General features: G+C 47.0%; 53 protein-coding genes, 1 pseudogene and 1 riboswitch. Of the genes and pseudogenes, 50 read left to right on the top strand and 4 right to left on the bottom strand.

Annotated elements, in window-relative coordinates:
• Positions 1-99 precede the first annotated feature (99 nt).
• Together GSO_RS12660 and GSO_RS18685 are read left to right on the top strand one after the other, a co-directional pair.
• Positions 100-204 (top strand): putative holin-like toxin, encoded by a 105-nt coding sequence (locus GSO_RS12660; RefSeq protein ID WP_029345604.1) that lies wholly within the window; start codon positions 100-102, stop codon positions 202-204.
• A gap of 205 nt (positions 205-409) precedes the next feature.
• A pseudogene (locus tag GSO_RS18685) lies at positions 410-472 on the top strand (hypothetical protein); the annotation flags it as partial.
• Positions 473-791: 319 nt separating this feature from the next.
• On the opposite strand, the gene GSO_RS12665 reads toward GSO_RS18685, so the two are convergent.
• A complete protein-coding gene (locus GSO_RS12665; RefSeq protein ID WP_010492782.1) occupies positions 792-1,646 on the bottom strand; it encodes an ROK family protein in 855 nt (284 codons plus the stop codon).
• A 130-nt stretch (positions 1,647-1,776) separates the two neighbouring features.
• A complete protein-coding gene (locus GSO_RS12670; protein ID WP_010492784.1) occupies positions 1,777-3,729 on the bottom strand; it encodes a sucrose-specific PTS transporter subunit IIBC in 1,953 nt (650 codons plus the stop codon).
• 369 nt (positions 3,730-4,098) lie between these two features.
• Here GSO_RS12670 and GSO_RS12675 point away from each other — a divergent pair, with 369 nt between their 5' ends.
• The 15 genes from GSO_RS12675 (at position 4,099) to rbsK (ending at position 18,785) form a co-directional block, all read left to right on the top strand.
• Entirely contained in the window at positions 4,099-5,079 is a 981-nt protein-coding gene (locus tag GSO_RS12675) for a LacI family DNA-binding transcriptional regulator (protein ID WP_010492786.1), read from the top strand.
• A gap of 127 nt (positions 5,080-5,206) precedes the next feature.
• A riboswitch (TPP riboswitch) is annotated at positions 5,207-5,297 on the top strand.
• Between the two features lie 530 nt (positions 5,298-5,827).
• Positions 5,828-6,397: an ECF transporter S component gene (locus tag GSO_RS12680; protein ID WP_010492788.1), complete on the top strand. Its 570-nt coding sequence runs from the start codon at positions 5,828-5,830 to the stop codon at positions 6,395-6,397.
• Between the two features lie 3 nt (positions 6,398-6,400).
• A complete protein-coding gene (locus tag GSO_RS12685; RefSeq protein WP_010492789.1) occupies positions 6,401-7,744 on the top strand; it encodes an ABC transporter ATP-binding protein in 1,344 nt (447 codons plus the stop codon).
• Between the two features lie 4 nt (positions 7,745-7,748).
• Positions 7,749-8,396: an energy-coupling factor transporter transmembrane component T gene (locus tag GSO_RS12690; RefSeq protein WP_010492790.1), complete on the top strand. Its 648-nt coding sequence runs from the start codon at positions 7,749-7,751 to the stop codon at positions 8,394-8,396.
• Between the two features lie 69 nt (positions 8,397-8,465).
• Complete coding sequence (gene tenA / locus GSO_RS12695; RefSeq protein ID WP_010492791.1) at positions 8,466-9,158, top strand: thiaminase II; 693 nt, start codon at positions 8,466-8,468, stop codon at positions 9,156-9,158.
• Positions 9,139-9,639 carry an energy coupling factor transporter S component ThiW gene (thiW, locus tag GSO_RS12700; protein ID WP_010492792.1) on the top strand — a complete coding sequence of 167 codons (501 nt, stop codon included), beginning with the start codon at positions 9,139-9,141 and terminating at the stop codon, positions 9,637-9,639. The genes tenA and thiW overlap by 20 nt, the downstream gene beginning before the upstream one ends.
• Before the next feature lie 270 nt (positions 9,640-9,909).
• Positions 9,910-10,752: a hydroxyethylthiazole kinase gene (gene thiM / locus GSO_RS12705; protein ID WP_010492793.1), complete on the top strand. Its 843-nt coding sequence runs from the start codon at positions 9,910-9,912 to the stop codon at positions 10,750-10,752.
• Positions 10,749-11,378: a thiamine phosphate synthase gene (gene thiE, locus GSO_RS12710; protein WP_010492794.1), complete on the top strand. Its 630-nt coding sequence runs from the start codon at positions 10,749-10,751 to the stop codon at positions 11,376-11,378. The genes thiM and thiE overlap by 4 nt, the downstream gene beginning before the upstream one ends.
• A 1-nt stretch (position 11,379) precedes the next feature.
• Positions 11,380-12,216 (top strand): bifunctional hydroxymethylpyrimidine kinase/phosphomethylpyrimidine kinase, encoded by an 837-nt coding sequence (gene thiD / locus GSO_RS12715; protein WP_010492795.1) that lies wholly within the window; start codon positions 11,380-11,382, stop codon positions 12,214-12,216.
• Positions 12,217-12,625: 409 nt separating this feature from the next.
• The gene (gene rbsR / locus GSO_RS12720) at positions 12,626-13,633 is read left to right on the top strand and encodes a ribose utilization transcriptional repressor RbsR (protein WP_029345607.1); all 1,008 of its coding nucleotides are present in this window, start codon (positions 12,626-12,628) and stop codon (positions 13,631-13,633) included.
• A 42-nt stretch (positions 13,634-13,675) separates the two neighbouring features.
• Positions 13,676-14,068 carry a D-ribose pyranase gene (gene rbsD / locus GSO_RS12725; RefSeq protein ID WP_010492797.1) on the top strand — a complete coding sequence of 131 codons (393 nt, stop codon included), beginning with the start codon at positions 13,676-13,678 and terminating at the stop codon, positions 14,066-14,068.
• Between the two features lie 166 nt (positions 14,069-14,234).
• The gene (locus GSO_RS12730) at positions 14,235-15,737 is read left to right on the top strand and encodes a sugar ABC transporter ATP-binding protein (RefSeq protein WP_010492798.1); all 1,503 of its coding nucleotides are present in this window, start codon (positions 14,235-14,237) and stop codon (positions 15,735-15,737) included.
• Positions 15,721-16,701, top strand: coding sequence for an ABC transporter permease subunit (locus tag GSO_RS12735; protein ID WP_010492800.1), 981 nt, complete (start codon positions 15,721-15,723; stop codon positions 16,699-16,701). Before GSO_RS12730 ends, GSO_RS12735 begins: the two co-directional genes overlap by 17 nt.
• 55 nt (positions 16,702-16,756) lie before the next feature.
• The gene (locus GSO_RS12740; RefSeq protein WP_010492802.1) at positions 16,757-17,716 is read left to right on the top strand and encodes a D-ribose ABC transporter substrate-binding protein; all 960 of its coding nucleotides are present in this window, start codon (positions 16,757-16,759) and stop codon (positions 17,714-17,716) included.
• Between the two features lie 97 nt (positions 17,717-17,813).
• Positions 17,814-18,785, top strand: coding sequence for a ribokinase (gene rbsK, locus GSO_RS12745; protein ID WP_010492804.1), 972 nt, complete (start codon positions 17,814-17,816; stop codon positions 18,783-18,785).
• A gap of 131 nt (positions 18,786-18,916) precedes the next feature.
• Here the strand turns inward: rbsK and pbp4 are convergent, their stop codons facing one another.
• On the bottom strand, positions 18,917-20,905 hold the full coding sequence (pbp4, locus tag GSO_RS12750) for a penicillin-binding protein PBP4(5) (RefSeq protein WP_010492806.1): 1,989 nt from the start codon (positions 20,903-20,905) through the stop codon (positions 18,917-18,919).
• A gap of 399 nt (positions 20,906-21,304) precedes the next feature.
• Between pbp4 and GSO_RS12755 the strand changes: the two genes are divergently transcribed.
• The 32 genes from GSO_RS12755 (at position 21,305) to GSO_RS12910 (ending at position 51,282) form a co-directional block, all read left to right on the top strand.
• Positions 21,305-22,033, top strand: coding sequence for a metal ABC transporter ATP-binding protein (locus GSO_RS12755; RefSeq protein WP_029345608.1), 729 nt, complete (start codon positions 21,305-21,307; stop codon positions 22,031-22,033).
• Entirely contained in the window at positions 22,030-22,875 is an 846-nt protein-coding gene (locus tag GSO_RS12760) for a metal ABC transporter permease (RefSeq protein ID WP_010492810.1), read from the top strand. The genes GSO_RS12755 and GSO_RS12760 overlap by 4 nt, the downstream gene beginning before the upstream one ends.
• Positions 22,872-23,831 carry a metal ABC transporter substrate-binding protein gene (locus GSO_RS12765; protein ID WP_010492812.1) on the top strand — a complete coding sequence of 320 codons (960 nt, stop codon included), beginning with the start codon at positions 22,872-22,874 and terminating at the stop codon, positions 23,829-23,831. Before GSO_RS12760 ends, GSO_RS12765 begins: the two co-directional genes overlap by 4 nt.
• A 156-nt stretch (positions 23,832-23,987) precedes the next feature.
• Entirely contained in the window at positions 23,988-25,370 is a 1,383-nt protein-coding gene (locus GSO_RS12770; RefSeq protein WP_010492814.1) for an MFS transporter, read from the top strand.
• Positions 25,351-25,785, top strand: a complete 435-nt coding sequence (locus GSO_RS12775; RefSeq protein WP_010492816.1) for a MarR family winged helix-turn-helix transcriptional regulator — start codon at positions 25,351-25,353, stop codon at positions 25,783-25,785. Before GSO_RS12770 ends, GSO_RS12775 begins: the two co-directional genes overlap by 20 nt.
• Positions 25,782-26,345 carry a hypothetical protein gene (locus GSO_RS12780; protein ID WP_010492818.1) on the top strand — a complete coding sequence of 188 codons (564 nt, stop codon included), beginning with the start codon at positions 25,782-25,784 and terminating at the stop codon, positions 26,343-26,345. Before GSO_RS12775 ends, GSO_RS12780 begins: the two co-directional genes overlap by 4 nt.
• A gap of 14 nt (positions 26,346-26,359) precedes the next feature.
• A complete protein-coding gene (locus tag GSO_RS12785) occupies positions 26,360-26,575 on the top strand; it encodes a hypothetical protein (RefSeq protein WP_010492819.1) in 216 nt (71 codons plus the stop codon).
• Between the two features lie 490 nt (positions 26,576-27,065).
• Positions 27,066-29,138 carry a BglG family transcription antiterminator gene (locus GSO_RS12790; RefSeq protein ID WP_010492822.1) on the top strand — a complete coding sequence of 691 codons (2,073 nt, stop codon included), beginning with the start codon at positions 27,066-27,068 and terminating at the stop codon, positions 29,136-29,138.
• Positions 29,128-29,751, top strand: a complete 624-nt coding sequence (locus tag GSO_RS12795; RefSeq protein WP_010492824.1) for a bifunctional 4-hydroxy-2-oxoglutarate aldolase/2-dehydro-3-deoxy-phosphogluconate aldolase — start codon at positions 29,128-29,130, stop codon at positions 29,749-29,751. Before GSO_RS12790 ends, GSO_RS12795 begins: the two co-directional genes overlap by 11 nt.
• A 10-nt stretch (positions 29,752-29,761) precedes the next feature.
• The gene (locus GSO_RS12800) at positions 29,762-30,226 is read left to right on the top strand and encodes a PTS sugar transporter subunit IIA (RefSeq protein WP_010492826.1); all 465 of its coding nucleotides are present in this window, start codon (positions 29,762-29,764) and stop codon (positions 30,224-30,226) included.
• 4 nt (positions 30,227-30,230) lie between these two features.
• Positions 30,231-30,533, top strand: a complete 303-nt coding sequence (locus GSO_RS12805; protein WP_010492828.1) for a PTS sugar transporter subunit IIB — start codon at positions 30,231-30,233, stop codon at positions 30,531-30,533.
• 37 nt (positions 30,534-30,570) lie between these two features.
• Positions 30,571-31,854 (top strand): PTS galactitol transporter subunit IIC, encoded by a 1,284-nt coding sequence (locus GSO_RS12810; RefSeq protein WP_010492829.1) that lies wholly within the window; start codon positions 30,571-30,573, stop codon positions 31,852-31,854.
• Positions 31,855-31,892: 38 nt separating this feature from the next.
• On the top strand, positions 31,893-33,038 hold the full coding sequence (gene dgoD, locus GSO_RS12815; protein ID WP_010492832.1) for a galactonate dehydratase: 1,146 nt from the start codon (positions 31,893-31,895) through the stop codon (positions 33,036-33,038).
• A gap of 12 nt (positions 33,039-33,050) precedes the next feature.
• Positions 33,051-33,959, top strand: a complete 909-nt coding sequence (locus tag GSO_RS12820) for a phosphotriesterase family protein (protein WP_010492834.1) — start codon at positions 33,051-33,053, stop codon at positions 33,957-33,959.
• Between the two features lie 421 nt (positions 33,960-34,380).
• Positions 34,381-35,631 (top strand): NAD(P)H-dependent oxidoreductase, encoded by a 1,251-nt coding sequence (locus tag GSO_RS12825; protein ID WP_010492836.1) that lies wholly within the window; start codon positions 34,381-34,383, stop codon positions 35,629-35,631.
• 69 nt (positions 35,632-35,700) lie between these two features.
• Positions 35,701-36,063, top strand: coding sequence for a PTS glucitol/sorbitol transporter subunit IIA (locus tag GSO_RS12830; RefSeq protein ID WP_010492838.1), 363 nt, complete (start codon positions 35,701-35,703; stop codon positions 36,061-36,063).
• A gap of 36 nt (positions 36,064-36,099) precedes the next feature.
• Positions 36,100-36,684, top strand: coding sequence for a PTS glucitol/sorbitol transporter subunit IIC (srlA, locus tag GSO_RS12835; RefSeq protein ID WP_010492839.1), 585 nt, complete (start codon positions 36,100-36,102; stop codon positions 36,682-36,684).
• A 2-nt stretch (positions 36,685-36,686) separates the two neighbouring features.
• The gene (srlE, locus tag GSO_RS12840; protein ID WP_010492841.1) at positions 36,687-37,769 is read left to right on the top strand and encodes a PTS glucitol/sorbitol transporter subunit IIB; all 1,083 of its coding nucleotides are present in this window, start codon (positions 36,687-36,689) and stop codon (positions 37,767-37,769) included.
• A gap of 149 nt (positions 37,770-37,918) precedes the next feature.
• Positions 37,919-38,290 carry a transcriptional regulator GutM gene (locus GSO_RS12845; RefSeq protein WP_420896614.1) on the top strand — a complete coding sequence of 124 codons (372 nt, stop codon included), beginning with the start codon at positions 37,919-37,921 and terminating at the stop codon, positions 38,288-38,290.
• A gap of 15 nt (positions 38,291-38,305) precedes the next feature.
• Positions 38,306-39,253 (top strand): sugar-binding transcriptional regulator, encoded by a 948-nt coding sequence (locus tag GSO_RS12850; RefSeq protein WP_010492846.1) that lies wholly within the window; start codon positions 38,306-38,308, stop codon positions 39,251-39,253.
• Between the two features lie 266 nt (positions 39,254-39,519).
• Positions 39,520-40,434: a GntR family transcriptional regulator YhfZ gene (yhfZ, locus tag GSO_RS12855; protein WP_010492848.1), complete on the top strand. Its 915-nt coding sequence runs from the start codon at positions 39,520-39,522 to the stop codon at positions 40,432-40,434.
• Positions 40,435-40,470: 36 nt separating this feature from the next.
• Positions 40,471-40,821 (top strand): PRD domain-containing protein, encoded by a 351-nt coding sequence (locus GSO_RS12860; RefSeq protein WP_010492851.1) that lies wholly within the window; start codon positions 40,471-40,473, stop codon positions 40,819-40,821.
• A gap of 1 nt (position 40,822) precedes the next feature.
• Positions 40,823-41,185 carry a DUF2620 domain-containing protein gene (locus tag GSO_RS12865; RefSeq protein ID WP_010492853.1) on the top strand — a complete coding sequence of 121 codons (363 nt, stop codon included), beginning with the start codon at positions 40,823-40,825 and terminating at the stop codon, positions 41,183-41,185.
• 58 nt (positions 41,186-41,243) lie between these two features.
• Positions 41,244-42,539, top strand: a complete 1,296-nt coding sequence (locus GSO_RS12870) for a YhfT family protein (RefSeq protein ID WP_010492856.1) — start codon at positions 41,244-41,246, stop codon at positions 42,537-42,539.
• Between the two features lie 21 nt (positions 42,540-42,560).
• Positions 42,561-43,445, top strand: a complete 885-nt coding sequence (locus GSO_RS12875; protein ID WP_010492857.1) for a phosphotriesterase family protein — start codon at positions 42,561-42,563, stop codon at positions 43,443-43,445.
• Positions 43,438-44,544 (top strand): aminotransferase class V-fold PLP-dependent enzyme, encoded by a 1,107-nt coding sequence (locus GSO_RS12880; protein WP_010492858.1) that lies wholly within the window; start codon positions 43,438-43,440, stop codon positions 44,542-44,544. Before GSO_RS12875 ends, GSO_RS12880 begins: the two co-directional genes overlap by 8 nt.
• Complete coding sequence (locus GSO_RS12885; RefSeq protein ID WP_010492859.1) at positions 44,535-45,707, top strand: YhfX family PLP-dependent enzyme; 1,173 nt, start codon at positions 44,535-44,537, stop codon at positions 45,705-45,707. The genes GSO_RS12880 and GSO_RS12885 overlap by 10 nt, the downstream gene beginning before the upstream one ends.
• Before the next feature lies 1 nt (position 45,708).
• A complete protein-coding gene (locus tag GSO_RS12890) occupies positions 45,709-46,938 on the top strand; it encodes a phosphopentomutase (protein ID WP_010492861.1) in 1,230 nt (409 codons plus the stop codon).
• A gap of 307 nt (positions 46,939-47,245) precedes the next feature.
• Complete coding sequence (locus tag GSO_RS12895; RefSeq protein ID WP_010492863.1) at positions 47,246-48,088, top strand: SAM hydrolase/SAM-dependent halogenase family protein; 843 nt, start codon at positions 47,246-47,248, stop codon at positions 48,086-48,088.
• 107 nt (positions 48,089-48,195) lie between these two features.
• Entirely contained in the window at positions 48,196-48,756 is a 561-nt protein-coding gene (locus tag GSO_RS12900) for an ECF-type riboflavin transporter substrate-binding protein (protein ID WP_010492864.1), read from the top strand.
• A 1-nt stretch (position 48,757) separates the two neighbouring features.
• Complete coding sequence (locus GSO_RS12905) at positions 48,758-50,458, top strand: ABC transporter ATP-binding protein (RefSeq protein WP_010492866.1); 1,701 nt, start codon at positions 48,758-48,760, stop codon at positions 50,456-50,458.
• Entirely contained in the window at positions 50,455-51,282 is an 828-nt protein-coding gene (locus GSO_RS12910) for an energy-coupling factor transporter transmembrane component T family protein (RefSeq protein ID WP_010492868.1), read from the top strand. The genes GSO_RS12905 and GSO_RS12910 overlap by 4 nt, the downstream gene beginning before the upstream one ends.
• Positions 51,283-51,414: 132 nt before the next feature.
• On the opposite strand, the gene GSO_RS12915 is transcribed toward GSO_RS12910, so the two are convergent.
• On the bottom strand, positions 51,415-52,284 hold the full coding sequence (locus tag GSO_RS12915; RefSeq protein ID WP_010492870.1) for a LysR family transcriptional regulator: 870 nt from the start codon (positions 52,282-52,284) through the stop codon (positions 51,415-51,417).
• Positions 52,285-52,399: 115 nt separating this feature from the next.
• Between GSO_RS12915 and GSO_RS12920 the strand changes: the two genes are divergently transcribed.
• Positions 52,400-52,880: M20/M25/M40 family metallo-hydrolase (locus GSO_RS12920; protein WP_029345610.1), on the top strand; the 481-nt coding region annotated here is incomplete at its 3' end.

The following is a 52,880-nucleotide window of genomic DNA, read 5'->3' on the forward strand; positions in this document are numbered from 1 at the left end:
AAGAATGCTACGCGACGGCAGCTACGAACTTCGAAAGAGGGTGATAGCTATGGTTTTAGGACTGTAGTGCATCGCAAATCTTTGGAAAGGAGTGGCATTGTGTCTGTCAAAGACGCACTTGATTTGATGTTTCAGTTCGGCAGTTTCGTTCTTGCCTTGCTGGCATTAGTCATTGTGCTGATTGACCGAAATAACACAAAATAGCCGTCTCGCACAGCCAGCGAAATGACGGCTATTTTGTAGCTTCAATGAGCTGCTGTCAAACAGCATTCCAAGGAGCTTGGTGTAGGTGCACCGAGCTCTTTTCGTTTTCATTATATCATGTGGATTTCGAATCTGCTACGGTAACGTTTTGAAATGAACCTGAATTGTCAATGATGTGCAACAATGAAGACCAAGATAAAGAAGTAGTTTCATTCTTGCTTTATTAGCATTAGTCATTGTGCTAATTGACAGGAATAACACAAAATAGCCGTCACGCCCTAGCTAGCGAGTTGACGGCTATTTTGTAACTTTAAACGAGCTGCTGTTAAATAGCATTCTAGAGAGCTTGGTGTTCCCGCACCAAGCTCTTTGTACGTTTTTATTATATCATGCGGATTTCGAATCCGCTATGGCAACGTTTTAAAAGTAATATTGGGCCATCTAAAATCAGTTTGTCCGTTTTGCAATCTGCGGACATCAAAGACTTTGGTAATTAGCTAGTAGGACCGGCGTATAGGCGACCACTGTACCTGAGCAAACTTTGGTCGTTGCACCGTTAAGGCGATTCGATTTTCTCTGACGTGGGTTTAGGCGGTTTGAGCAAGCAGAAAGGCGCCGATTGCACCGGCATTATCCGCCAGATCAATCGGGACGATGTAGCTGTCAAGCGGTGGGACAGTCACATAATCGTTCAACAACCGGTTAAACTGGTCACGGATTTTAGGGAAAAGCTGTTGTTGGTGCATGACTCCGCCACCGAAGACAATCTTCTCTGGGGCAACGGTCAGGGTCAGGTCGACACATGCCTGGGCGAGGTAGTAAGCCTCGAGATCCCATGCCGGATGATCGGCCGGCAGATCCTTGGCGGGTTTGCCCCAGTGTTTCTGGAGCGCCGGTCCGCTGGTCATACCTTCCAGACAGTCGCCGTGAAACGGGCAATTACCAGCAAATGTGTCGTCTGGGTGGCGGCGCAGGATGATGTGTCCCGCCTCAGGATGGCTGTAGCCCTGCAGCAGCTGACCGTTTTGCACGATGCCCGCACCGACGCCAGTGCCAACAGTCCAATAGACGAGGTCGTTCAAGCCCTTGCCGGCGCCAGCCTTGAGTTCGCCGTATGCCGCAGCGTTGACATCGGTGGTGAAAGCAAATTTGGTGTCAGGAAAATGTTTCTGTAAGGTACCGAGAATGTCAAAAAACTGCCATCCGGCTTTAGGGGTCTTGGTAATGTAACCGTATTGATTCGACTTACGGTTGACGTCAATTGGACCAAATGATGCAAGACCGATTCTGTCGGCAGGGTGCGCCTTGAAATAACCGATCACTTGGGCGATGGTCTCGTCCGGCGTTGTTGTCGGAAAAGTTTCCTGGTCGATGATGTCGATACCGTTTTCTGAGATGGCACACACAAACTTTGTGCCGCCAGCTTCGATTGCTCCGAGCATGAGAGTGGACTCCTTTCAACGATGGTACAGAGATAGTTGTTTTTGGTGCTGAGTCTTTGAGGTGTGCTTCAACGGTGAGTGGCTAAACTTCAAAGAATGGGTGAAAAGCGAGTCGACTGGGCAGTTGACGTTACAGGTCAGTTGCCACGGCGTTGTCACTGCTGCGTGCGGTCAGCGCGATGAGGTGGTCGCCGGGCTTGACCGTCGGCGTCGTGACTGGTTCAACGCTGGCATAGGCATTCGTGTTGGTGATAACGATCATGACGGTGGTGTCATAGCCGGCATTGGCAATGGCTTGGTAATCGAAGGTTCCCAGCAGGTCGCCAGTGTTCACATGGTCGCCTTGGCTGACCTTGCTGGTGAAATACTGGCCTTTGAGGTCGACAGTATCGATACCAAGGTGGATGAGCACCTCAGCACCGTCATCAGCCTTAATGCCATAAGCGTGGTGAGTCGGATAGGCGACGGTTACCGTGCCGGTGACTGGTGAATGGACCTCATCGCTAGCGGGTTTGATGGCAATTCCTTTGCCCATGATCTCAGCTGAAAAGACCTTGTCGTTGACTTGCGTGATTGGTTCGGTGGTGCCGGCGACTGGGGCGGCAATGACGGTATCTGCTTGTGTTTCTTCACCGGTGGTCGGATCCACGGGTGCTTCTTCGGGTTCATTTTTCAAAACGCGTTTGGCAACGATGAACGTCATGACGAAGGAGGTTACCAAACTAATGACTGCGGCCAGTAAAAAGGCCACAATAGATTTCGGCGCGATCGAGATGAAGCCAAGAACGCCGGCGCTGCCCATCGCCCAGGCAAGGACGTGGAAGAGGCCGAGAATAGCGCTGGCAATACCGGAAGCGATCGCGGCACAGTAAAATGGAAAGCGCAGTTTCAAGTTGACCCCGAATATCGCCGGTTCGGTGATTCCGAGTAAGGCGGAGATGCTAGAGCTTGAAGCTAAGGCACGCTGCTTGCTGTCCTTAGAAGCGAAGAACACAGCAGCCGCAGCGCCACCTTGGGCGATGTTAGCCATTGATGCGACTGGGAAAATAAAGGAACCGCCAGTCGTTGCCTTGGCAGCAATGAGTGTGGTCTCGATCGCTGGGAAGGTCTGATGAAGCCCGGTGATGACAATTGCAGAGTAGAAGACCCCGAATATTGCCATGCCAAACCAACCAGTCGCATTATACAAGCCAACCAGACCATTCGTCAGAAAATCAGAAACAGCTCGCAGTACAGGACCGACGACCACAAAAGTCAGAAAGCCGGTGACAATGATCGACAACAGCGGTGTGAAGGTGAAGTCAACCGCGCCTTTGAGGTGTTTGTGCAGGAACTTCTCGATCGTCGCCAGCAAAAATGCGACCCCGAGGACGGGCAGAACCTGACCTTGATAGCCGGCTTGAGCCACATGTAACCCGAAGATGTTCCAATAGGTCATTTTTCCAGCGGCAGTGACGGCGGCCACTTGGTAACCGTTAACCAAGGTCGGCAGAACCATGATCATCCCAATGGTGGCGCCAAGGTACTGGTTGCCGCCAAAGCGCTTGGTTGCTGAGAAGCCCAGTAGGATTGGCAGGAAGGTGAATGGGGCGCTGGCCATAGTGTTAACCATGTCAGCCAGTCCCTTCAGATTCGGCACCGCCTGTACGACTGACCGGCTCATGAACAAACCCGGTGAGCTCAAAACGTTGTATAACGCCATCAGCAGTCCGCCGGCAACCAAAGCTGGCACGATCGGAATGAAGATATCCGATAGCATTTTCAGGAAACTGGTGAAGGGATTCGGTTTGCCGGCGGTGGCTGCGATCTTCTTGATGTCGTCCGTGGTGGCTTCCTTTAGGCCGGTGATGCCAATTAAAGCGTCATAGACCTTGTCGACATCGCCGGGACCGATGATGATCTGAAATTGGCCGCCAGTCTCGAACGTGCCTTTCACGTCAGGATCATCGTCCAGCGCCTTCTGGTTGATCGTCTTGCTGTCTTTAAGAACAAGGCGCAGCCGGGTCGCACAATGGGCAGCGGCCTGGATGTTATCTTTGCCAATATCTTGCAAGATCCGTTTGGCAACGTCAGCATGTTTCATAAAAGGTCCTCCTCAGGAAAGCGGTTAATGGGCTAAAAAATAATATCAGTTTTGCGACGGTTAAAATATAAAGCGCTTTCGAAAAATTGTCAAGCGTTTGACAATTTAAGCCTTCATTATTGAGGGACTTCATTATACTTAACCTTTTAAAAATGTTTTTCGGTTGACAATTAACCGCTTTCAGTTATGATGAAGCTAATCGTGACAAACAGATTGGGACGCAATGACACCGCACAAGGGTGGCAGAAAAGTGCACCAACAAGATGGAACACAGCGACGCGTTATCGCCTCAGCCCAAGCTACGATCAACAACGCCGATGCCGTCAGTATGTGTCAAGCGTGGAATCTAAAAAGGGGTAATACCAAACTATGACCGTTAAACTTGAAGATGTCGCCAAACTGGCTGGAGTGTCGCCGACCACGGTCTCCCGCGTGATCAATAATTACGGTGCCATCAGTGACAAAACGAAAAAGGCGGTTCATGCCGCCATGAATCAGCTGAATTATCGACCGAATACTTTGGCCCGCTCGCTACAAGGTAAGTCACCGCATCTCATTGGATTGATCTTCTACGACGTGAGTCACCCATTCTTCGGTGAGCTGGTCTCCCGACTTGAGAATCTGCTGTTTGAACGCGGGTACAAGGCGATCTTATGCAACAGCGCCAATGATCCGGAAAAGGAGCGCGAGTACCTGCGCCTGCTGGCAGCCAATCAGGTCGACGGTATCATTGCCGGAGCGCACAATGAAAATATTCCGGAATATAAAGCGTACGGACTACCGATCGTCAGCTTTGATCGTAATCTGGCTCCGACCATTCCGATCGTAAGCTCCGACAATGCCCAGGGCGGGCGCTTGGCCGCATCCGTCTTGTCAGCCAATGGCGTGCAAGCCCCGCTAATCATCACCGGTAAGGAATTGCCGAATTCACCGACAAATGCCCGGTCACAAGGATTTCACGATTACTTCGCCGCCCATGGAATCGAATCCGCGACCATGGCGATCCCGTTCGAGACCGCGGCCGCCATCCGCCGCACGGAGATCCAACGCTTATTGACCAAGGGGCAGTATGATGGAATCTTCTGCACCGATGATCTGACTGCCATGCAGGTCCATCAACAGGCTTTGACCATGGGAATTCGCGTTCCGGATGACCTAAAACTGATCGGGTATGACGGCACTCGCTTCATTCAAAATTATTACCCAGCGCTGACAACGATTGTTCAACCGCTGGACGACATCTCAAAACTGCTAGTCGACCTGTTACTGACAAGGATCAACGATCACAAGGCTGACCTAGACCCGAATTATTTGCTGCCGGTGAGCCTGCATCAAGGCATCACGGCGTAAAGTGCACCATCACTGGGTTCGGTATTTTTTGTTACCAAGCAGGCTTGACCAAGAAGTTGGCGCTATTCATCAGTTCTTTCCTGTAGCGCTTCCAATTAAAAAGTGATATACTGCCGTTACAATCAAATAGAAACATTTGGGGTGCTGTAAAAGCTGAGATGATACCCATGGAACCTGATGCAGTTAGTACTGTCGCAGGGAAATGTCGTTAAGATCAATCGTTTTTTGATGCTTATTTGTGATTTCATGGACCCCGCCGATGAATTTGGTGACGGGTCCTTTTTTGTGAGCGCGAGCTGGCGCGGTTAGAAGCCGGAGTGTAAGTGGCCTCAGACCGCAATGGCCGGTCTTAGCCATTGCGGTCTGAGGTCCTTACACGCAGGCTTCTGCGCCAGGGAGCGCGTTATGGAGAGCGGACGTCGGGCTTTGGCCATTTGGGCTTCAAGGTCCTTACACGTAGATTTCTGCGACTGTGAGCGCGTTATAGAACGCGGCAGTCAGACTCCGCATGTGCCCAAAATAGAACAAATTCCCCGCGTAAAAATCGCACCATTGCGTCTGGGTTTTGGCCATTTAGGCTTGAGGTTCTTACACGCAGACCTTTACGCTGACGGGCGCGTTCTGGTGAGCCGCTGCGCTTTCTGACTTGGCGGGTCAGCGAACATGAAACGCAAGTAAGCTTTGAAATGATGAATTGATCGTGCTTAGCCCCCGTCTGTCTTTATTTGAAGAAATGGGGGTTATTTTTATGGACAAATGGTCGTTGCGCGATGTTGTTTTGCTGGCATTTCTGGCGTTTTTGTTTGGCGGTGTCTTTATGGGTGCCGATGCGATTTACGCGTTGCTGGCAGCGGCATTGACGCCAATCGGTTATGCGCCGTTTGCCAATGAGATTTTGTTTGGCATGTGGGTGATGGCGGCACCGATGACCGCCATGTTGTTGAAAAAGAAAGGTAGTTCGATTTTAGGCGAATGTTTGGCAGCGCTGGCGGAGATGCTTTATGGTTCCTACTTTGGCCCGGCTGTGTTGCTGTCCGGTTTTGTTCAAGGCTTGGGTAGTGAAGCGGGATTCATAGTGACTCGTTATCGGCGCTATGACACAGTGAGCCTACTTTTGGCCGCAGTTGGTACGACGGTTTTCAGTTTTACCTATGAGTACTTCAAGTTAGGTTACGGCGCTTACAGCCTCGGCATGATTCTGGCATTGGTGACGGTGCGCTTGCTGTCGGTTATTTTCTTCGGCGTTGTTTTGGTTCAACTCGTGATGAAACTTTATGAACAGGCCGCTGGTGCCAAGCGGTTGGCTGGCAGGTCGTAAATGATGGGAATTGAACTAAGAAAATTGCGATTTCAGCGGGATGGCCCATTGTTTGACGGCCTCGATTTCGAATTTGCGACGGGCGCGATGACTGTGCTAACCGGCGACAGTGGCAGTGGGAAGTCGACCTTGCTCAGCTTGATTGCCGGATTTGCGCCACTGACTTATGAAGGTACGATTTTGGTGGATGGACAGGATAATCACAACGCGTCTATGCAAACGAAAGCGAGCAGAGTGGGGATGTTGTTTCAGAATCCCGATCAGCAATTTACCATGCGAACCTTACGCGGTGAACTTAATTTTGCTTTGGAAAATCTCGACTTGCCGGCTGATGTGATGGCGAAACAAATCCGGCAGTCGGTCGCACTGGGCGAAAACGATACTTTTTTGGATCGGGACTTACAGACACTTTCCGGTGGTGAAAAGCAGCGCGCGGCGTTGACGGTTTTGCTGGCGATGGATGCGCCGGTTTTGTTGCTAGATGAGCCGTTTGCCAGCATTGATCCGGCTAGTCGGCAGCAACTCATCACCAAGCTGGGTAAGTTACGCGATGCGGGGAAGACCATTGTCATTGCCGATCATGACTTAAGCGATTATGCCGGCGTTGCCGATGAGCTTGTGTCCTTGGAAAAGGGACAGCTGACCCGCTTGCCGTTAACGACACTTACCACGATTCCGACTCATTTTCATTTAACACAAACCGATGCGGTCACGACCCCCTTGCTTCACCTTGATCAGGTGGTTTGTTCACAGAATTGCCGGGTGTTGATCCGTGCAGCTGACTGGCATTTCAATACCGGCATCACGACCCTGACTGGCGCTAATGGTAGCGGGAAATCGACGTTGTTGCGCGCCATGGTGCAGCTGCATCCTTACCAAGGCCGCATGTTTCTGGGTGAACGGCGCTTGCGGCACAGACAGCGATTGTTTCAGACGATGACACTGGCGGTGCAAGATGCCACGAAGCAATTTGTAACGCTGACGCCGGCGGATGAATTAAAGTTCGGTGCTCCGCTCACAGCCGAAGTTCGCGAACGCCAACAAGCGGCCCTCGACTATCTGGGATTGACGGAGAAGCAATCCGGCAGCCTGTATCACTTGAGCGACGGGCAAAAGAAAATGATTCAACTGATTGCCATGTTGAGCCTGGATCGGTCCTTTTTACTGCTGGACGAGCCGTTCAGCGGATTGGACGAGCGCGCGTGTGCATTTTTTACCGCATGGATTAAGGAAAAAGCAGCTGAGGAAGCCTTTTTGATTGTGACCCATCGGCTTGCTCCGTTGGCAGGCGTGAGTCAACAGCATGTTCAACTGGCCGATCAACACTTGGCGGTGCTTGGGGAGTGAGACGATGTTGCCAAAAAAGACGAATGCGCTGAATCTGAGTTTGCTGATACTGCTTTTGACGCTTGAAATATCGTTTAGTCATTCGGTGAAACTTGACTTGGCGTTGATAGGCTTAGCTACTGGCTTTCTGCTGTGGCGACGCGCATTTAAAAGCCTAGTTGTTTTAGCGTTGCTTCCGCTGATACCCGCGGCGAGCACATACTGGGCGATTACCTTACATGGTACGGATACGTCCTACGCGTTGTTACTGTTTGTGCGAACTTATGCTTTCACCGCGCTGGGCTTGGTGTTTCTGATCGGCGTCGATCTCGAGGCATTGCTCCTGTGGCTGGAACAACACAAGCTATCGCCTAATTTTGTCTACGGTCTGCTGGTTGTCATCCACGCCTTGCCGCAAATCATGCATGAGGTCGCGGCGATTCGCGAAGCCAGTCTATTGCGCGGGCAAAAGTTGCATCCGTGGTCGCCCATGATTTACGTCAAAGTGATTTTTGTCGCCATGTCGTGGCAAGACCAGTATGTCAAAGCCATGTACGCCCATGGTTATACCGAAGGCGCCAAACGAAATGTGCGCCGCGCGATCATTAGTTCACGCCGCGGCTTGGTGGCGGCAGCGGCACTGTTTCTGCTGTTGAATGTCTTGGTTCGATAGCTGTTGGCATGCCACGAGGCGAAAATCCCGCGATGCTGACGAAAACATTGATTAACGAGAGGATAAAAAATGAAATTTTCAGAACTTGCACGGCAACAGGTCGTGCCTTATTGGGAAGGGAGTCTGTCGCATCCGTTTCTGACTGAGTTACAGGATGGAACGCTTGATCCGACGATTTTCCGATTCTACCTGATTCAGGATGCGTATTATTTGAAACACTTTAGCCATTTGTACGAATTAATTGCGGAGCAGGCTCAAGAACCTGAGTTAAAAGCCTATGCTGAGCAATCTGCGGCTGGTTTGGCAGCAGGTGAATTGGCAGTGCGGCAGGATTTTTTTGAAACATTGGCAATTACTGATGAAGAAGTGGCCGCCACGGCGATTGCGCCAACAGCCTACCATTACGTTTCGCACATGTACCGCCAGTTGGTTGAAGGAACGCCGCATGTTGCGATTGCGGGGATGCTGCCGTGCCCGTGGCTTTATCAGGAAGTCGGACAATATTTGGCGCAGCGCCAGTCACCGGTGCCGATTTACCAACGCTGGATCGAAACCTATAGCGGCGATGAAAATGCTGACGACCAGCAGGCAGCAGTCGCATTGGTTGATCGGCTTTACGAGCACAGTACACCAACCGAACAGCAACAGATGATTGCCGCTTTTAAAATCAGCTCACAGATGGAATACAGTTTTTGGGAGATGGCCTATCGCTTGGAAGCATGGCCGAAAGGGAGGATCGCCGATGGGGCAAAACCGCGTTAAACGGCTGGCCATGTTAGCCATGATGATTGCATTGGATGTTGTGTTGTCGCCGTTATTTCGGATTGAAGGGATGGCACCGATGTCAAGCGTGGTCAACGTAGTCGCTGCCGTTGTGATGGGACCGCTATACGCCACGGTGATGGCCTTTGCCTGCGCCATTTTACGGATGACACTGCTGGGTATTCCGCCACTCGCCTTAACCGGGGCGGTTTTCGGGGCATTCTTAGCCGGCATCGGTTACCGCTTCGGTCGCCAAAATTGGTGGGCCGCTGCCGGTGAGATTTTGGGCACCGGATTGATCGGTTCGCTGCTGTCGTATCCGGTGATGGTTTGGTTCACCGGCAGCAGTCAGTCCCTTTACTGGTTTGTCTACACGCCGCGGTTCTTCGGCGGATCCATTTCCGGCTCGCTCATTGCATTATTTGTTTTATATGAGTTAGATCACAACGGCATCACGCGCCGATTGCAAAAGATATTTTGAGCGTGAGCTGGCGCGTTTAGAAGTCGGAGTATAAGTGGCCTTGGGCGTGATGGCCCGGGTTTGGCCATTGCGCCCAAGGTCCTTATACGCAGACTTCTGCGCCAGCGAACGCGTTATGGTTGAGCGTGAACCGGCGCGTTTAGAAGCCGGAGTGTAAGTGGCCTTGGGTGTGATGGCCCGGGTTTGGCCATTGCGATCAAAGTCCTTACACGCAGGCTTCTGCGCCGGCGAACGCGTTACTGTCAAAACAAAACAGGAGGAGCAGAATTCATGACACAATCAATTACCGAAGTTTTCGCAGATGCATTTAAAACCACTTTTCCCTTGAAGTCGTCGCCGCTGGTAGACTGCATCACCAATCCCGTGACGATCGAATCGATGGCCAACGCGCTGTTGTATATCGATGCTAAGCCGGTGATGGCTGATCTTCCGGAAGAGTTTCCGGAACTTTTCACCCAAATCGATGCGCTATTGCTGAATTTAGGCCACATTTCCCCTGAACGCAAAGATAGTCTGTTGGCGGCAGGACGTTATGCCGCAGAAACGCATAAGCCTTTTGTGGTGGATCTTGTCGGGGTGGCGGCAACGCAATTACGTTACGACATCGGCCAGCAGTTACTGCAAAATCACCCGAATGTGGTCAAAGGCAACATTTCCGAAGTGCGCCGGTTTGCTGGGTTGAAAAGTACCGGCCGTGGCGTCGATGGTAGTCAGCTGGATCAAAGTGCGACGGCGCTTGCCGAATTAACGAAGGCCTTGCAGGAACTGACCGAGCGATTCCCGAACACGACATTTTTGGCAACGGGAGAGACGGATTTAGTCGTCAGTGCGAAAGGTCAATGGCGCTTGGAAAATGGGGTGCCGCAACTGGATCGGTTTACCGGTACCGGCGATATTGTCGGTGCGTTGACGGCAGCCTTGCTGGGTATCGGCCTGTCGAACGATGAGGCGGTCGTTTTAACCGTGAGCTATTTCAACTGCTGCGCTGAGGTGGCCGCAGCCCAAAACACGGCAGGCGGCATTGCTTCGTTCCGGGAGAAGACGTTAGATCAATTGTCGTTGTTGGCTGATCAAGCAGATTGGGTGCAAATGGTGAAAGGAGAAGCTCTATGAAACCAGAAGACCTGAAACTTTATTTAGTGACACACCGCTATGACGAGTCGCAGGCAGCGTTTTTAGCCAAGATTACCGCGGCGTGTGAAAATGGCGTCACCATGGTACAGCTGCGGGAAAAACAGTTGAAAACCCGTGATTATTACGCGTTGGCCGAGAAAGTTAAGACGATCACTGACCACTATCACATTCCGCTGATGATTGATGATCGCGTGGACATTGCCTTGGCGGTTGATGCAGCAGGGGTACACATTGGCGATGACGAATTGCCGGTGGCAGTGACGCGCAAGCTGATCGGACCGGATAAAATTCTGGGGGTTTCGACCAAAACCCTGGCCACGGCCACGGCTGCTGCAGCGGCAGGCGCGGACTATCTCGGTGTCGGGGCGATTTTCCCAACGCCAACCAAGCCGGACTCGCCGGTACTTAGCATCGAGACCCTTAAGACCATCACAGAAACCGTGCCGATTCCGGTCGTGGCGATTGGCGGTATTAAAGAAAGCAACCTCGACACTTTCAAAAATACAGGCATTGCCGGCGTGGCGATTGTCAGTGAAATTATGCAGGCACCGGACACAGCCCAGAAAGTTCGCGCAATCAACGAGAAATTGAAAGAGGTGTTGTGACATGAGTAGCGTCAATCGCACCCCTCAAGTCGTGACCATTGCCGGGTCGGATTCCGGCGGCGGTGCCGGCATGCAGGCCGATCTGAAGACGTTTCAGGCTCGCCATGTTTTTGGGATGAACATTGTGGTGGCACTCACGGCGCAAAACACGTACGGCGTTCAGGCTAGCTTGCCGATTCCCACTTACTTTATTGATGCGCAGTTTCAGTCACTAGATGCGGATTTTGCTATTAAAGCCGCCAAAACCGGGATGTTGGCTGATAGTGAACACGTGGAGGCGGTGGTCCGCAATCTGCAGCAAGTCGACTTCGGACCACTAATCGTCGATCCCGTCATGGTCGCCAAGGGCGGGGCGACGCTGCTTGAACCGGAGGCCGTTGCAACGATCAAAAGCAAGTTACTGCCGCTGGCTGATGTGGTGACGCCTAACTTGCCGGAAGCTGAGATCATCGTGGGCCGTCCGATTAAAACAAATGCCGACACGATCGCAGCGGCGCAGACCATTCAGCAGCTCGGCGTCAAAAATGTCATCATCAAAGGTGGCCATCGCAGCGAAGATGACCAGGCAGCCGACTATATTTTACTTGAGGATGGCAGCAGTTTTTGGCTGAGCGCGCCACGAATTGCCACGGCCAATACCCACGGCACCGGCGACACGTTCTCGGCATGCATTGCCGCGGAATTAGCCAAGGGCCAGCCATTAAAAAGTGCCATCGTAACGGCTAAAGGCTTCCTTCAAGGCGCCATCAGCCAAGGTATTTTTGTCGGTCATGGCCACGGACCGACCAATCACTGGGCGAAGTTAAGCGATAAAGTGCGCATGAGTGAGACTAGGTAATTTTTAATATCAACGATGAACCGTCATCCAGAAAGCTAAGGGTGATGGTTCATCTTTTTATGGAGTCAAAATTTTTTGGTATAGGAAAAAAGTTTCACACACATGACTTAAAAATCACGAACTTTGGACGTTGCCTGTTATGTAACAGTTTGGTTTTGCTAACAAGACACTGGGTTAATTAAGATGATTAAACTAGCTATTTTGCATCGCTAACAACATAGGTACACTTTTAACTTTTAGGTGTAGCAGAAGAACACGTCAATAAAGTTAACCATGCTCACATTCTCCTATTTTGTTTCATGAAAATCGAATTCTTTTAATTGACAGCGCTTCCATAATCGCGTTAAGCTTGATTCGCAAAGTTAAGTAAAACGTTTTACCTAAAGATGCAGGCAGGGTCGTGGATGTTATGAAGAAAAAGGTCTCAATTACTGATGTCGCCAAAGAAACCGGATTGTCGGTGACAACTGTTTCGCAAATTTTGAATGGCAAAGGTGCGCGGTTCAGCGAAGCGTCACGAAAACGGGTGCTGGCAGCTAAGGAAGCATTAGGCTATGAACCGGATTTGTTTGCGCGGGGTTTAGTCGGCAAACGCGGCAACTCAATCGGCGTGGTAATCCCGGACATGATGAACCCCTTCTTCGCCAGCTTTGTGGTCAGTGTTGAAAAGGCGGCGATCCCACGTGGTTTGTTCCCGCAGATCTTTTCCATCAACGGCTTTCATGAAAATGTTGACTATTTTATTCGCCAGTTTCTTGGCGGGACGCAGCGGGGATTGATTTTGGCCGCACCAGAGGCTTCACAGGAAATTGTTCAAAAAGTGGGTCATCAACTTAGTCTGCCAATGGTGTTTACGGATCAGGCCACCACGTTGATGACTGGCGATAGCATTCGGATTGACGAGAAGCACGCTGGCTTTTTGGTCGCGGATCATTTACTGCAGCTGGGGCATCGGCGAATTGCGCTTGTGTTGCCACAACGGCTGACCATCAACTTGCAGGATCGCCTTGCCGGGTATCAGCAAGCCTTTGCGACCCATGGCGTTACTTTTGATCCAGCATTGGTTTTCCGTAACAGCTTCGATCCGGAAGGCGGACGGCAGGCAGTCGCACAAATTGTTAAGACAGATGCCACGGCGATTATCGCGATTAATGATGATGTTGCCAGCGGCGTTTACCGCGGCTTGTACGAGCAACACAAGCGAATTCCGGAAGATTACGCGGTTGTCGGATTCGATGATGTCACGCAAGCTCGGTTCATGACCCCGGGTTTAACCACCCTGGCGCAACCGGTTGACCAACTGGGCCAGCAAGCCGTTGAACTGCTGGTGGCGCAGATGAGTGGCGAGCACAATACGCGCAATGCGGTTGAGCTGCCGGTGAAGTTGGTTAAGCGTGGTTCGACGCGGCCAGTGTAACCGCACCAGCTTGCGTTCATAAACTTTTAGGAGGCGTTTATCTTGAAAAAAGGACCTGTCATTAACACAGAACTGTCACAGGTTATCGCGGACATGGGGCATTTTGACCTGCTCGGCATTGGCGATGCCGGTATGCCCGTGCCAGAAAATGTCTGGAAAATCGACCTCGCCGTTAGTAAAAATCTACCAAGTTTCATTGCTGTTTTGGAGAATGTCCTAACAGAATTACAGATTCAAAAAGTGTACCTAGCTGAAGAAATCAAAGAACAAAATCCAACCCAACTGGCACAAATTCAAGAACGTATTCAGGTTCCGATTGTTTTCATGCCACATGAGCAGATGAAAAAAGATCTCAGTAAGACAAAAGCTTTCGTTCGCACAGGGGAAATGACGCCTTATTCGAATATCTTGTTAGAAAGTGGCGTCATTTTTTAAAGAGCGTGAACTGGCGCGGTTAGGAACGCGGCCTTGGGCGTGATGGTCGGGCTTTGGCCATTACGACCGAGGACCTTACACGCAGACTCCTGCGCCAGTGAACGCATTTTCAAAAGTTTGAAGTTTTTTCATATCACCACACATTCAGCACTTGGGGGAAAGCGCAATGAAGATCGAAATGAAGAAGATCACCAAGAGCTTTGGTGCCAATCAGGTTTTGAAAGGGGTGAATTTTACTGTCGAGTCCGGTGAGGTCCATGCGCTGATGGGCGAAAACGGTGCCGGAAAGTCGACGTTAATGAACATTTTGACGGGACTTTATCCGGCGAACAGCGGCGAAATTCTCGTGGATGGGCAACCCACAACCTACTCCGGACCGATGGAAGCCGAACAGCATGGCATCAGCTTTATTCATCAGGAAATGAACAATTTTCTGGAGATGTCAGTGGTCGACAACATGTTTTTAAACAAAGAGCTGCGCAACAAGTTTGGCTTGATGGATAGCAAAGCGATGCATGATCAGGCGGTTCATTATCTAAGTCAACTTGGTGCTAAATTCGATGTCGATCAGCCGATTGGCAACTTAAGTGTTGGGCGCCAGCAAATGGTAGAAATAGCCAAATCGCTTATGACCGATGCCAAGATTATCATCATGGATGAGCCGACAGCCGCATTGACCGAAGCAGAAATAGACCAACTCTTCAGTGTCGTGCGGCGACTCAAAGCTGATGGGGTGGGATTCATTTACATTTCCCACCGCATGGAAGAAATTTTCGAGATTGCCGATAAGGTGACGGTCATGCGAGACGGGCTGTCCATCACAGAATATGCGACCAAGGAAGTGACCATGAAGCAGCTGGTAAAAGACATGGTGGGCCGCGAGATTGACGACTTTTATCCAGATCGTACGCCCAACTTTGGCCCAGTGGCAATGGAAGTCAAACACCTGACAGAAAAAGGCGTATTCAGTGATGTGAGTTTCAGTGTGCGGCAAGGCGAGATTCTTGGGTTCTCTGGTTTGATGGGCGCGGGGCGAACCGAGATTATGCGCGCAATTTTCGGGATCGATAAGTATCAATCCGGGGAGATTCTGTTGGATGGGCAACCGGTCAAAATTCGCGATCCGCAAGATGCCATTCGCCACAATCTCGGCTTCTTGACGGAGAATCGAAAGGATGAAGGACTCATTCTGGACGATTCACTACACGACAATATTGTGTTGCCTTCGATTGACGGCTTCGTTAAGCATGGCTTGGTGGATGAAAAAGCCACCGATGATTTTGTTCGGATGTTAATGAAAAGGCTTACAGTCAAAGCAATGGGTCCTGAAGTCACTGCCGGCAGTCTGAGTGGCGGGAATCAGCAAAAAGTGGTTTTGGCAAAATGGATCGGTTCCGGATCCAAAGTCCTGATCCTCGATGAACCGACTCGCGGCGTGGATGTCGGAGCCAAACGTGAAATTTACGACTTGATGAATGAGCTGACTGATCGGCATGTCGCCATCGTCATGATCTCCAGCGATTTACCGGAGATTTTGGGGATGAGTGATCGGATTGCAGTGGTCTATGAGGGACGCATCACCGGTATTTTGGATGGCGAAACGGCAACGCAAGAGTCGATTATGACTCTGGCAACAGGAGGAGTGGAAGAACATGCAGGCGCAATCTAAAACCAAAGCTGCTGGCAAATTAGACGTTAAAAAGATTTTTAGTCGCTTAGGGCCGCTGCTGGCATTAGTCGTGCTAGTGATTCTTGTTACCATCATGAGCCCGACCTTTGTGTCACCGGCAAACCTTTTGAATTTACTGCGGCAGGTGTCGATTAATGCTGTCATTGCCTTTGGGATGACCTTCGTGATTCTGACTGGCGGCATTGACTTGTCGGTTGGCTCGATCCTGGCATTGTCAGGTGCCGTTACGGCATCCATGTTGACCAGTGGCTTTGCTGCACCGTTAGCACTGGCAGTCGGATTGATCCTTGGCGCAATTTTCGGCTTATTCAATGGTGTTCTCATCGCATACGGTAAAGCCGCACCGTTTATTGCCACCTTGGCAACCATGACGATTTTCCGCGGTGCCACGTATGTCTTTACAAATGGGAACCCGATCACCGGCGCCAAAATGAACAATAGCTTTCTGTTTCAGTTCATGGGTCGCGGGTACTTGTTCGGTATTCCGTTCCCGATCATTATCATGATTGTGGTCTATGGCATTTTGTTCGTACTGTTGCACAAAACCGCTTTTGGCCGAAAAACCTATGCACTGGGCGGTAACGAAACAGCCGCGCGGATTGCCGGCGTGCGGACAAAAGTGGTCACCATGCTTATCTATACGATTTCTGGCTTAATGGCTGCAATCGCCGGGATCATTCTCACATCGCGGCTGAGCTCGGCACAACCCGATGCTGGCACGACTTATGAAATGGATGCTATTGCGGCGGTCGTACTTGGCGGCACCTCGCTAGCCGGAGGGAAAGGTCGGATTTTTGGCACGCTGATTGGTGCGTTGATCATCGGTACGTTGAATAATGGGATGAACCTGCTGGGTATCTCTAGTTTTTATCAGCAGATTGTCAAAGGGATCGTGATCCTGATTGCGGTACTGCTGGATCGGCGTTCTTCTAACAATGGGTAACAAATGTGGATACAAAGTCCTTGGGGAAAAGCCAAATTTAGGAGGAAAAAAGAAAATGAAACACTCGTTCAAGCGCTTTTTAATGGTAGCAGTTGTGGCTGCCGCAGCTATTTTCACATTAACGGCATGCGGCAACACCGGTCTTGGCTCCAGTTCTGATAGTGGCAGCAAGGTAACCAAAAAGGCACCGAAGGATTTGAAAGTCGGTGTGTCTCTGTCAACGCTGTCTAATCCATTCTTTGTTTCTGTCCAAAATGGCATTCAGGATCTGGCTAAAAAGAATAAAACCAATGTGCAGATTTCTGATGCTCAAAACGATACCGCCAAGCAGAATAACAACGTTGAAGACATGATCCAAAAGAAAGTTGATGTTCTGATTATTAATCCGGTCGACTCAAGTGCGATTACGCCAGCTGTTAAAGATGCCAACGATGCTGGTATTCCGGTGATCACCGTTGACCGGTCCAGTGATGGCGGTAAGGTTTTAACACTGGTCGCTTCTAACTCAGTCAAAGGCGGGCAGATGGCAGCGAAGTATTTGATTGACAAGCTAGGCAAAAACGCCAAGATTGCTGAATTACAAGGGATTCCGGGAGCCTCAGCAACCCGTGAACGTGGTAAAGGGTTTGATGCTGCGGCAAAAGGTCAGCTTGATATTGTTTCCAAGCAAACAGCCGGTTTTGATCGTGCCAAGGGTCTGACCGTAACAGAAAATATTTTGCAAGGTAATGGTGATATCGTCGGTATTTTCTCGCAAAATGATGAAATGGCATTAGGGGCTGTGCAGGCAGTCAAGGCCGCTGGCAAGAAGATCACGATTGTCGGCTTTGATGGCGAAGCGGATGGCATTAAGGCGGTTAAAGCCGGTGACATGGCGGCAACAGTTGCCCAGAAACCGGAAGAAATGGGTCGGTTGGCGTTACAAGCCGCTTATGACCACTTCAATGGCAAGACAGTGAAGAAGAACATCGAATCACCGCTCTCACTTGTCACGACAGAAGATGCGAATAAGTAAGCGTCATGTTACGCTTGAAGCTATCGTGAGCTAGCAGTCGAAAAAAGGGCCGGTGCACGGTCCTTTTTACTTATTGGATATTGGAGGAAGAAAAACGATGCCTAATCATGTTGTTGTTATCGGCAGTATCAATGTCGATTCTATTTTGCACATTCAGCGGCTGCCCAAGCCTGGCGAAACCATGGAGATGGACGCCTTTTCGCAGGCAGCCGGCGGTAAAGGGGCTAACCAGGCAGTGGCGGCGGCGCGATCTGGCGCCAAAACCAGCTTCATCGGTCGGGTCGGCGACGATGCCAATGCGGCCTTTATGCGTGGTGAATTGGTTAAAAATAAAATCGACACGCAATACGTAACCACAACTAGCGGCGAGCAAACCGGACAAGCGTATATTTTGCTGCAGTCGTCCGGACAGAATTCCATTATCATTCAGCATGGGGCTAATTTCGATCTGACGCCAACCGATGTGCAACAAGCGGCAGCCTTGATTCAAACCGCTGATTTTGTAGTAGCCGAGTTGGAGACTCCGGTGGATGCAACTGCAGAAGCTTTCAAGATCGCCAAAGCGGCCGGAATGGTGACCATTTTAAATCCGGCACCAGCGCAAAAAGACTTACCGCTAACACTGCTGAAAAATGTGGATCTCATCACACCGAATGAAACCGAAAGTGAATTGATCACGGGTATCCCGGTCACAGATGAAGCCAGCATGCGGGCCTCGGCGGCGTATTATCACGAACTGGGTATTCGCGGCGTGATCATCACGTTGGGCTCGAAGGGTGCGTTCATTTCACTGGATGGTCAAGCAACCATTGTCCCAGCCTTTAAGGTGAAGGCCGTTGACACCACCGCAGCCGGCGACACGTTTATCGGCGCCTTGGCTAGCGTATTGCAGCCAGATCTCAAAAATATTGTCGAAGCCGCCACCTATGCCAGTATGGCCAGTTCGTTTACAGTTCAAAAGTTGGGGGCGTTCCCGTCGATTCCGCTGGGGGTTGATGTTAAGGCGGCATTGAACGACGTTTACAGTTCAAAAGTTGGGGGCGTTCCCGTCGATTCCGCTGGGGGTTGATGTTAAGGCGGCATTGAACGAGCATAAATAATTTATTAAGGGCAAATCATGGAACGAAAAAAACCGCGTCGATCTCTCATCACTAGTGGAGAAATCGGCGCGATTTTTAAATGTGCGAGACAGACGTTCAATTAATACAGACTGGCAACATATGGCTTCATGGCAGTCACAACTTCGCCGCTGCCAGTACCTTCGATCAGCGCGACGGTCAGATAGCTGTTCTTATCAGCGTCCATGGCAACTAGGAAGCCATTTTCTTTGCCTTCGGTGTCTTGCTTTTGCTTGAGTTCGGCGGTGCCGGTTTTGGCGGCGATAGTGTGGCCGTCGATAGCAAGATCATGCGCCGTGCCGGTTGGATCGGAAACGACATGGGTTAAGGCCGTTTTGACGGTGTTAGCCGCGGTGGCCTGCAAGACGCTGGTGCGTTTGCCTTTCGTGTCTTGGATTAGCGTCGGCTGCTGCATGGTGCCGCCGTTTGCGATGGCACTGTACATGGCTGCCTGTTCGATCGGCGACAAGAGCAGTTGCCCTTGACCGTAAGCTGTATCGGCTAAAAGCGTTTCGGACGAGAGCTTGCCGGAGTTGGAGATCTGGGCTTTTTTCATGGTTAGGGGTAAGTCGGCTTGCGTCTTGAAAAGTGGCGCGAGGCCTTTGAGGTAAGCTGAAGCGCCCATTTTCAGAGCGACTTGGGCGAACCAGATGTTGTCGGAGTTGACCAAGGCCTGTGTCATGTTCTCAGGCGAAGCATCGACGGTCCGCGTCACCTTGTAGTCACCCCAAGAGCCGTCCTTTTGCCACTTGAGCCCAGAAATTGACTTGGTTGTATCTGGCGTAATCGTCTTGTTTTGTAAGGCAATGGCCGCTGTCAGCATCTTGAACGTTGATCCGGGAGCGTAACGCTGGGCGAAGCGGCTAAGGAACGGCAAGGATTGATTGTTGGCATACTTATCGTAATCGGTCTGACTGATCCCGTTGACGAATGCGTTCGGGTCATAACTAGGCGCACTGGCCAGCGTCAGCAGTTCGCCATTTTTCGGGTTCATGGTCACCACATTGCCGGATTTGCCAGCAAGTTGGGCGTAAGCAGTTTTCTGCTGGTTGGCATCGATGGTCAGCTTCAGATTCTTGCCGTTCACGGCTTTTTTACTTAAAAGTGGGTGAACGTTGCTGCCGTTTTGAATCGAAATGGTGCCGCCATCGGTTCCGCGCAGTTGCTTGTCGTAAAGCTGTTCCAAACCGGTTTTGCCGATTTTACTGTTGGCAGTCAGAGTCGGATCTTTGCGAATATCTTCCGCGGTTGCGGTGCCGACATAGCCGATCAGTTGCGCGGCGGCTTCGCCTAATGGATAAGTGCGGGAACCGATTATCTGGTAGGCGGCACCGGTTAATGTCGGTGAGTCGGTGACGATTTTGACCGGGACAAACGTGTCATCGGTGACCCAGGACTGCTTAAGTAACGTTTCGAGGCTGGTAACCTTCACGTTCCACGCCGCGGCAATTTTCTCGAGATTGGCCGTGCGCTCGTCGCCGCTGCCTAGCTTGCCCGGAACAAGTCCAGCCTGCGTCACATCGCCGTTCTTAGCGAGCGGTTGATCGTTGCGGTCAAGAATCTGGCCGCGCGTGGCGGCAGTGACATCAAGTTGCACCGTGTCCTTGCCGTCCATTGAAGGAAAAAGCAGTCTTGGCGCCCAGCGGATCAGCCATTTGTTGCCGGTTTTGACAATCGATGCATCATAATGCTGGGTGTTCAGTTTGCCAACCTTGGTATTCATGGTGGCATCAAATGTCATTTCGTAAAGCTTATTGTTCTGCTTCTTGGTTGTTACCTTACTGATTTTAATGTTGCTGGCACCAACCCGATCAAAAACGGCCTGATTTCGGGCAACCAGTGTTTTAGGCGTATAATCCCAGCCCGGCCCGGAAAGGTGCTTGGTATCCACTTGCTTGACGGCCTTGGTATATTGACGCTTGGCAAATGCTTGCGTATACGCTTGGGCCGTGGCCTGAACCGCATCAGCTTCGGACTTGGCTTGATACCAGTGATAAAAGCCAAAGCCGCCGCCGATAATGATCACAGCGGCAATGACACTGCCAATCACGGTGAGGGTCGTTTTTTTCATTTTCAGTTCTCCATTCTGAGCGTTCACCGACTCCTGCGCCGGCGAACGCGTTGTGCATGTCCTAAAATCCCAACAAGGTCATTCTACGCTTCGAACTGCGCAGAGGAAACTTGGGGGAACTAAAAAATGCCTTGGAGAAAACGAATGTTATCTCTAAGACTTGTCTATTGACGGGCATTGACGGTAAAAGAAATTCTCACAATTAATGATGATCGGCATATAAATCTTTTCGGAAATCTTCCAATGAATTGAACGCTTTTATTCGCGCGGCTTGAATCCATGAGATCATCAGCTGCTCAATTTTTATAAAACAATCTTCAAAATAAAGTATTGACGAACTTATAAACTTAGGGTAGACTAACTTTGGTACGTAATCATTACGATTAAGGAGGGATCGCCATATTAAAAGTCAACCATATCACCGTCAGTTATCAGCGGAATCTTAATGTCGTCGAAGATGTTAGTTTTGAGGTGAAGGAAGGTGAAATCGTTGGCATTATTGGGCCGAACGGTGCGGGTAAGTCCACATTAATCAAAGCCATGATGGATCTTATTCCGCACCAAGGCAATGCGGCGATGGACGGGCAGCCGTTAGCAAAACAGGCTCAGAAGATCGCGTACGTTCAGCAAAAAAGCAACATTGATCTAACGTTTCCTATCACTGTGCGCGAATGTGTGGCACTGGGTCTGCAGGCCCACGCCAATATGTTCGGCTACACTGGGAAAAATGAAGGCAAAGCGATTGCACAAGCACTTGAGATGGTGGACATGACGGATTTTGCCAAGCGCCAAATCGGTCGACTGTCGGGCGGCCAATTGCAGCGCGTTTTGATTGCCAGGTGTCTGGTTCAGGAAGCCGACCTGATCATTTTGGATGAACCGTTTGCCGGCATTGATAACCGTAGCGAGTCGGCCATCATGATCGTTCTGCGTAAGTTGCGGGCGGAGGGGAAGACCATTTTAATGGTGCATCACGATTTAAAAACCGTTCGCTCATACTTTGACAGTGTCGTGATGATGAATGTCAACATGATCGGGGCAGGTCCGGTTGCGACAACCTTTACGGACACGAATCTTGAGCAGGCGTATGGATTACCCATGCATGTCAATCAGGGAGGGCAGTCATGACACTTACTTTTTGGCACGATCTAGCTGAGTTTCATTTTTTGCAAAATGCCCTGCTGACATCCATCACGGTTGGCATTGTTGCCGGGGTGATCGGCAGTTTTGTGATTTTACGTGGGATGTCCTTAATGGGCGATGCCATTTCCCATGCAGTTCTTCCCGGCGTAGCAGTTTCTTTTATGGTCGGCATGCCGACAGTGGTTGGCGCCGCAACTTTTGGCATTGCGGCCGCGATATTGATTACCTTGATTCGCCAACACAGCCTGATCAAAAGCGACACCGCCATTGGCATTATTTTCAGCTCGTTTTTAGCACTCGGGGTTATTCTGATCGCACTGGTTCACACAACCACCAATCTTTTTCACATTTTATTTGGAAACGTTTTGGCCGTTCAAGACAAAGACATGTATTTGACCATTGGGATTGCGGCCGTCGTCATCGCCTTAGTTGTACTATTCTTTCGCCGCCTTCGACTCACATCCTTTGACCCGGTGATGGCGCAGGCGATGGGAATTCACACCAATGCCTATCATTACCTGTTGATGGTGATGCTAACGCTGGTTGCGGTTGTGTCGATGCAAAGCGTTGGGACGATTTTGATTGTGGCTTTATTGATCACCCCGGCAGCAACGATTTATCTTTTTGCCAATCGGTTACGCACCATGGTTATTGCTTCCGGCGCACTGGGCGGCCTGATTTCTTTCGTCGGGTTGGTGATTGGCTACTCGTTTAACATTGCAGTCGGTTCCTGCATCGTGCTTCTCGGTACATGTGTTTTCATTGTATGTTTTCCATTTTCCAAAAAGCAGAACTTAATCAAACTACCTATTGGAGGAAGATCATGAAAAATAAGAACCGTAAAGGAGTCCTCGTACAAGCAGCGATCGTTGTGACGGCACTTATCGGGCTGACGGCTTGCGGCTCCAAAAGTAAAAGTTCGGACAAAACGGCTCCGGCAGGGTCAAAAATATCGATCGTTGCCACGGATACGATTATTGGCGACATTGCGAAAAACGTGGCTAAGGATAAGGCCAAGATTCATGTGATCGTTCCGGTGGGCCAGGATCCCCATGAGTATGATCCGTTGCCTGCGGATGTGTCGGCGACCGGGAAGGCAGATGCGATTTTTTACAACGGAATCAATCTCGAAAATGCGCCTGGCGCTTGGTTTACCAAAATGATGAACAACGAAGGCAGTAAAGCAAAGGCTAAGGCAGTGGCGGTCAGTGATGGTGTGGACGTCATCCACTTGCAAGGCAAAGGCGAGTCTTCGAAACAGGATCCGCATGCCTGGCTGAGTCTTGCTAATGGGATGATTTATACCCGCAACATTGCGAAGAAACTTGAGAAAGTCGATCCGAAAAACGCGGCTTTTTATAAGCGTAATGCGGCTACCTATGAAGCCAAACTGAACAAGCTACACCAATCGGCTAAAAACAAGTTTGACAAAATTCCGGCTGAAAAGAAGCTGATTGTCACCAGCGAAGGCTGTTTCAAGTATTTCAGCAAGGCCTACCAGATTCCATCTGCGTATATCTGGGAAATCAACACTGAAGAAGAAGGCACGCCGGAACAGATTTCGACGCTGGTTCGCAAGCTCAAGCAGACCAAAACGCCGTCGCTGTTCGTTGAAAGTAGTGTCAATCCAAAGCCAATGAAAACTGTCTCGAAGGATACCGGGATTCCGATTTACGCCACGCTTTTCACCGATTCCATTGCGGCACCGGGCAAAACCGGCGACAGTTACTATGGGATGATGAAGTGGAATTTGGAAAAGATTGCGGCTGGACTGGAAAAATAAGTTTAAGAAAGCTCAATGAGACAACGTTCTCGTTGGGCTTTCTTGCATTAAGAACCGGAATTTTTATGGTGGTGGCGCAAAAAAATATGGTTATATTTTTAAATTTGCTTGCGAAAGCAAATAAATATCTCTATAATAACAACAGGAGGTGAGGCCGTGATTAAACAGTGGCTGATTCTCATCACCCTTGGCTTGTTCTTCTTTATGGTCATCATTGACGGAACGATTGTTGTCGTTGCCGTGCCGACCATCGCCAAAGATTTGGCGGTAAGTCCGAGCCGAGTGAACTTATTGTTGACGGTTTATCTCACAACGATCAGTGTTTGTCTGTTGTTCTTCGGGCAACTGGCTGATCAATATGGAAGATCGCGCCTGTTCATTTGGGGCACGTATCTCTTCCTGATTGGTTCCGGGTTAGCCGGATTTGGTAGTCATTTTCAACTGGTTTTGGCAGCCCGGGTTGTGCAGGCGGTCGGGGCCAGTATGACGATGGCGACGAGTTATGCGATTGTTGCCGATGTTTTCCCGCCTGCACTTTTGGGGCGTGCGTTAGGGATCGAGTCGATTTTTATTTCAGCCGGGGCACTGGCTGGCCCGGGTCTCGGCGGCTTAATCTTAAGTCGGTTGCCCTGGGGCTACATTTTCTGGGTGAACTTACCCATCGGTTTGCTTTGTTTGTTAATTGAATGGGCCGTTTTCCCGAGAGTGACGGCAGCTTCAGGGAAAAAGAAGGCTGATCACCGGGGATTTTTGCAACTCATTGTCATTGGCGGATTGTTGTTGCTGCTTCAAATAAACCATGTTCCGCTACTGACAATTGGGTTGCTGGTGCTGATCGGCGGTGGTACCTACCTGTTTTGGCGGCATGAGCGGCAAGCGCCAGAAGCAATGCTGGATACGCGGCTGTTCAGGAACCAACGCTTTTCGCGGAATCTGGCGGCTTCGTTTTTGAATTATGTTGCGGCGTATTTTTTCACCTTACTTGCGCCGATTTATCTGCAACTAATTCTGCGCGTGCCGGTTGCCGTGTCTGGGTATCTGTTGATGCTCACACCGTTGACCGCATTGGTGGCCAATCCGCTTGCTGGATTCCTCACTGATCGCTGCGATCGGCGCCGGCTCATGGTGGTCGGCTTGCTGCTGCTCGTCGTAACGAACGCCGCCTTTGCTCTGGTGCCCAACGAAAAAGTGCTCTGGCCGTTTGTCATCGTGTCCGTTGTCTTTGCATTAGGGACGGCTCTGTTCACGAATCCGAACAGCGTTGTGCTGATCCAAAGCGTCGATGCAAGCATGCGGGGACAGGTCGGTGCCGCCACCTCGCTAGCCCGCCAGCTGGGGATGAGCATCGGCAGTGCAGTTGCCGGATTGGTCTTTTACCAAACACTCGGTCTGATCCGGCCCAACGTTACCGCAGCTAACGCGGGAGCACCCGCGTTACTCACGGCGCAATGCGTCAGTTTCTTGCTTGCAGCTGGGCTATTTTTAATTGCAGCCATGATTTTAGGAAAGAAGGTTAAAGATGCCAAAAGAACCGGATGAATTAATCGCACGGGTCAACATTTTATCCCGCACCATCCAGCATGATCTGGATGCAGCGCTGGCTCCCACCACGCTCAATGCCAGCAACTACTATTTTATTTTGAAACTGGGCACTGTGGACGAAATGAGTCAGGAGACCCTTTTCAAAATGATTCACCTCAATCCCAGCAACGTCACGCGTAGACTGGCGCAACTGATCGCGTTGGGATTTGTGGTCAAACGCCGCTCCGATGAGGACAAGCGCGCATGGGTCATCAGCCTGACGCCAAAAGGTCGCCGGCTGGTACCCATGGTTAGACGTATTGTGACTGACTATGAAGCAACGCTGACAACGGGATTGAGTGCTGCCGAAAAGGTCGCCTTTAAACAGATGCTTGATGTGCTGAACAAAACGGAAAAGGGGTCGGAACTTTGAAAAATGAATTCATGAACTTACTGCCTATTCCCCAAGACTTTTATGTGGTTGAAACCGATGTCCGCAAACGCAATAGGGCGAGTGTCACGGTCGAACGGTATCAAAACACCGATGACATCACGCCCAACAACAAACATCTGACCGTGGTCACCGATCAAAAAGGCCACTTGATCAGCTTCAACTCAAGTGCCTTCAAAAACGGTGGACACTTGCCAGATGCTGACAAAGCTCTGCAGCAAGCGATCACTTTGTTCAATCAACTTGATCCCGACTACGCGGCCGGCTTGAGCTACATGCGTACCGAGCGGCAGGAGCGGCATTATGAAGACAACGGCGTGCATGTTTCGGCACCGGTTTACTGGATCAAATTTGCCCACCGGAACGGATCCTACAACTGGGTCACCATCGGGCCAGACAACCAAGTGATCGAAGTCGAACGCGAATCGTTGTGGGATTATTTTCGCAATCGGCGCGCGACGGAGATGTGGAACAACGACAACTGGGTCTTGGCTAGAGAAGGCAAGGCGCCACAGTTGTCAGCACCGGACGCGTTGGCGTAAAGAGGTGAAGCCATATGGCAAAGCCGGATTTTGACACACTGATCAGGCGGCTGGGCGATTTGCAAGAAGAGGCCCGCCGTCTGGAAGAAGAGGACTATATCAGTGCGCGGTACAAAGGGTATAGTTCGGAGGGCCTCACTTTGGAAGAGGTGATGGCGCGGTTGAAAAAAGTCGAACGCGAGATTGCCAAGTTGGAAGAGCGGTTGACGCGTTTGGATGATGAGGTGTAGCGCTTTGTGATCATGGCTTAAGATGATCGGCGTTAGCTTGATACTTTATGCGGGTTTTAGTTGAAAAAAACGAGGCATAACGATATTCTTTTTGTAGAGTAGAGTACTGAATGTCATTCGAAGGTCACCGCGGCTTAGTCACCCGCATATTGATAGATCGTTCGAATGCTTAGACGCCTTACAGCGTATTTGTAAGCATACTTGGCTACCGCTAATAACATTATTAATGCAGTGTAAGAATTTGGCCCAGCTCAAAAAGAACTGGGCCTTTTTGCGTAAAGTGAATTTCGGTGAGTTACGTGACATTGTGAAAGAATTTCAGCTACTGGCAAAACGTTGTTATATAGAGGCATTTCGAAACTTCATAACACATCAATTGCTTAAAACCTGATAGAGCTAACAAAAGACGGCATGAAAACGGATTCAATTAATGAAGACATGCCTCTAAAATAATGGTTGTAGAAGTTCAGAAGCGGAAAGAGGTGAATCAATGAACAAAAGGGAAGCACGCATCCTCTCAGAAATCATCCGTCATCCCAAGATAGACTCCATTAAGTTACAACAAATGATGGGCTTAACGGGACGACAACTTTCATATTCTATAGGTCACATCAACGACGCTTTGAATGAACAAGGCTTGCCTGCCGTTAAGAAGTTAGGAGATGGTTCTTTACAAGTAAAGGATGAAGTATTTAGATTCTTGGCCAAGTCAGATGATGCTTTTAAATTCGATAATTACCATGAAGAAGAGGAGCGAATGTACCTCACCTTACTATATTTGTTAACAACTTCAGACAATGTTTCCTTGAATCACGTTGTTGATTATCTGGGCATCAGCAAGACAACTGCTGAGAAGGATATTAGGCGAACAAGATCGTTTTTGAAGCAGAGACACGAGATGCTTCTGAAATATACCCGAACTAACGGTTACTTCATTCAGGGCTCAGAGGTAGCTCAACGATTAGTGCTAAATGATACCGTTTTGAACTTACAACAATACTCAGATAGCCAGGATGTGATTTCGAAAACATCTCGTGTAGGGATTGAAGAGGTTGTGCACTATGCACGAGAAGTGGAGAAGCATCTTGATGTTACCTATTCTGATGATGCTTTCGTTACACTGGTAAATACACTTGCCGTTAATATTACAAGGAACTTATCAGGGAGAGTTAAAGATTCAAAATACTTTGATGATGAGTTAACGGATACCACTGAATTGGCTTCAATAACCTCCGCCACTAATCCTGATTGGGTTCGTTCTAAAGCAGACTTAGAATGGCTGACGCTGATATTCTTGTCTTCCAATACCTTGAGAGGTGCGTTTCAGGACGAACAAAGTCCGATCTTATCAGCCGTTGAGAAAATGGTAAATCAATTTGAACAGGATACTTTGGTAAAGATCCCTAATCGAAAAGCTTTTGATAAACAGCTACTGGCTCACTTAAGACCAGCCTACTTCCGAGTCAAGTACGGCATGCACTTGGCAAATATCGGAGTTGATAAGGTGTTTCGAGAAGACTCTTGGCACAAAATGCTCTTTGAGACTGTTAAGAATGATTTGAAACCATTGGAGAAGCTTGTAGGGAAAAGCTTTCCAACAGAAGAAGTTAAGTTGATTACCTTTTATTTTGGAGGTGTTCTCGAAAGCCGGAAGCAGCCAGATAATAATCAGCACCGCGCTGCAGTCGTTTGTACAAATGGAATTATATCAGCGCGTTTAATGTTTGAACATTTAGTTCGTTTGTTTCCGGAAATCACTTTTCTGTCCGCAACGTCCGTTCATGACTTTGAAGCCTTTGATAGGGATTATGATCTTGTGTTTTCAACGGTTCCTCTTAACACACACGCAAGACAATACATTATTCACCCTTTGATGACAACGGAAGAGTCAATAAATCTTAGGTTTCGAGTTTTAAACGATTTAGGAATCAGCACGCAACAAGGATCAGTTGATCAAGTTCTACAGATTGTTAAGAAGCATGCCACAGTACGTGATGCTAAGGGATTGAAAAATGACATCTTAGCGTGGCTAGTGAAGTCAAATATTTCCCAAGATGAGGAGACTAAGGAGTCGCAACTGCCGTCGCTCAAGCACTACCTTAAACCGGAGTTGGTCCAAGTAGTTGATGCCAGTATGGACTGGGAGAAAGCACTCCGTTTCTCAGTTGCGCCATTGCTTGATAGAGGTATAGTTACGCAGCACTTTGAAGACGTCTTAGTCAAACAAACCAAAGATCCAAGGTCGTTTGCTTTTTTAGGCACCCGCATGGCAATTCCACATACGTTGCCAGAGAATGGTGCACTAAGCGAGGCGTTTGGTTTCAGCATTTTTAAAACGCCTGTATTATTCCCGGGAAAAGAAGCCATATCAATTATCGTCCCAATCTCGTTGCGCGATACAACTAGACATTTGCGGGCAATCCAACAGCTTAGTCGTATTGCAGAAGATACAGAGCTGATTGATAAATTAATTAACACTAACAGCTCAGAAGTTGCATATCATTTGATCTTGGAAAACATACAGGATCAAAAGAAACAAGGAGGGTTAAAACTTGAATATTGACAATTATCCAAAGGTTACAACAATCATGCGCGGATACACCTATGAAGAAGCTATGGCTGTTATAAAAGTGTTGTCTTCATTTAATCACCAAGTCGGGGTCGAAGTGACAACTAACAATCCAGATTATTTGAAGATCATTCATGATGGTAATGAAAAGTATGGGGACGAGGTTGATATTGGTGTAGGTACGGTCTTAAATGCCGGACAGGCCTCGTCTGCCATTGCATCCGGCGCTAAGTTCATGCTAGGGCCAGCAGTATTCACACCTGATATTTTCAAAATTGCACGTGATGCCAAAGTTGTTACAGTTCCTGCTGCTATGACACCATCTGAGGTTGTTAAGATGCTTGACTTAGGCGCTAACATTGTCAAACTATTTCCCGCATCAACACTCGGCCCCAGTTTCTTTAAAGCCATCCAGGGTCCCTTGGGTAAACAAAGATTGATGGCCGTTGGAGGTATCAATGTAAAGAACGCAAGAGAGTTTTTTGAAAATGGTGCAAGTTATCTCGGCGTTGGTAGCAGCATGTTTAATCATAAAGACGTGGAGAACAACAACGTTGAAGGCCTAAAAAAGTCTGTCAAAGCTTTTCTTGAGACAGTGCCTGAGTAGGAGGTGCAATATGCAGGTGGAGGAACTTGTAAGTGATGCGGATATCTTCATTGATCAAGAATTCCAGGATGAACAAGAGTATTTCGAGATGGTGGCTACGCACTTATTGGAGGAAAGAAAAGTAAAAACAAGTTTCTTAGAAAATATTCTCCAACGAGAAAAAGACTATCCAACCGGATTAAATACGGGGGAAATTAAAGTCGCTATTCCGCACACGGATTACACAAACGCAAATACCACTCAGCTTGTTGTAACCACGTTTAAAAGCCCAGTTGGTTTTCATCAAATGGATGATCCTGATTATGTTATTCCAGTAAATCTAGCAATTATGATTTTGTTCGATAATCCAGAGAAACAGCCTCAAATGTTGAAGTACATCATGGAGATCGTTCAAAGTCAGACTAATTTACGCGAAATTATCAACACAAAAAATGTTAAGTCTATGAAACAACTTTTCGAAGAATTTGGAGGTTAAGATTATGGCCACTCAAAAAACAGTAATTGTTTGCTGTGCTTCATCGATGATTACTTCAACGATGGCAGCAGGGAAAGTTCGTGAAATTGCATCAGAAAACGGTCTGCCAGAACCGAATATCATTCAGTGCAAATTTTCTGAAGTTGAAGGCGAATTAAACACGAACAATGTTGATTTTATTGTTCCAACGGGCCACCTTGATGAGACTGTTACTCATGGTGTTAAGACTATCAGTGGCACCCCCTTTGTTACTGGTGTTAATGAAGATAAAGCTTCAAATGAGATTTTAGCTGCTTTGGAGGCTTAATGCCTGTAGCAAGATAAAAGGAGAGGTGGGATTTCTAATGCAGGGTGTTGTTGATCTTTTAAACTGGATTAGTAAATTAGGCCCTATGGTTATGATGCCGATCATTATCTTTATTCTTGGCCTAATCTTTAGAGTCAAGTTGAATATCCTAATTAAATCTGCTTTAACGATTGGCGTAGGCTTTGCTGGGGTTACCATTGTTATCAACTGGTTTGTTGCGCAAGTGGGTCCGTCAGTTCATCGAATGGTTAATAACTGGGGGATTCAAACCTCAATCATGGATGTGGGCTGGCCGGCCCGTGCAGCAGCAACATGGGCTTTTCCACTTGCCGCCGTTGTTGTATTTCTGGTTCTGGGCGTCAACGCTTTAATGCTGCTCACGAAAATGACAAATACTGTCATGGTTGATTTCTGGAGCTATAACCATTATATCTTTACGGGCGCCATTGTATGGTACGTGACGAAGAGTGCAACTATTTCTTTAATTGCGTCAGCTCTTGATGCAGCAATCAGTTTTAAACTCGCTGATTGGACAGCACCACTAGCACAAAAGTATTTTGGGATTGAAGATGTAACTTTTCCCACCGCTAATTCAGTCGCATGGGCACCCGTAGCGTGGGCGCTAAATAAGCTATGGGACATTATTCCCGGTATTAATAAGATTGACGCTCGTCCTGAAAAGATCCAAAAGAAATTCGGCTTTGTCGGAGAGCCTTTATTTATGGGTTTTTTAATTGGACTTTTAATAGGGGCACTTGCGGAAGACCCGATTGGCAATATTTTAATTGTCGGTATGAGTACTTCTGCGACAATGCTATTGACACCAAAAATGATGCAAATTCTTATGCAGGGACTAATTCCCTTTGCCAACGCTATTAAAGGACTACTCAATAAAAGATTTCCAAATAATAAATTCACAATTGGCGTTGATGCAGCGTTAACAGTTGCTAATTCATCTGCCATTGCGTGTGGCATCTTGATGGTTCCTATTACCCTGGTGTTGGCGGCGGTGCTTCCAGGTAATAAACTGCTTCCTATTTCCGATATTGCATACCAAGCTATGTGGTTATCTGCTTGGCCGGTAGCATTCGGTAAGGGCAACATCTTCCGTGGTCTACTGTCAACGATAGTGATTACTTGCTGTGTTCTATGGATTGCAACATCTTTTGCGCCTGTTCATACACAGTTGGCCCTAGCTGGCGGATTCAAGATGGCAAAAGGTATGTCAATGGTTTCAACGGAAGATTCCGGGACTCACTTAATCACTTGGATCTTTTACAAGATTGCTCAATTCTTAAAAGTTGTATTTCCCGCAATATAAAGGTGTAACAGCAAGTCTTTTTAAGGAGGTTACTAAGTTTGAAGATTTCTGATATTAATATATACAAAGTTAAACCACGCTGGATTTTTGTAAAGTTGTCGACTGACGAGGGCATTTCTGGCTGGGGAGAGATGATTTCTGGCACCAAGACCGAAACAGTAGTCGCTGGTGGATATGAAATCGGCAAAAAGTTAATTGGTCGCAATCCATTTGAGATTGAGCGTTTGTGGCAAGAAATGCACCGCTCCTTTTTCCGCGGAGGTCCTATTAATGGCACGATTATCTCTGGTCTTGAAATGGCACTCTGGGACATTAAAGGGAAGGCACTAGACTTGCCTGTTTATGAATTACTTGGTGGCGCTGCGCGTGATCGCATTCGAGTCTATTCATGGATTGGCGGAGATCGGCCTTCCGATGTAGCCGAGCAAGCTCAAGCTAGGGTAGATAAAGGATTTACAGCAATCAAGATGAATGCAACTTCAGAGATGCATTACATCGATTCTTATAATAAAGTTCAAGCAGTTGTTGATCGTGTCGCTTCTATTCGGGATCAGGTCGGTGACAAACTTGAAATCGGCATAGATTTTCATGGACGTGTCCATCGTCCAATGGCTAAAGTGCTTGCACATGCTCTAGAACCATATCATCCGATGTTTTTGGAAGAAGTCGTTCTGCCAGAAAACTGGGATTCTTTCGATGACATTGCTCGAGAAGTTTCTATTCCACTTGCTACCGGGGAACGTTTATATACACGTTGGGCATTCAAGAATCTCTTCCAGCAAGGAGCAATTGATATTGTCCAACCTGATGTTGCAATGTGTGGGGGTATCTTGGAAACAAGAAAAATTGCCGCTATGGCCGAAGCTTATGATATGGCCTGTGCTCCCCATGCTCCCTATGGTCCGGTTTCGCTTGCGGCCACACTGCAAGTGGATGCCTGCACGCCTAATGTATTTATTCAGGAACAAAGTTTGGGAATTCACTATAATCAAGGGTTTGATTTGCTTGATTTTGTTAAGAACAAGGAAATCTTCCAGTATAAAAACAGCTATGTCGAATTGCCAAAAGGCCCCGGCTTAGGTATTGATATGGATGAGGACAAAATCAAGAAGGTTGCTCAAGAGGGTCTAGTATGGAACAATCCTTCCTGGAAAAATTACGATGGTACTATTGCCGAATGGTAGGAGGCGTTCACTTTGATTAATTCAGTGTGCGGAAAAATTCCAGAATCGGCACTTGGGACAACTTATATACATGAGCATCTCTATGTGTATCCAAGTGAGCAGTTGAAATATTATGATTACACTATAGATGATATCGACAAGGCAACCGCTGAAGCAATTTCTTTTAAGAATGCTGGTGGGAACACATTGGTGGATCTCACTCCTATCAACTATGGCAGAAGTCCTATGCTGCTAAAGAAAATAGCACAGGCCGCTAATATTAACGTGCTGTGCATTACTGGTTTTCATAAAGAAGAGTTTCAACCCAAATGGCTCCCCGAAATGAGCAATCAAGAAATTTATGACTTTTTAGTTCATGAAATTTCAGTGGGTATTGGCTTCGATAAGATAAAACCTGCAGCCATGAAGCTTGGAACTAGCTACAATACAGTCACCGAAGCTGAAAAAAGGATTATTGATATCGAAGGAAATGTTCAGCGGGACACACACATTCCTATGATTACCCATTGTGATAAGGGTACTATGGGAATCGAACAACTTAAAGGTCTTAAGGCGGCGGGAGCGGATCTTAGTCACGTTTGCTTGAGCCATGTCGATCTTGCTGAAGATGTTGATTACATCGAAAGCATTGCTGACATGGGAGCTAGTGTCAGCTTTGATCACATCGGGCGACACTTGGAAGATCACGACGCATTGAGAGTGAAGATGCTGACCAAGTTGGTTAAAGATGGCTATGGTGATCATGTTTGTTTGGCTGGCGATATGGGACGTAAAAAGTATTACCTGTCTTACGGTGGGCGTCCAGGACTTAAGTACATCCTTACTGATCTGAGGTCTGAACTAGTTCAACATGTGGGGAATGAAGCCTTCGAAAAAATGGTGACCACAAATCCTCAAAGAATCTTAATAAAGGAACGGTAGTCAAAGATTCATTGTACCAACACGCGTATAGGTTCGACAAAAAGCTTTTAAGCAATTGAAAAATACAGAAATGCTAAGTGGCATGAGTGGTGAGTTTATTCTATCCATTCATGCCATTTCTGGTTCTAGCGGCCCTTATAGCAAAAAGAGAAAGACAACCGTGTAAAGTTTATCCCACCGCACGCCTGTAATTTGGTTACTAAATGGCAAAAAGCTCTTAAATATTTGGATCAATTTGACCAGAATTTGCGAAATGCTATTAATACAGTGATTTTTCTGTGAAGTGCGCTTTGTTGTTGCCCCAAAATTAAAAGACCCCAAAAAAATTAGCACAAAATGTTTGCGCTTACAAAATTCTTGGGGTATTATACATTTGTTCAATGGTTGAACAAATGTCAAAAACTAAATAGGGGGCATCATTATGACTTTGTACCAGCAGTTGCTAAAGCGCGAACAGGAGAATAACCCAATTAAGGTAGGGGTTATTGGAGCAGGACAAATGGGATTTGGCATGATCGCACAAATCGCGGGTATTCCAGGAATGGTCGTTACCGGTATTAGTGACATTAACCTGGAGAATGCACAGAAAGCTAAGGAAGCATTCTTAGCCAGTTCAAAAAAGCCAAACGAAGTCGTAACTTCAACTGATTTTCGAGAGGTGGTAAATGATCCCAATGTCGAAGTTCTGGTAGATGCAACGGGAGTTACTGAGGTAGGAGCTCAACTGGCCCTGGAAACTTTGGTTGCAAAAAAACATTTGGTTCTTTTAAATGTTGAAGTCGATGTCACGATTGGGCCGTTAATGAAGCGTTTGTATGATACTGCAAACCTTGTTTATACGGGTTCTGATGGGGATGAACCAGCTGTCACAACTGGACTCTTTGAATTTGCAAAATCAATGGGCATGAAAGTATTAGTCGCTGGTAAAGGCAAGAACAACAAGAATATCCATGATGCTAATCCCGACACTGCCCGTTCAGAAGCAGAAGGAAAACACATGTCGCCGCATATGTTAGCAGCATTTCAAGATGGTACTAAGACGATGGCGGAGATGACACTTCTCTCGAATGCAACTGGCCTTGTTCCGGATATTACAGGAATGCATGGTATTTCTGGTGACCTTGATCAAACCGTTGAAAAGCTTGACTTGAAAGAGGACGGAGGTGCCTTAAATAATTTTGGTGTTGTAGAGTATGTTAATGGTATTGCACCGGGCGTGTTTGTCATTGTGGAAGGACAAAACGACGGTGTAAAAAATGAAATGAATTATTTACTGAAAAAAGGCGAACGCAAACACCATATTCTTTATCGGCCATTCCACTTAGCATCACTAGAAACTCCATTAACGATTGCTAAAGCAGTTTTAAATCATGATCACGCCATTGTGCCAATTGGGGCACCTGTTTCAGAAACAATTGCAGTTGCTAAACGTGATATTAAGTCAGGAGAAACAATTGACGGAATTGGCGGCTTCTCAGTTCGCGGTGTTATTGAAAGACACGATGAATTTGTCAGCAACCATCATGTGCCAGTTGGGTTGATCACTGGCAATACAGTTGCTTTACAGGACATTAAGAAAAACACGCCTTTGACGACAGATGCAGTTAGTCTGGATAGTAATGCAACCGTTGTTAAGTTGCGAGCATTGCAAGACGAGATATTTCCAAATTAAAGAAAACTGAGTAAACTAAAATGAGAGCGCTTACTAACTGCTCGGTATATTTAAATTGGAGGTATAGTCATGCGAACGAAAGTAGTATCAATAGGGGCCGATGCGTCAGAACTTATTGAGGGCGGAATCATCGTACTATTTAATCCTTCTGCACCTGATGAGTTAAAGGACATTGCGGTTCTACATGAACGAGAAGACACGGATATAGATGTATTGCACGAAGGTGGCATTATACAATTTGGGGATCAGAAATATGTGATCGATTTTGTTGGGAATGAGGCTAACGCTAATTTCAACACACTCGGGCATCTAGCCATTTATGTGAATAACAAAGATGAAGATACAGGGCAATTACCAGGATCCGTCTTTGTTTCATCGAAAGATGGTGGTTATCCGAATATTAAGGTCGGTCAGGAGATCCTAATTGCCTAATTTCACGCACATGGGTTAGACAAGGAGGGAAAGTTAATGCAAGTATTAACTGATATTGCAACAGGGTTTATCGGACTCTTTAATGCTGGGGGAAAAGTTTTTCTCAGTTATATGACGGGGATTATCCCGTTACTAATAGCGCTGATTACTGCGATTAATGCGTTAGTCAAGTTTATTGGAGAAGGACGAGTCAATAATGCGATGAGCAAGTTGACAAAATTCGCTATTTTACGGTACACACTTTTACCGATTTTGGCAGTTTTCTTTTTTACCAATCCGATGTGTTACACGGCAGGACGTTTCTTGCCGGAAAAGTACAAACCCGCCTATTACGATTCTTGTGTGTCTTTTTTACATCCAGTTACTGGATTGTTTCCACACGCAAACTCGGCAGAGTTATTTGTCTTCTTAGGGATTGCTAATGGATTTGTTAAAGCTGGTGGTCAACAGGCTAAGTTAGCACTACTTTATGCCTTGACAGGAATAGTGGTGATCTTTATTCGTGGTCTTGTGACTGAACGACTTAGTCTTTACTTCTTTAAACGGAATGGCAATACAAGCATCTTGGATGGGTCGCTTGACATTAACAGTCTCAAAAAGAACGATGCACAGGAGGCCTAGCTATGGCTGAATTCAAGAGTGTGACAATCAAGAAGGGTAATCACGGTTGGGGCGGTCCTTTGACAGTCAAGCCGGATAAGGAAAAGAAGTATGTCATCAGCGTAACCGGCGGCGGGATAGATCCTGTTGCGCAAAAGATTGCAGATCTCACTGGAGCAGAGGTGGTTGACGCATTCAAAAACCCAGTGCCCAAGGAGCAAACATTTGCGGCGGTTATTGATTGTGGGGGTACTGCGCGTAGTGGTGTTTATCCAAAGATGGGGATTCCAACCATTAATACGATTGCTATTACGCCTGCGGGACCGCTTGCCAAATTTATTAAAGATTCAATTTTTGTTTCAGGTGTAACAGCGGACGACATTGAAGGAAATACTGGCAATTCAGCTGAAGCAGTTCCAGAGGATGCGTCTAGAAAGCCTGAGGAATCTTTTCAAACAAGAGAGACGAGTCAGTCAGACCAACAGAGGGGAACAACTAATGCTGATCCCACTTTAGAAAGGGAGTTCTCAAGTCAAGAAAAGACTAATGGCAAATCCCAAAACGCAAATAAAGAAAACTTCTTTATGAGAATGATTGACGCAGTTGGAAGTGTCGCGGGGGATTTCGTAAACACATTCTACCAAGCGGGACGCGATACAATTGACACGCTGATCAAGAATGTTTTGCCTTTCATGGCCTTTGTTGCTACGTTGGTTGGTATTATTAATTACTCGGGAATCGGTAAAATCTTAGCTAATATCTTAAGCCCGTTAGCTGGGAATATCATCGGGTTAGTTGTGCTGAGCTTGATCTGTGCTTTACCTTTCCTGTCACCAATTCTTGGGCCTGCAGGGGTTATCGCTGCAGTTGTTGGCACGCTTATTGGCCAACAAATCGCAACGGGTATTGTACCGGTACAGTTAGCGCTTCCAGCATTATTTGCAATTGACTCGCAAGTTGGGGCAGACTTTATCCCAGTTGGATTGACACTTGGCGAGGCGCAACCAGAGACTATTTCATCAGGCGCTCCCGCAATTTTATTTTCTCGATTAATTACGGCACCTATTGCGGTTTTGATCGCATATGCAGTATCTTTCCTCCTTTAGAAAGTGGAGTTTTCAATACTTGGTATGCATGACTTGGCATATACGTGGTAAAAGCATGAGTAAGATATAAGTCTTTACAAGGGAAGGATCTCGCTGTTGCCGAGAAATTTTCTCTTGCAAAGACTTTTCCTGTTTGCAACTAAGAGGAGGTGAAGGATTTGGAAGGCATTCTGTTTATGGTTTTCTTGTTGGCCATTGTTATTGGTAAACAGATCATAGGTATTGTCAATTCTCAAATGTATGTGCGAGAATATAAACGTATGGTTAATGGGCAACAATCGGGACGTTTTGGCGTAGGTGTTTACCGCCCAAAGATGGGTGTTGGCGAAGTTTGCTTCATTATTATTGATGATGGCAGGATTAAACAGTGTAAGATTCTTAGAGGGCTTTCGATTTTTGCAAAATTTCGTGACTATGAAACAGTTCTTGAAACAAAGGTTAGTGACGAGAAACTTTTAAACGATCGACACTCTAAGTCAATCCAAGCAGCCATTCAGCATGCTTGTGCAGCAGGAAGATAATTAGGAGAGTGGGCCATGGCTCAGGAACCAACTGATCAATCGTTAATTTTGAAAGTTGCAATATTGTATTATGAACGCAATTACACGCAGGAAGAAGTTGCGACTAAAATTGGAGTCTCACGGCCAGCAATTTCTAAGTTACTTCATGAAGCACGTGAACTAGGTTTAGTTAAATTCTTTATTCAGGATATTAACAAACACGTCGTTGAGCTTGAAGTTGAACTGCAAGAAAGATATGGCTTGACTAATGTTAAAGTTGTATCGACTGATAACGATCGGACAAATGAGGCAATCCAAATGCAAGTTGGCCAGCTTTCGGCAAAGTATCTTGCTTCTTTGGTCACAAAAGTGAAGACAATCGGCATTGGATGGGGGCATGCGGTCTCACAATTAGTGGAGCAGGCGGATTATTTGACGGCACCTCATGTAACAGTTGTCCCATTAATCGGAGGCTTGGGATTAGTCAATTTGGAAATACACTCCAATTATTTGGTTGCTGAGTTGGCCATGAAATTACACGCTCGGTACACAACTTTTTATGCACCCGTCATTGCTGATTCTGCTACTGAAGCGGAAGAGTTGAAGAAGTCATCTCTGGTCTCATCAGCCATAGATGCCGCAAAGAATGTTGATGCGGTTTTTATTGGTATTGGGAACAATGTTAGAGATTCAACTTGGGCCGATCTTGGCTATATTACAGATGACGAAATCAAAGAGCTGGAACAAGCCAATGCTATTGGGGATGTTGTGGCAAACTTTATCGATCCAAATTGCCATGAGGTTGAGACGGAATTTTCTAAAAGATTAATTGGGATCAGCATTGATGATCTTCGAAAGATCCCCAATGTTGTTGCTATGGCTGTAGGCCCCGCCAAAACTGCAAGTTTAAAGACGTTGTTGGAGCATAAGTTGATTAATTCATTATTTATTGACCAAGACCTGGCAGAGACAATATTAAAATAGCAATCAGGAGAACAAATTCACAGAGAATATTGTTCATTACAAGCTTTATGTCTTTACCTAATTGTTTTGTGACAGCATCAGATGCGGTGAGATTGTGACGATCTTGCCGCTCTTTATTTGTAAACCTCAACCATATCAAAAGGACGACTGAGCATCTGTGTAAAACAAATAATGAAGATTTAGTTGACTAAGCTTATGCAAGGGCTTACAATGTGCATGTAAATTAAATATACGGAAAACCGTATATTCATCTGGGAGTGCTACAAATGCGGGCTTATCAATACCAAAAAAAGGGACTGGCGCTTATCTTCTTAGCAAAGAAATTCTTTGTTTTGAAGGTTGGTGATCGAATACCCACAGTGACAGAAATGATCAATGAGTCTGGCTTATCACGTGGCACGATTCAAGCAGGACTTGAACTAATGAAGGACGATGGTGCTATTTCGACGGTTTCCAAGGGTCATCTTGGATCCTTTTTAGTGACCCAAGATCAAGACAAACTTCTGTCCTATCTAGATTACCGTAGTGTTGTGTGTGCTATGCCACTCCCGTACACCAAGCATTATGAAGGCTTAGGAACAGGTCTTTATAGTGCCTTTAAGAATCAAAAAATGGGATTAAATATTGCGTATGTAAACGGCTCGGTTAACCGTTTAGAAGGGCTGAAACGGAATCGCTATGATTTCATCATTGCTTCGGCTCTCACTGCTGATTATTTGGTTGAGCGTCATGATGTTGATGTCGTTGGCGTTATGCCTGAAGGATCATATGTGTCAAAGCACGTTATCGTGTATAGAGGCGGTCACAATTTTAGGATGCGTGACGGATTAAGAATTGGGATTGATTCGCACTCACTTGATTATAAGCTGATGACCAACAAGATTTTGGAGAAACATAGAGTAAAGTTAGTTGAATCCCCTTATAACCAAATCGTTCAGCGAATTGTTTCAGGTGAGATTGACGCGGCTATTTGGAACCTTGATGAGGTGAAGTCAAAAAACTACCCACTGAGTTATCAGTTAATCAATGACCCAATGGTTAAAAGGGCATCCCAGGCCGCTATTTTGTGTGTTAAGGGAAATGAGTTTGTTAAGAGAGTCATTGGTGATTACGTTGACTTTAAGGAAGTGACAGCTATTCAAAAACAAGTTATTTCAGGTGAAGTTTTGCCAGAATATTAAAAAGCAGCTGAAGACATTTTTGGGAGGTGAGACAATGTGACTGATGAAACTGCTAGAAAACTGCAGATTTTATACGATGTAGGCAAGCTTAATAAGGAGGATCTTGCGTTCATTCGATCGGTGGACCAGTATCTTGTTCAAGCGATCGGCGAAACTGACTCTGAGATGTTTCTGATACACCTATCTGTTGCTTTAGAACGAAGTCGCAAACAAGAATCGGTTGATGCTTTACCAAATGATCTTTGGTCACAAGTAAAGACCGCTCCAGAATACCAGAGAGCCTTGGCCATCTGGAACCACGTAGCGTCATTTCGTCCAGTTGATTTTTCGAATTTAGAAACACGATATATAATGTTGCATTTGGTTAACATCTTAAGGAGAGGATAGCATGACCAGAATTGTTATTGGCGGACAAATGGGTAAGGACGAATTAAAAAAATCGCTTGAAAAGCTAACGGCAGGAAAAGATGTTGAAATTAGTGTTAAGAGTGATCTTGATGCTGCTATGGCGGTAAAAGACAAAAAGGCCGACTTTTATATTGGGGCTTGTGAAACTGGCGCTGGGGGAGCACTCGCAATGGCAACTGCGCTGTTAGGATCAGACAAGACGTTGACGGTTGCTTCTCCATCAAAAATCTTGTCAGAGGAAGATATCAAAGAGGGAATTGATAACGGGAAGGTCGCCTTTGGCTTTACAATTAACACAAAAGACACAATCTTACCTATTCTTGCTAAGTTTTTAATAAAGTGAAGTTTAAACTATAAGTCAATATACAGTATTTAGTATATTGAAAAAGGAGGGACCAAAAATGAGCATTACTGTCTTAATAGACTATGTGTTAATCGCGTTAGTTGGTGGCGTGGGATCGATTTTAGCCAATCGAGGGATTGCCGTGTTTAATGACGGCTTGCGGCCGATCATGCCAGAATATCTGGAAGGGAAGATCGATCGCAAAGAGCTGGCAGCCACTAGTTTTGCCGTTAGTTTTGGATTAATTATCGGATTTGGGATTCCAGTATCAATTGGCTCAACAATTCTGGTGGCACATAGTATTTTGCTTGCGGCCGATATCATCGGTACGTGGACACCGGCAAATAAATGGGGAACAGTGCTGGCTGGTTTTGTTGGTGCGGTATACGGTATAGGACTGCTGTTCGGGTTGTCATTTATTGTTTCGGCCTTCAAGATGCTTCCTGTTAATTTTCTGGGAGCTTTATCACTCTTAGGGGGGCCAATTCTTTTGGCTTTCTGTGCATTTCCAGCCCTGGCAGTTGCCAGTCAACATGGCGCAAAGAAAGGGATCATCACATTTGGAGCAACATTCATCGCTTATCTTCTTTGCACAAAGTTCGGTGTTTTCTCGATCGGTAACGGAATCAAAATCACATTAAATCCAATTGGCATGTCGCTCCTGGTCGCGATGCTGTTCATGCTTTACTTTGCTGCACAAATTAAAGGTGAAGGCACTTCAAATGCGAGTTTAGTCAACGTCTTTTCGGCACGGGTTTCCCGGATTAAAAAGAACTGGATATGGTTGTCCATCATGGGTGGCTTAATTACAGCGGCATCCAGTGTCCTAATTATTGCAGTTGATGTTCTGCCTCAACAACTATTGGTTAAAGGACAAGTTATGGAAGCTGCTATTGCAACGTTAGCAAGGGCTATTGGTTTTATCCCATTGGTCTTTTCCACTGCAATAGTTACTGGCGTTTATGGCATGGCAGGAACAACAATCATTTTTGCAATTGGGCTTTTGCTGAAGGGCAATCCAATTGTCGCGTTCCTTGCTGGATTTGTTTGGATGTGGATTGAAGTACAAGCACTTTCTGGTACTGCAAAAGGCCTGGATAAGTTTCCTGGATTGCGAGATATGGGTGAACATATCCGCACTTCGCTAACCGATACGATTGCTATTGCTTTGCTCATTGGCGCAGCGCTGGCTTGCAATAAGATGGCACCAAACCTCGGATACTTTTGGGTGATCGGAGTTTGGTTGCTGAATAAGAAGCTAAAGAAGCCTTTGGTTGATATGGCGGTTGGTCCGATTGCTGCCATTGCACTTGGAGTTTTACTGAATTTATTGCGGATCGTGCATCTGTTTTAGAACGGTCCGAAGGGAGGAAACATGTTATTACCAGGTAAGGTTTATGCACATGAGCACATTCCAATTGATTTGTCTGAGGTCAAGCAAAACGAAGACTGCCACCTCGATACTATTGATCAAGTCATTGAAGAATTTAAAGGACTTTATCAAAAAGGAATACGTAACGTTATTAGCATGACGAACAAAGGCATGGGAAGAAATATCCCATATGCCAACAAAGTTGCAAAAGAGTCTGGCGTCAATATTGTGCAGTGTACTGGTTTCTATCAGGATGCGTTTTTGCCGATTGAGGTTTTTCGATTGTCCGTAACTCAGTTAGCTGAACAGATGATTGAAGATATTCAAGTTGGCATTAAAGGAACCGATGTTAAGGCTGGTGTAATTGGCGAAATTGCCACATCAAAAGGGCGTTGGACAGCTGCGGAAGAAAAAGTTTTTCAAGCCGCAGTAATTGCTCAACAAGAAACGGGTTGTCCAATTAGCACGCATACGTCAATTGGAACACTGGGCCATGAACAGGTTGCTTTCTTTAAGAGATATCATGCTGATCTCAAACACATTGTTATCGGGCATGTTGATTTAACCGGCAATGCTGAATATGTATTAGACATGTTGAAGACGGGTATTAATGTCGAATTTGACACAATTGGCAAGAACAATTACATGCCTGATCGAACACGAGTTGAGATGTTAAAAGCAATCGAAGAGGCAGGCTTTACAGATCAAGTGGTTTTGTCTATGGACATCACACGTAAGTCACATCTGAAAATCAATGGAGGAAATGGTTACGCTTATCTACTTGATTCATTTATTCCGCAGTTACGGGAGGCGGGTATTTCGGAATCCTTCATTAATAAGATGTTAGAAGCAAATCCTCAAAGAATCTATGGTGATATCAATGCCTAGTTTTAAGACTTATCCACTGGAAAGTATTAATTATGAAGAAGCATTTCAAAAGCAGTTTCGTTTAGTCGATGAAATCAGTCGTCACTTTAAAGGATCTGAGTTTCTCAGTCGTGGTGATTTAGGTGTTGTTCGCGGACTTAATCAGCCTCGCTATACCAGGCGAGTCGAAGAGGTACTTGCAGCATATTTTCATGCAGAAGATGCCATGTTAGTCAGGGGGGCAGGAACTGCAGCGATTCGCATGGCTTTGCACAGCTATCTTTCGACCGGACAGACCCTGCTCATTCACGATGCGCCAATTTATCCAACCACACAAACGTCAATCAAAATGATGTCGCTACAAACGATTCGGGTTGATTTCAATAATCTACGTCACCAGCAATTACCTGATGCTCCAGACGGTATTCTTGTCCAATACACTCGGCAAAAGCCAGACGACTCCTATGATATGGAAAATGTGATTTCTTTCTTTAAGGAACGATATCCAGAAGTTCCTATTATCACTGATGACAATTATGCTGTGATGAAAGTCCATAAGATTGGTGTTGAGCTTGGTGCGAATTTAAGTTGTTTTTCGACATTTAAATTGCTTGGGCCTGAGGGAATTGGCTGCATAGTTGGGGATAAATCGGCTATTGAAAGATTAAGATCAGAGAATTATTCGGGTGGTTCACAAGTACAAGGGCATGAAGCAATCGATGTTTTACGTGGATTAACGTATGCACCCGTTGCGTTAGCCACGCAAGCAAGAGTTGTAAATGAATTATCACAGCGACTGAATGCACATGAGATTCCGGGTATTTCCGACGCATATGTGGCAAATGCTCAATCAAAAGTCTTGTTTGTTGAATTTGAGCAACCGATTGCTGAAACTGTTTTGAAATATGCAAATGATCTTGGTGCCGCACCAAATCCTGTAGGTGCCGAATCAAAGTATGAGATAGTTCCGATGTTCTATCGAGTATCTGGGACGTTTAAAGAATTTGATCCTAATCTTTTACAAACAACAATTCGAATAAATCCATATCGCTGCGGCCCTGATACTGTCATCCGAATCTTAAAAGAAAGTGTGAAGAAGGTGATGTCGTCGTGTTCTTAAAACAATTGGAAAAGTTGAATCCCGAATTAATCCAATACGCATTTAAGTTACACCAAACGGGCCAAATATTGCCCGATACGTATGTGATTGATTTAGATATGATTCGTCAGAATACAAGTTATATGGTTGCTGAGGCTAAAAAGAATCACGTTGAGTTACTTTATATGACGAAACAAGTTGGACGGAATCCTGTCATTGCAAAAGAAGTTGTGAATGCTGGCATTCCAGAGGCTGTAGTAGTAGATTTTCGGGAAGCTGAGACTTTTATGGAAAACGGGCTTGCCTTAGGAAATGTGGGACACTTGGTGCAACCACCAAAGCACTTTCTAAAGCGGCTTCTAAAGTATGGAACTAAGTACGTCACGATGTATTCACTTGAAAATGCCCAGAAATTAAATGAAGTAGCAAGTGCGGTCGGAATCAAACAAAAAGTCTTGTTAAAAGTTGTAGGCAACGGAGACGATATTTATCCTGGACAGACTGGTGGCTTCACGCTTGCTGAACTAGACAAACAGCTTGATCAGCTTAAAACGCTGTCAAATATCAAACTTGTCGGAATCACAACTTTTCCTGCGATTCTCTACGATGAATCAAAACAAGATTTCTTGGCTACAGCAAATTTAAAGACAATTGACAGAGCTAAGAATATTTTTAATAAGCATCATTTAAAAACACAAGTCGTTAGTTTGCCATCAGCAACTTCAACAACTTCAATACCACTAATCAAACAGCTTGGTGGTAATGAAGGGGAACCTGGACACGCTTTGACCGGTACGACGCCACTGCATGCAGTGAAGGATCAACCTGAGAAGCCAGCTTATTGCTACGTAAGTGAAGTCTCACATACGTTTGGCTCACATAGTTACGTGTTTGGTGGTGGTTGGTATCGACGCGGACATTTAAAAAATGCCTTGGTTCAAGATGGCGAATATTACGTCCACGCGCATGTATTACCACTTGAAAATTCAAATATCGACTATTACTTGGAGCTAGACCAGCAGTTTAAATCTGGCTTGCCGGTAGTAATGGCTTTTCGGACGCAAATATTTGTGACGCGGAGCACAGTGGCTTTAGTACGAGGACTGCAAACAGCCGGAGCCACGCCTGAATTAGTTGGTCTATACGATAGTCAAGGAAAGAAATTACCAGGAAGGATGCAATAATATGGGCAAATACGGTGTTATTGTTTTGGATAGTTTTGGAGTGGGGGCAATGGATGACGTGCCTAAAGTGCGTCCAAATGATATTGGTGCGAACACGGCGCTAAACATCATTAAGGCAGTACCGCAGATCAAAATCCCCAATTTGGAAAAGCTGGGTCTAATGAACGCTATTGGTCAAGAAAGAGGGAGCCACAAGTTTTCTACCACGGCCAACTGGGGCACCTCATTATTGATGCATCATGGAGCTGATTCATACCTCGCACACCAAGAGATTATGGGAACTAAACCTAAAATGCCCCTTCTTCAACCCTTTAACGAGGTGATTGATACTGTTGAAGCACAAGTTAAGAAGGACGGTTTTGACGTTGAACGTTACGGTAAACCTGGGTATCAATTACTGATTGTTGATCACTGTGCGACAATCGGTGATAACCTGGAAGCTGATCCGGGACAAGTTTATAACGTAACAGCGGCCCTTGATGAAATGCCTTTTGATAAGATTACGCGCCTAGGTGAATCCGTGCGTAGTGTCGTCAAGGTGTCTCGCGTGATTGCGTTTGGTGGACGTGGAGTTAGTCTAAAAAACATCTTAGCGGCTCGGAAAATCGAACATGAGAAATATGTTGGCGTATCAGCACCTGAATCAGGTGTTTACAATACAGATTATCATGTTATCCATTTAGGCTATGGGATTAATCCCAAGGTTCAGTTGCCTTCTATTTTACATGCAAATGGTATTGATGTCGCTTTAGTTGGCAAGACGGCAGATATTATCAATGTTGACACGCCAAGAAAGTTTCCAGGTGTTGATACAAATTATCTTTTTGACAAATTTGTTGAACAATCGAAAGATATTAAGGACGGTCTGCTGTTTATGAACATCCAAGAAACTGATTTAGCAGGTCATGCGGAGGATCCTGTTCGTTACGCAGAAGTACTTGAAACTGCAGATAAGCGCCTATCAGATGTGCTGCCACTTTATACAGGTGATGACATTTTGATCGTCATGGCTGACCACGGCGATGATCCGACAATTGGATTTAGTTTACACACACGTGAGCGTACACCGCTTTTGATTTATAAAGAGGGAACGCACAATAAGTACGTTGGTGAACGTTCCACATTGTCAGATGTTGGCGCGACTGGATCAGATTATTTTGATGTTTCATTCCCAGAAAATGGCAAAAGCTTCTTGCATAGGATTATTGATGGTACAGATCTGGATGCGTAAATTTTAAATTTATTAGTTACAACGCAAAGTCGTTTGAATCCACGCTCATCCGCAATGATTCAAACGACTTTTTGCATACCCACGCAACACTTAACTTCAATTTCTCCCCATTCCACCTTTACACCCGAACGTTTCTCCGATAAACTCAGATTACATTCAGCTAATACAGATCCAGCCTTTGTGTGTAACAGCGGCACGATAACGCACTCACAGGACTGGATCATCTAGAAAAGGCTGAACCAAATAGACGCGCACTGGTTAGCCCACAACTTATCTGCGGGATAACCAGTGCAAGGGGGGACAGAAAATGGCGAAGTTAGTGTTACAGACGGATTTTGGCTTGGTTGATGGTGCCGTTGCGGCGATGTATGGTGTCGCTTATGGGGTGAATGGCGATTTGTCGATTCATGATTTGACGCATGAGATTCCACCTTATGATATTTTTGCGGCGTCTTATCGGCTGTATCAGACGACGAAGTATTGGCCTGAAGGAACGGTTTTTGTGTCGGTGGTTGATCCGGGTGTTGGCAGTGATCGGCGGAGTATTATCGCGGAGACGGCTGATCATCATTTTATTATCACACCGGATAACGGGACGTTGACGCATTTGGCGAAGTTTGTGGGTTTGAAGCGTGTGAGTGTGATCGATGAGGCGTCGCATGCGTTGCCTGGGAGTCAGGAGAGTCATACGTTCCACGGCCGGGATGTTTATGCTTATAATGGCGCTAAGTTGGCGAGTGGTCAGATTTCTTTTGAGGATCTTGGTCAGCCGATTTCGCCTGACGATGTGGTGATGTTGCCGCTGGGCGAAGTGACGGAAGGCGATAACCAGATTGCCGGCACGATTGACATTTTGGATATCCGTTTTGGCTCGCTGTGGACGAATATTCCACTGGATACGTTTAAAAAGCTTGGTGTTGAGCCGGGCGAGCTGGTGCAGGTGTCGATTTATTATCGGGATCAGATGCGGTACCAAAACCAGATGCCGTTTACGCGGACGTTTGCCGCAGTGCGGGTTGGCGAGCCGCTGGTGTATGTGAACTCCTTGCTGAATCTGGGTGTGGCGATTAATCAGGATTCATTCTCGAAGCTGTATCACATTGGCACCGGTGTCGATTGGCATATCACTGTGAAGCGGCTTTCGGTATAATTGACCCGTCGTATGGGTTATGTGAAAAGTGGCCTGATGTGTCGCTGGACAGGTAACGACGATTCATCAGTGAAAAGATAACGTTCATTCTTATAGGGGGATTCGGTATGCGAGATCACAAAGTTTTGAGTGTTCGGACAGTTGTCGCAATTGGTATTGGTACAGCTATTTTATTTATTTTAAAAAGATTTGCAGTTATTCCAACGGGCATTGCGAACACGAACATTGACATTTCCTATGGTTTTCTTGGCTTCATTGCCACCCTTTTTGGGCCGGTTGCAGGCTTCTTTATCGGCTTTTTGGGCCATGCTTTGAACGACTTTACCCAATACGGCCAGCCGTGGTGGACCTGGGTGTTCACTACCGGATTGGTTGGTATGGTAATCGGTCTGTTCTGGAAGCGATTCAACATTGAAGCTGGCAATTTTGGCATGAAAAAGATTGTCGCGTTCAATGTTCTGCAGGTGATTACCAATGGGGTTGGCTGGAGTCTGATTGCGCCGACGCTGGATATCATCATATATAGTGAGCCGGCGAATAAGGTTTATGTTCAGGGGATTGTTTCGGCGATTTCGAATAGTATTGCGACTGGCGTGATTGGCACGATTTTGCTGGTGGCGTATGCTGCAACCCGGACACGTTCTGGCAGTCTGAAGAAAGAGTCTTGATATGACGGTACCAGCAATTCAACTTGAACATGTGACATTTCAGTATGACAGTCAGGCTGAGCCGACCTTGCACGATGTCAACCTGACCATCCAGCCTGGCGAAAAGGTGTTGATTGTCGGGCCCTCGGGATCGGGAAAATCAACGCTAGGCAACTTGATTAACGGCCTGATTCCGCATGCATTTCCCGGGAAATTGAGCGGTACCGTCAAAGTCAACGGTGCGGTGGTGCAGGATCAGAGTTTGGCCGCGTTGTCGGTGAATGTCGGAACCGTTTTGCAAGATCCTGACGCTCAGTTTGTCGCGTTGACAGCAGGCGAGGACATTGCGTTTGCGTTGGAGAACAGCGCGGTTGTGCCTAGCGAGATGCATACTCGGGTCAAAAAATGGGCCGATCGTTTGAAAATTGGCGATTTATTGGCGCAGGCGCCGCAATCGCTTTCCGGTGGTCAGAAGCAGCGGGTGGCGATGGCTGGCGTCTTAATTGATGAAGGCGACGTGTTGCTGTTTGATGAACCTTTGGCTAGTCTTGATCCGGCAACAGGCGAAGCATCAGTGGCGTTGATTGACGAGTTGCATCAGGCGTATCACGTCACTGAAGTTATCATTGAGCATCGTTTGGAAGACGTTTTACGCCGGCCGGTTGATCGGTTGGTGGTGATGGCAGATGGCCGCATTTTGGCGGATGACACGCCGGAGAATTTGTTGCGCGGCCAATTGCTGCAAAAAATCGGTTTGCGGGAACCGTTGTATCTGGAAGCGGCTGAATTTGCGGGCATCGATTTGAAGCAGGCGACACATCTAGCAGATCTTGAAACGTTCGATGCGCCGGAGCTCGGCGCGAAGCTTGCAACTTTCACCGAAGATGCCCCAACTGTGGTCGCAGAGAAGCCGCAAGCACCACTTTTAACGGTTGATGCACTACAGTTTGCGTATCCAAAAGGCCGTCAGATTTTCACCGATCTTAATCTGACCCTGCATCACGGTGAGATGGTGGCGCTGGTTGGCCGTAATGGCGTTGGCAAATCAACGTTGAGCTATTTGATTGCCGGATTTTTGACCCCTAGCGCTGGCAAGATCACATTGGATGGCGAAGATCTAGCCGATTGGTCGGTGAAGGAACGGGCAGATAAAATCGGGTATATTCTGCAGGATCCGAACCAGATGATCAGCAAACACCTGATTTTTGATGAGGTTGCCCTTGGCCCGCGGTTGCGTGGCTGGGATGAGGCCCGCGTCAAAGATGCCGTGTTGGCGGCACTCAAGGTTTGCGGGCTGTACCCGTTCCGCTCGTGGCCGATTAATGCGCTGAGTTACGGTCAGAAAAAGCGGGTCACCATTGCGGCGATTCTGGTGCTTAAGCCGGCGTTGATGATTCTTGACGAGCCAACTGCCGGGCAGGATTGGCGGCATTTTACCGACATGATGCGCTTTTTGACCAAGCTGAACGCCCAAGGCATTACGATGATGTTGATTACGCATGACATGCATCTGATGTTGGAATATGCGCAACGGGCAATTGTTCTTGGGGATGGCGGCGTTTTGATGGATGCCACACCGGCCACTGTTTTGACGAATCCGGCTGTCATTGAACATGCATCACTGGCACAGCCAAGCCTATACCGCTTAGCCAAACGCTTGGGCCTCGATCCACTGGCATTTACCCAAGCAGTCATTGATCAAGAACGGAGGGTCCGCCAATGAATTCACTTTTTGGATATGACCCACAAGACACCTGGCTGCATCGCCTGACCGGTGCCACTAAAATGTTGGCGTTTCTTGGCATTTCAGTGATTGTGATGGCAAGCTATGATACGCGCTTCGTGTGTGCCGTGATGTTGGCGTCAATTATTTTGTTTGCCCAAGCCAAAATTCACTGGCATCAAATTAGCCTAGTCGTCAAGATCATTACGATTTTTGCCGTGGTGAATCTATTGCTGGTGTTCGTCTTCTCGCCGCAGTATGGCGTCGGTCTGTATGGTAGCAAGCATGTTTTGCTTCACGCTGGCTACTTCACGATCACACAAGAGCAATTATTCTATGAACTCAACCTGGCGTTAAAATACATCGTGACGGTGCCGCTCGCCTTGATCTTCTTGATCACGACCAATCCCAGCGAATTCGCGGCGAGCCTCAACAAGTTGCATGTTTCATATCGCATCAGTTATTCAGTCGCGCTGGCCTTGCGCTATATTCCCGATGTGCAAGCCAACTTCCGGCAAATCAGCCTAGCCCAACAGGCTCGCGGCTACGAGCTGTCGCGCAAAGCCAAGCTGTTCCAGCGCTTAAAAGGCATGGGCCAGATCCTGATGCCGCTCATCTTCACCAGTCTCGATCGGATTGATCAGATTAGTCAAGCCATGGAACTGCGTCGCTTCGGCACCGGCAAGCGGCGGACATGGTACATGGATCAACCACTACGGACGCCTGACTGGCTGGTGCTGGTGGGGGTTGTGGTGATTATTCTGGTTGGTTTGGTGCTGTTTCATGTTAATGGCGGGCGGTTTTATAATCCGTTTCGGGGATGAGTTAGGAAGTCGCAGTCTATCTTCATAGTTTAAAAAAGTTCGGCGGTCATTTTTGATGATCACCGAACTTTTTTAATGTGGTCAGACCGCTGACAAACGCGAAATAAGTTAATAAGCATCCTTGTTTACGGGTCAATTCTTCTGAATGCCTTGAAAATAATCTTGAATCGCCGCGGCGACTTGAGCGTGATAAGGCAACTTCATTGATTGCGCTGGCGCACTCAGGTAAATATCACGGAAAACCGGTTTGGGGGAGAAATGGCAGGCTTCAGTACCAGCTACATCGACCCCCACCCATGAATACTGAGGCATGAAACAAATCCCCTGACCGGCGCGCACTAATCCTAGAATCGTTTGCCGATCACCGGTCACAAAGCTTGGATGCGCGGCTATGCCCGCTTGCTGTAAAAGGGAAGTCACCTGTTCGCGTAAGGGATTAGGTTCTGTCATGATTAGCGGCCATTTAGCTAATTGGTCTGGAACAATCATTGAGTTGCTTGCATCAGCTTGTGTAGCTGGGTAGCGAATCAAAATCTCCTCGCGTAAAAGATGAAAGTTACGATTACCGGGAATGGGCGTTGTGGTGAACTCGAAATCATAGTGAAGCAATGGATCCTGTTCAAAACCGCTCTGCATGAGTTGTATTTGGACAACCGGCAGTTTCTCATGTAAGTGATCAAGTAGCCTTGGCAATACGGCAGTTGAACTTTCAAATCGCAAGGTGATTCGTGCGGCATTGTCGTTACTGAACTGGTGGAGATTATCGACAGCATGATCGACCATGGTTAATCCCTGGCGAACTTGAATAGCAAAAAGACGTCCGGCTTCGTTGAGTGCAAGCGCGTGCCCGTTTCGGGTGAATAATGGCACACCCAACTCGTTTTCCAAATCGTGAATACTTCGACTGAGACTGGGTTGACTCACATGCAAAATTCGAGCCGATCGGGAAATATTTTGAGTTAACGCAACATTGAGAAAATAGTTGAGTTGTAATAAACGCATGGTATCGGCCCTCCTATACTAAAAATGTTATGGTCTATGGCAAATATTATATTTCCGTTTTGCATGAGAATGCAATAAGCTGTTATCATTAAATATTTATTTTGGGAGGCGAGTCATGATGCCAGCTATAGCATCGCCAGTTCAAGTCTTACGGGATTTAATCGCCTGCAACAGCGTCAGTACGAATGATGAAGGTCAGCAAGCAGCCAGGCAAAAAATTGCAAAAATATTAGAGGATGATATTGGGGCGGACGTGACGTTGATTCATACTTCAGGGAAGCCAATTATTTTTGCAACAGTTCCTGGCGAACGGCAAGAGGCGTTACTTTTCTACGGTCATTATGACGTAATGAATCCCGGTGATCTCTCAAAATGGCACAATGATCCGTTTGAGTTGACGGCTCACGATGGCCGCTTTTACGGGCGGGGGGCCGGTGATAACAAAGGTCAACTTGTTGCGACTTTGACCGGCATCAGTCAGTTTCTTGCCAAACAGCCAAAGCTGCCTTATACGATTCAGTTTCTGATTGAAGGAGAAGAAGAGCAGGGCAGTGTGAATTTGCCAATTGCTGTTCGCGAGCAGAAAGATAAGGCTC

This window comes from Lacticaseibacillus zeae DSM 20178 = KCTC 3804, assembly GCF_000260435.1.
Lineage (GTDB): Bacteria > Bacillota > Bacilli > Lactobacillales > Lactobacillaceae > Lacticaseibacillus > Lacticaseibacillus zeae.

What these genes read in the sequence shown, in the direction of transcription:
- GSO_RS12665 (WP_010492782.1), bottom strand. Translation starts at nt 1,646, where the DNA reads ATGCTCGGAGCAATCGAAGCTGGCGGCACAAAGTTTGTGTGTGCCATC.
- GSO_RS12670 (WP_010492784.1), bottom strand. Translation starts at nt 3,729, where the DNA reads ATGAAACATGCTGACGTTGCCAAACGGATCTTGCAAGATATTGGCAAA.
- GSO_RS12675 (WP_010492786.1), top strand. Translation starts at nt 4,099, where the DNA reads ATGACCGTTAAACTTGAAGATGTCGCCAAACTGGCTGGAGTGTCGCCG.
- GSO_RS12680 (WP_010492788.1), top strand. Translation starts at nt 5,828, where the DNA reads ATGGACAAATGGTCGTTGCGCGATGTTGTTTTGCTGGCATTTCTGGCG.
- GSO_RS12685 (WP_010492789.1), top strand. Translation starts at nt 6,401, where the DNA reads ATGGGAATTGAACTAAGAAAATTGCGATTTCAGCGGGATGGCCCATTG.
- GSO_RS12690 (WP_010492790.1), top strand. Translation starts at nt 7,749, where the DNA reads ATGTTGCCAAAAAAGACGAATGCGCTGAATCTGAGTTTGCTGATACTG.
- tenA (WP_010492791.1), top strand. Translation starts at nt 8,466, where the DNA reads ATGAAATTTTCAGAACTTGCACGGCAACAGGTCGTGCCTTATTGGGAA.
- thiW (WP_010492792.1), top strand. Translation starts at nt 9,139, where the DNA reads ATGGGGCAAAACCGCGTTAAACGGCTGGCCATGTTAGCCATGATGATT.
- thiM (WP_010492793.1), top strand. Translation starts at nt 9,910, where the DNA reads ATGACACAATCAATTACCGAAGTTTTCGCAGATGCATTTAAAACCACT.
- thiE (WP_010492794.1), top strand. Translation starts at nt 10,749, where the DNA reads ATGAAACCAGAAGACCTGAAACTTTATTTAGTGACACACCGCTATGAC.
- thiD (WP_010492795.1), top strand. Translation starts at nt 11,380, where the DNA reads ATGAGTAGCGTCAATCGCACCCCTCAAGTCGTGACCATTGCCGGGTCG.
- rbsR (WP_029345607.1), top strand. Translation starts at nt 12,626, where the DNA reads ATGAAGAAAAAGGTCTCAATTACTGATGTCGCCAAAGAAACCGGATTG.
- GSO_RS12730 (WP_010492798.1), top strand. Translation starts at nt 14,235, where the DNA reads ATGAAGATCGAAATGAAGAAGATCACCAAGAGCTTTGGTGCCAATCAG.
- GSO_RS12735 (WP_010492800.1), top strand. Translation starts at nt 15,721, where the DNA reads ATGCAGGCGCAATCTAAAACCAAAGCTGCTGGCAAATTAGACGTTAAA.
- GSO_RS12740 (WP_010492802.1), top strand. Translation starts at nt 16,757, where the DNA reads ATGAAACACTCGTTCAAGCGCTTTTTAATGGTAGCAGTTGTGGCTGCC.
- rbsK (WP_010492804.1), top strand. Translation starts at nt 17,814, where the DNA reads ATGCCTAATCATGTTGTTGTTATCGGCAGTATCAATGTCGATTCTATT.
- pbp4 (WP_010492806.1), bottom strand. Translation starts at nt 20,905, where the DNA reads ATGAAAAAAACGACCCTCACCGTGATTGGCAGTGTCATTGCCGCTGTG.
- GSO_RS12760 (WP_010492810.1), top strand. Translation starts at nt 22,030, where the DNA reads ATGACACTTACTTTTTGGCACGATCTAGCTGAGTTTCATTTTTTGCAA.
- GSO_RS12765 (WP_010492812.1), top strand. Translation starts at nt 22,872, where the DNA reads ATGAAAAATAAGAACCGTAAAGGAGTCCTCGTACAAGCAGCGATCGTT.
- GSO_RS12775 (WP_010492816.1), top strand. Translation starts at nt 25,351, where the DNA reads ATGCCAAAAGAACCGGATGAATTAATCGCACGGGTCAACATTTTATCC.
- GSO_RS12785 (WP_010492819.1), top strand. Translation starts at nt 26,360, where the DNA reads ATGGCAAAGCCGGATTTTGACACACTGATCAGGCGGCTGGGCGATTTG.
- GSO_RS12790 (WP_010492822.1), top strand. Translation starts at nt 27,066, where the DNA reads ATGAACAAAAGGGAAGCACGCATCCTCTCAGAAATCATCCGTCATCCC.
- GSO_RS12800 (WP_010492826.1), top strand. Translation starts at nt 29,762, where the DNA reads ATGCAGGTGGAGGAACTTGTAAGTGATGCGGATATCTTCATTGATCAA.
- GSO_RS12805 (WP_010492828.1), top strand. Translation starts at nt 30,231, where the DNA reads ATGGCCACTCAAAAAACAGTAATTGTTTGCTGTGCTTCATCGATGATT.
- GSO_RS12810 (WP_010492829.1), top strand. Translation starts at nt 30,571, where the DNA reads ATGCAGGGTGTTGTTGATCTTTTAAACTGGATTAGTAAATTAGGCCCT.
- GSO_RS12825 (WP_010492836.1), top strand. Translation starts at nt 34,381, where the DNA reads ATGACTTTGTACCAGCAGTTGCTAAAGCGCGAACAGGAGAATAACCCA.
- GSO_RS12830 (WP_010492838.1), top strand. Translation starts at nt 35,701, where the DNA reads ATGCGAACGAAAGTAGTATCAATAGGGGCCGATGCGTCAGAACTTATT.
- srlA (WP_010492839.1), top strand. Translation starts at nt 36,100, where the DNA reads ATGCAAGTATTAACTGATATTGCAACAGGGTTTATCGGACTCTTTAAT.
- srlE (WP_010492841.1), top strand. Translation starts at nt 36,687, where the DNA reads ATGGCTGAATTCAAGAGTGTGACAATCAAGAAGGGTAATCACGGTTGG.
- GSO_RS12850 (WP_010492846.1), top strand. Translation starts at nt 38,306, where the DNA reads ATGGCTCAGGAACCAACTGATCAATCGTTAATTTTGAAAGTTGCAATA.
- yhfZ (WP_010492848.1), top strand. Translation starts at nt 39,520, where the DNA reads ATGCGGGCTTATCAATACCAAAAAAAGGGACTGGCGCTTATCTTCTTA.
- GSO_RS12865 (WP_010492853.1), top strand. Translation starts at nt 40,823, where the DNA reads ATGACCAGAATTGTTATTGGCGGACAAATGGGTAAGGACGAATTAAAA.
- GSO_RS12870 (WP_010492856.1), top strand. Translation starts at nt 41,244, where the DNA reads ATGAGCATTACTGTCTTAATAGACTATGTGTTAATCGCGTTAGTTGGT.
- GSO_RS12875 (WP_010492857.1), top strand. Translation starts at nt 42,561, where the DNA reads ATGTTATTACCAGGTAAGGTTTATGCACATGAGCACATTCCAATTGAT.
- GSO_RS12880 (WP_010492858.1), top strand. Translation starts at nt 43,438, where the DNA reads ATGCCTAGTTTTAAGACTTATCCACTGGAAAGTATTAATTATGAAGAA.
- GSO_RS12890 (WP_010492861.1), top strand. Translation starts at nt 45,709, where the DNA reads ATGGGCAAATACGGTGTTATTGTTTTGGATAGTTTTGGAGTGGGGGCA.
- GSO_RS12895 (WP_010492863.1), top strand. Translation starts at nt 47,246, where the DNA reads ATGGCGAAGTTAGTGTTACAGACGGATTTTGGCTTGGTTGATGGTGCC.
- GSO_RS12900 (WP_010492864.1), top strand. Translation starts at nt 48,196, where the DNA reads ATGCGAGATCACAAAGTTTTGAGTGTTCGGACAGTTGTCGCAATTGGT.
- GSO_RS12905 (WP_010492866.1), top strand. Translation starts at nt 48,758, where the DNA reads ATGACGGTACCAGCAATTCAACTTGAACATGTGACATTTCAGTATGAC.
- GSO_RS12910 (WP_010492868.1), top strand. Translation starts at nt 50,455, where the DNA reads ATGAATTCACTTTTTGGATATGACCCACAAGACACCTGGCTGCATCGC.
- GSO_RS12915 (WP_010492870.1), bottom strand. Translation starts at nt 52,284, where the DNA reads ATGCGTTTATTACAACTCAACTATTTTCTCAATGTTGCGTTAACTCAA.